The sequence below is a fragment of the Flavobacterium sp. Root901 genome (assembly GCF_001429765.1).
Lineage (GTDB): Bacteria > Bacteroidota > Bacteroidia > Flavobacteriales > Flavobacteriaceae > Flavobacterium.
Genome location: NZ_LMJB01000011.1, coordinates 1 through 57,671, shown reverse-complemented (window position 1 = coordinate 57,671; position 57,671 = coordinate 1). Strand labels below are relative to the sequence as shown.

At 35.1% G+C, this 57,671-nt stretch carries 38 protein-coding genes and 2 rRNA genes (1 of these 40 running past the window's edge); 4 read left to right on the top strand and 36 right to left on the bottom strand.

From position 1 onward, the window contains the following. From ASE21_RS21085 to ASE21_RS21045, 9 genes are all read right to left on the bottom strand, one after another. Window positions 1-395, bottom strand: the 5' portion of a protein-coding gene (locus ASE21_RS21085; protein ID WP_057124694.1) for an alpha-L-fucosidase. The gene continues 1,090 nt to the left of window position 1, outside the view; only the first 395 of its 1,485 coding nucleotides appear in the window; its start codon is at window positions 393-395; the stop codon falls past the left edge of the window. Between the two features lie 109 nt (window positions 396-504). Next, complete coding sequence (locus tag ASE21_RS21080) at window positions 505-2,823, bottom strand: family 20 glycosylhydrolase (RefSeq protein ID WP_057124693.1); 2,319 nt, start codon at window positions 2,821-2,823, stop codon at window positions 505-507. Between the two features lie 5 nt (window positions 2,824-2,828). Next, window positions 2,829-5,972 carry a glycoside hydrolase family 2 TIM barrel-domain containing protein gene (locus tag ASE21_RS21075; RefSeq protein WP_057124692.1) on the bottom strand — a complete coding sequence of 1,048 codons (3,144 nt, stop codon included), beginning with the start codon at window positions 5,970-5,972 and terminating at the stop codon, window positions 2,829-2,831. Window positions 5,973-6,114: 142 nt separating this feature from the next. Beyond that, window positions 6,115-7,137, bottom strand: coding sequence for an isoaspartyl peptidase/L-asparaginase family protein (locus ASE21_RS21070; RefSeq protein ID WP_128414738.1), 1,023 nt, complete (start codon window positions 7,135-7,137; stop codon window positions 6,115-6,117). 164 nt (window positions 7,138-7,301) lie between these two features. Beyond that, window positions 7,302-8,381, bottom strand: coding sequence for a putative glycoside hydrolase (locus ASE21_RS21065; protein WP_057124690.1), 1,080 nt, complete (start codon window positions 8,379-8,381; stop codon window positions 7,302-7,304). Window positions 8,382-8,387: 6 nt separating this feature from the next. After that, window positions 8,388-9,458, bottom strand: a complete 1,071-nt coding sequence (locus ASE21_RS21060; protein ID WP_057124688.1) for a carbohydrate-binding family 9-like protein — start codon at window positions 9,456-9,458, stop codon at window positions 8,388-8,390. Window positions 9,459-9,465: 7 nt separating this feature from the next. Next, the gene (locus ASE21_RS21055; RefSeq protein ID WP_057124686.1) at window positions 9,466-10,431 is read right to left on the bottom strand and encodes a glycoside hydrolase family 130 protein; all 966 of its coding nucleotides are present in this window, start codon (window positions 10,429-10,431) and stop codon (window positions 9,466-9,468) included. 154 nt (window positions 10,432-10,585) lie between these two features. Beyond that, a complete protein-coding gene (locus ASE21_RS21050; RefSeq protein ID WP_057124684.1) occupies window positions 10,586-12,463 on the bottom strand; it encodes a sodium:solute symporter family protein in 1,878 nt (625 codons plus the stop codon). A gap of 35 nt (window positions 12,464-12,498) precedes the next feature. Continuing rightward, the gene (locus ASE21_RS21045) at window positions 12,499-14,742 is read right to left on the bottom strand and encodes a GH92 family glycosyl hydrolase (protein ID WP_057124682.1); all 2,244 of its coding nucleotides are present in this window, start codon (window positions 14,740-14,742) and stop codon (window positions 12,499-12,501) included. Between the two features lie 120 nt (window positions 14,743-14,862). On the opposite strand from ASE21_RS21045, the gene ASE21_RS21040 reads away from it, so the two are divergent. Then, window positions 14,863-15,921 (top strand): sensor histidine kinase, encoded by a 1,059-nt coding sequence (locus ASE21_RS21040; RefSeq protein WP_057124681.1) that lies wholly within the window; start codon window positions 14,863-14,865, stop codon window positions 15,919-15,921. 68 nt (window positions 15,922-15,989) lie between these two features. Then, window positions 15,990-16,703 carry a LytR/AlgR family response regulator transcription factor gene (locus ASE21_RS21035; RefSeq protein ID WP_057124679.1) on the top strand — a complete coding sequence of 238 codons (714 nt, stop codon included), beginning with the start codon at window positions 15,990-15,992 and terminating at the stop codon, window positions 16,701-16,703. 240 nt (window positions 16,704-16,943) lie between these two features. Here ASE21_RS21035 and nagB read toward each other — a convergent pair whose 3' ends face one another. The 11 genes from nagB to ASE21_RS20980 form a co-directional block, all read right to left on the bottom strand. Beyond that, complete coding sequence (nagB, locus tag ASE21_RS21030; protein WP_057124678.1) at window positions 16,944-18,857, bottom strand: glucosamine-6-phosphate deaminase; 1,914 nt, start codon at window positions 18,855-18,857, stop codon at window positions 16,944-16,946. Between the two features lie 140 nt (window positions 18,858-18,997). Continuing rightward, a complete protein-coding gene (locus ASE21_RS21025; protein WP_057124676.1) occupies window positions 18,998-21,097 on the bottom strand; it encodes an alpha-L-fucosidase in 2,100 nt (699 codons plus the stop codon). 129 nt (window positions 21,098-21,226) lie between these two features. Continuing rightward, a complete protein-coding gene (locus ASE21_RS21020; RefSeq protein ID WP_057124675.1) occupies window positions 21,227-22,255 on the bottom strand; it encodes an RNA ligase family protein in 1,029 nt (342 codons plus the stop codon). 198 nt (window positions 22,256-22,453) lie between these two features. Next, on the bottom strand, window positions 22,454-23,428 hold the full coding sequence (locus ASE21_RS21015) for a glycoside hydrolase family 43 protein (RefSeq protein ID WP_057124731.1): 975 nt from the start codon (window positions 23,426-23,428) through the stop codon (window positions 22,454-22,456). A gap of 159 nt (window positions 23,429-23,587) precedes the next feature. Next, window positions 23,588-24,763, bottom strand: coding sequence for an aldose epimerase family protein (locus ASE21_RS21010; protein WP_057124674.1), 1,176 nt, complete (start codon window positions 24,761-24,763; stop codon window positions 23,588-23,590). A gap of 24 nt (window positions 24,764-24,787) precedes the next feature. Then, window positions 24,788-25,810, bottom strand: coding sequence for a family 43 glycosylhydrolase (locus ASE21_RS21005; protein ID WP_057124673.1), 1,023 nt, complete (start codon window positions 25,808-25,810; stop codon window positions 24,788-24,790). A gap of 113 nt (window positions 25,811-25,923) precedes the next feature. Beyond that, on the bottom strand, window positions 25,924-27,738 hold the full coding sequence (locus tag ASE21_RS21000; RefSeq protein WP_057124672.1) for a glycoside hydrolase family 2 protein: 1,815 nt from the start codon (window positions 27,736-27,738) through the stop codon (window positions 25,924-25,926). 250 nt (window positions 27,739-27,988) lie between these two features. Then, the gene (locus tag ASE21_RS20995; RefSeq protein ID WP_057124730.1) at window positions 27,989-29,035 is read right to left on the bottom strand and encodes a glycoside hydrolase family 43 protein; all 1,047 of its coding nucleotides are present in this window, start codon (window positions 29,033-29,035) and stop codon (window positions 27,989-27,991) included. Window positions 29,036-29,290: 255 nt separating this feature from the next. Next, window positions 29,291-30,463 carry a cellulase family glycosylhydrolase gene (locus ASE21_RS20990; protein WP_057124671.1) on the bottom strand — a complete coding sequence of 391 codons (1,173 nt, stop codon included), beginning with the start codon at window positions 30,461-30,463 and terminating at the stop codon, window positions 29,291-29,293. A gap of 77 nt (window positions 30,464-30,540) precedes the next feature. Beyond that, window positions 30,541-32,067, bottom strand: a complete 1,527-nt coding sequence (locus tag ASE21_RS20985; protein WP_057124670.1) for a RagB/SusD family nutrient uptake outer membrane protein — start codon at window positions 32,065-32,067, stop codon at window positions 30,541-30,543. An 18-nt stretch (window positions 32,068-32,085) separates the two neighbouring features. After that, window positions 32,086-35,094, bottom strand: coding sequence for a SusC/RagA family TonB-linked outer membrane protein (locus tag ASE21_RS20980; RefSeq protein WP_057124729.1), 3,009 nt, complete (start codon window positions 35,092-35,094; stop codon window positions 32,086-32,088). A gap of 387 nt (window positions 35,095-35,481) precedes the next feature. On the opposite strand from ASE21_RS20980, the gene ASE21_RS20975 reads away from it, so the two are divergent. Then, a complete protein-coding gene (locus tag ASE21_RS20975) occupies window positions 35,482-39,429 on the top strand; it encodes a hybrid sensor histidine kinase/response regulator transcription factor (protein ID WP_057124669.1) in 3,948 nt (1,315 codons plus the stop codon). Between the two features lie 82 nt (window positions 39,430-39,511). On the opposite strand, the gene fsa is transcribed toward ASE21_RS20975, so the two are convergent. The 14 genes from fsa to ASE21_RS20905 form a co-directional block, all read right to left on the bottom strand. After that, the gene (fsa, locus tag ASE21_RS20970) at window positions 39,512-40,168 is read right to left on the bottom strand and encodes a fructose-6-phosphate aldolase (RefSeq protein WP_057124668.1); all 657 of its coding nucleotides are present in this window, start codon (window positions 40,166-40,168) and stop codon (window positions 39,512-39,514) included. 121 nt (window positions 40,169-40,289) lie between these two features. Further along, window positions 40,290-41,615 carry a xylose isomerase gene (gene xylA / locus ASE21_RS20965; protein ID WP_057124667.1) on the bottom strand — a complete coding sequence of 442 codons (1,326 nt, stop codon included), beginning with the start codon at window positions 41,613-41,615 and terminating at the stop codon, window positions 40,290-40,292. Between the two features lie 9 nt (window positions 41,616-41,624). Further along, the gene (locus ASE21_RS20960) at window positions 41,625-43,106 is read right to left on the bottom strand and encodes a xylulokinase (protein ID WP_057124666.1); all 1,482 of its coding nucleotides are present in this window, start codon (window positions 43,104-43,106) and stop codon (window positions 41,625-41,627) included. 2 nt (window positions 43,107-43,108) lie between these two features. Beyond that, the gene (locus tag ASE21_RS20955) at window positions 43,109-44,119 is read right to left on the bottom strand and encodes a GntR family transcriptional regulator (protein WP_057124665.1); all 1,011 of its coding nucleotides are present in this window, start codon (window positions 44,117-44,119) and stop codon (window positions 43,109-43,111) included. A 269-nt stretch (window positions 44,120-44,388) separates the two neighbouring features. Next, a complete protein-coding gene (locus ASE21_RS20950; protein WP_057124664.1) occupies window positions 44,389-45,423 on the bottom strand; it encodes a glycoside hydrolase family 43 protein in 1,035 nt (344 codons plus the stop codon). Window positions 45,424-45,446: 23 nt separating this feature from the next. Next, window positions 45,447-46,880 carry an MFS transporter gene (locus tag ASE21_RS20945; RefSeq protein WP_057124663.1) on the bottom strand — a complete coding sequence of 478 codons (1,434 nt, stop codon included), beginning with the start codon at window positions 46,878-46,880 and terminating at the stop codon, window positions 45,447-45,449. A 316-nt stretch (window positions 46,881-47,196) separates the two neighbouring features. Continuing rightward, entirely contained in the window at window positions 47,197-48,306 is a 1,110-nt protein-coding gene (locus ASE21_RS20940) for an endo-1,4-beta-xylanase (RefSeq protein WP_057124662.1), read from the bottom strand. 40 nt (window positions 48,307-48,346) lie between these two features. Next, a complete protein-coding gene (uxuA, locus tag ASE21_RS20935) occupies window positions 48,347-49,510 on the bottom strand; it encodes a mannonate dehydratase (protein ID WP_128414740.1) in 1,164 nt (387 codons plus the stop codon). 94 nt (window positions 49,511-49,604) lie between these two features. Beyond that, window positions 49,605-50,342 carry an SDR family NAD(P)-dependent oxidoreductase gene (locus ASE21_RS20930; RefSeq protein WP_057124660.1) on the bottom strand — a complete coding sequence of 246 codons (738 nt, stop codon included), beginning with the start codon at window positions 50,340-50,342 and terminating at the stop codon, window positions 49,605-49,607. Window positions 50,343-50,360: 18 nt separating this feature from the next. Continuing rightward, a complete protein-coding gene (locus tag ASE21_RS20925; protein WP_057124659.1) occupies window positions 50,361-52,511 on the bottom strand; it encodes an alpha-glucuronidase family glycosyl hydrolase in 2,151 nt (716 codons plus the stop codon). 286 nt (window positions 52,512-52,797) lie between these two features. Continuing rightward, window positions 52,798-53,340 carry a YbhB/YbcL family Raf kinase inhibitor-like protein gene (locus ASE21_RS20920; protein WP_057124658.1) on the bottom strand — a complete coding sequence of 181 codons (543 nt, stop codon included), beginning with the start codon at window positions 53,338-53,340 and terminating at the stop codon, window positions 52,798-52,800. Window positions 53,341-53,427: 87 nt separating this feature from the next. Continuing rightward, a complete protein-coding gene (locus tag ASE21_RS20915) occupies window positions 53,428-54,264 on the bottom strand; it encodes a helix-turn-helix domain-containing protein (RefSeq protein WP_057124657.1) in 837 nt (278 codons plus the stop codon). 26 nt (window positions 54,265-54,290) lie between these two features. Next, a complete protein-coding gene (locus tag ASE21_RS20910) occupies window positions 54,291-55,328 on the bottom strand; it encodes a LacI family DNA-binding transcriptional regulator (protein ID WP_057124656.1) in 1,038 nt (345 codons plus the stop codon). Between the two features lie 149 nt (window positions 55,329-55,477). Continuing rightward, window positions 55,478-55,915 (bottom strand): PepSY-like domain-containing protein, encoded by a 438-nt coding sequence (locus ASE21_RS20905; RefSeq protein WP_057124655.1) that lies wholly within the window; start codon window positions 55,913-55,915, stop codon window positions 55,478-55,480. A gap of 158 nt (window positions 55,916-56,073) precedes the next feature. Here ASE21_RS20905 and ASE21_RS20900 point away from each other — a divergent pair, with 158 nt between their 5' ends. After that, window positions 56,074-57,093, top strand: coding sequence for a proline-specific peptidase family protein (locus ASE21_RS20900; protein WP_057124654.1), 1,020 nt, complete (start codon window positions 56,074-56,076; stop codon window positions 57,091-57,093). A gap of 193 nt (window positions 57,094-57,286) precedes the next feature. On the opposite strand, the gene rrf is transcribed toward ASE21_RS20900, so the two are convergent. Both rrf and ASE21_RS20890 read right to left on the bottom strand, forming a co-directional pair. After that, a 5S ribosomal RNA gene (rrf, locus tag ASE21_RS20895) occupies window positions 57,287-57,396 on the bottom strand. Window positions 57,397-57,575: 179 nt separating this feature from the next. Beyond that, window positions 57,576-57,671: ribosomal RNA gene (locus ASE21_RS20890) — 23S ribosomal RNA — on the bottom strand; the annotation flags it as partial.

Here is a 57,671-nt window from a genome sequence, read left to right as displayed (position 1 = left end):
AATCCGTCATGGTGTTTTGTTGTAAAAACCATGTATTTCATTCCGGCAGCTTTTGCCGCTTTTGCCCATTTTATCGGATCAAATTTTGTTGGATTAAAAGTCTTTTTTAAACCTTCATAATCTGCAACATATTGGTTATAATTAGCTGGATTACTTCCTTTTTTACGCTCGCACCATCCATAATCTTCCGGACAAATTGACCATGATTCTACAATTCCCCATTGGCTGTAAGTTCCCCAGTGCATTAATAATCCAAACTTTTTGCCCTGCCACGCTTCCAGGTTTTTCAGCACCAGCGGATCCGTTTCCGGTACGTAACGCTCATCTTCATAAATGGCCTGCGAAAACATTTGTACGGAAAATAATAATGCGATTATGAATATTCCTTTTTTCATCTTTATTCTATTTATAGTTTTTTGTTTTTGTTAATTGTAAAATTCACATTTAAGATATTGAGACAAAGTATCCTTCCCAACTTTGTCAAAGTTCGAAACGTGCTAGTATTTAATTCACTAAAATCTCATCTACAAATAACCAAGAATCTTCTCCTTTCGGACTTTTCTTAAGGTTATAAGCGATGACTTTTACAAATCTTGTTGTTGTTTTTGTGAAATTGATTTTGAAATCTTTCAGTTCCGAAGTCACATTTCCTGCGTACGGACGTGTTATTTTACCAACTTCTTTGTATTTGATTCCGTCATTTGAAACCATAACTTTAATCTTTACAGGAAAATTAACCCCAGATCCCTGACTTTCTAAAGTCCCCACAATTACCTGCTCAACACTTTCCGGTTTTTCAAAATCAATAACTGTTTCCATATCATTTCCCAGCCACGCCTGCCATTGTCCGTCGTGAAAATTTTTGCTTCCTCTAATGGCGTTTACCATTGTATAGGCATCTCCTTTATAGTTTTGATTGTATGGTGTTAAATATTTTACTTTTTGCGCTACGGCTTTATGGAAAATTATGGTGTCTGTAAAGGTTTTTCCAATTGGTTTATCATCCTGAAATAAAGAAGCTTTTAGTAAAGTTGTTTCGTTTAATTCAATTGGATTTAGGTATTTTACAGCATGATGATCCATGCTTTTATCTCCTAAAACATATCGAATATCAGGATTTGGAAATTCGTTTTTTAGCGTAATATTGATTTGTTTTCTGGCAATATCAGCGTTTGATGCTGCTGTAACCAGATAAGCACTTTTAGCATAATTAATTCCCAGATAATCGTATCGGCTTAAAAGCGGTTTTAATCTTGTTGTAAAATCATTCCAGTTACGGCTTTCTTTTGAGCTCCATAAAACTTCGGATAAAGCTGCTAACCTTGGAAAAATCATATACTCAGAATCTTTTGGCCCGGAAAGATGTTCCGCCCATAAATTGGCTTGTCCTCCTAAAACATGATTGGCTTCAACAGGCGACATTTCCGGCACAACAGGATCAAATTCATACACTTTGCTTAATGGTGTATAACCGTCAAAAGCTAAAGGTTCTTCGTTTTGAGGTCCCTGATAAAAATTAAAATAACAATGTGACTCAGGAGTCATAATAACGTCGTGCCCCTGATCTGCTGCTTCAGTACCGCCTTTTGTACCTCTCCAGCTCATAACTGTGGCTTCCGGAGCTAAACCTCCTTCAAGAATTTCGTCCCATCCAATTACTTTTTTGCCTTTAGAATTGATATATTTTTCAATACGTTTTACAAAATAACTTTGCAGTTCTTCGACGTTTTTCAGACCTTCATCCTTTATCCTTTTCTGGCAGTGCGGACATTTTGCCCAATTGGTTTTTGTAGCTTCGTCTCCTCCGATATGAATATATTTTGATGGAAAAATTGCCATTACTTCATCTAAGACATTTTGTAAAAACTCAAATGTAGATTCTTTTCCAGCACAATAAATATCGGTAATTGGCCAGACTCCGCCAGACGGAACGCCAATGCGCTGGTCAAAACAAGCCAGTTCCGGATAGGCTGCTATGGCAGAGCTTACGTGTGCCGGCATTTCGATTTCAGGAATTACTTCGATATTTTTTGATGCTGCGTATTTTACAATTTCTTTTAACTCTTCCTGAGTAAAAAATCCTCCGTAAGTTCCTTTTTCATCAGGGCTTGTAGTTAATCTTGCGTTCCATGATAAGTTTTCCTGATCGACTCTCCAGGCTCCAACCTCGGTTAGTTTAGGATATTTTTTTATTTCGATTCTCCAGCCCTGATCGTCTACCAAATGCAAATGCAGTACGTTCATTTTATGCATTGCCAAACGATCGATTGTAGTCAGAATGTAATTTTTATCAAAAAAATGACGTGATAAATCCAGCATTAATCCTCTCCATTGAAAACGCGGTTCATCGTTAATCGTAACATTTGGAATCTCCCATTTTGCAGACGAAACCACATAATTGCTTTCAATTGCTGTTGGCAGAAGCTGTCTGATCGTTTCTAATCCGTAAATAAAACCGGCATTTCCTTTGGCCGTAATGGTAACTGAATTATTGATTACCTCAACTTTATAAGCTTCTTTATGAAGATTTGGATCAACCTTAAACTGAATAAAATTGTTCTGTGGTGCTTTTACACCCATAATAGGACGCCAGCCCGCAGCAGTTTGAAATTTATTGATTAAGGCATTCGAAATATCTTTTTGAAAATCTGTAGTGGAAACAAAAACAGTATTTTTAGAAAACTCAAAACTTCCCGGCTGAATCAATAACTGATTTGGTTTTGGAATAATCTGAATGTCTTTTGCAGTAAAATTTTTTTGACTATAACCCGAACTTAAAAAAGTAAAGAAGATTAAGACGAATAAGGGTTTTAATGATCTCATAATTATTATTTTAAAGATGGTGTTATTTTAAATTCATACTGATATTTTTTGCCTCTCAAAAGGTATTTTTCCATTGGCCAGGCCTGCCAGCTGTCGATTCCTCCTACTCCCATTTGTTTTGAATCAATCTTTAAACTGGTTAAATCTCTTTCTTTTAATTCGGCAGCATGTCTTTGATCTTTCTGCAAACCGTCGTCTAAATCTTCATTTAAAAAATGCAAAGCGGTTACGGCCAATAATTCGTCAGAGGTTACGGTAAGTATTAATTTATCGCCTGATAATTCCAGAAAACGAACATCAGTTTTATTTCCGGTTTCCTGCGGGCGAATGTATGGATAATACTGTTCTGAAACCGTTTGTGTGTACAGTCCAACTTTTGAACTGTAATTTCTGTCGATGTAGTTTTCGTGCGGGCCTCTTCCGTAATATGTCATAGTGCTAAAATCTTTCGGAACAATTACTTCCATTCCAAATCTTGGCAAAATTGGCTGTTCTTTATCTTTATCTATATTCAAAGTTTCTTTTACAACTAATTCACCATTTCCGTTTAACTCATAATTCAATTCTAAAGTCGAAGAAACCTGAGGCAAACTGTAAGCTGCTTTTACTAAAATTTTATTATCTTTTGTTGGAGAAACCGTCCAGTTTATGAGTGTTGGATTTTCTGTCGCATCTTTCCATGCTTTTAAGTTAATCTGAAAATTAGCTCCAAAATCATTATCATTTGGTGCTCTCCAAAAATTAGGACGCAATTGATATCCTTCTTTTATAATTGGCAGATTATTGAAGGAATAACCGCTGATAAATCCGGTTTTTTTATCGAAAGTAATCTCAGCTTTATCACTTTTGAAAACCGTAGCATTGGCTTTTTTCTCTATAATAATTTTTGAAGCGCTTTCAATTTTAATATCATTTTTCCAGCTTCCTTTATAGGTCAGTTGTTCTGTTGCAATTTCGAAACCTTTTGGCAAAAACGGTTCTTCCTGTTTTAACTGATAACTGATATTAATAAAAGCTTCCTGAAATTTTTTATCTCCTAATTGAACTGGCAGGATATAAGTTTTTGTCTGACCCGGATCGATTGCTAAATAATCGATAGTGCCTGATGCCTCTTTGACTCCATCTAAAATTAATGACCAGTTCAAAGCAACATTGCTTAAATCTTTAAACGAAAATTCGTTATATACTTTTATCGCTGCTGTTTCCTGATTTTCCCACGAAGTCAGAATGTTTTGATATACATTTCGTACTTCAAGAGCATGCGGATTTGGCTTTCTGTCTACCGTAAAAACTCCGTTGTTTACGAAGTTATTATCGCTTTTAACGTCTTTTGGACCAAAATCTCCTCCATAGGCTAAAATCGTAGTTCCGTTATCCAGTTTTTTATAAACCGACTGATCGATCATATCCCAGATAAAACCTCCCTGAAAGTTTGGATATTTACGGATTACATCCCAATAATCTTTGAAATTTCCCATTGAATTTCCCATCGCATGCGCATATTCGCACTGAATATAAGGCCTTGTCGGATTTGGATTAGCCAAAATATATTCTTCCATTTTATTTGGAGAACTGTACATTGGGTCAATAATGTCTGAATCCCATTCAAATTTTAAATCCTTGCCGTCCCACGCTCCTGCAGTTGCTCTTTCGTATTGAATTGGCCTCGATTTATCACGATTTTTAATCCATAAATAGCCTCTGTAAAAGTTATAACCGTTTCCGGCTTCGTTGCCCATACTCCAGATAATAATGGAAGCGTGGTTTTTATCTCTCTCGATCATTCGCTGCATACGCTGAATGTGAGCCATTTCCCAGTCCGGTTTATTTCCAAGCGTTTTTGTGATGTCATACCCCATTCCGTGCGATTCTATATTCGCTTCGTCAACTACATAAATTCCGTATTTATCACATAATTCGTAGAAATATTCGTCGTTTGGATAATGCGACATTCTTACTGCATTGATATTAAATTCTTTCATCAATTTAATATCCTGCTCCATTCTTTCTCTGGAAATGGTTTGTCCCGTAATTGGATCAACTTCATGACGGTTTACTCCTTTTATGTAAATCGCTTTTCCGTTTACCAAAAGCTGTCCGCCTTTAATTTCTACTTTTCTAAATCCGATTTTCTGCGGAATAACCTCGATTACATTTCCTTTTTTATCTTTTAAAATAAAAATTAACTGATATAAATTTGGAATTTCGGCACTCCATTTTTTCGGATTTTTTACTTCTAATGAAAAAGCCTCTTTTAATGAATTTCCATTTATCGTAATATTTTTTGAAGCTGCAACTTTTCCTTCGTCTTTTAATTGTACTTCTAAAGTGTAAGTTTCTTTTTTATCTAAATCAGAAAATTGAGTCGTAATTTTCAAACTTCCGTCAACATAATCTGCGTCTAAATCCGGAACAGCTTCAAAGTCATTCAAATGGGCTTTGTTTCTCGCCACTAAATAAGAATCGCGGGTAATTCCGCTCATTCTCCACATGTCCTGACATTCTAAATACGAACCGTCATTCCATTTCATTACCTGAAGCACAATTGTGTTTTTTCCGGTTTTTACATATTTATTTAATTTGAATTCAGAAGGTAATTTTCCGTCTTCGCCATAACCCACATAAACACCATTTACCCAAACGGTCAAATTGGATTTTGCTGTACCAATATGAAGAAAAATATCTTTTCCTTCCCAGGATTTGTCAATTGTAATTTCTCTTCTGTAAACTCCTGTCGGATTATATTTTGTTGGAACAAACGGCGGATTTGGCGCCATTAAATAATCAAAATCGTAAGTTGTATTTACATAAACCGGATATCCATAACCATTTACATCCCAGCTTGCCGGAATTTTAAAATTATCCCATGCATTATCGTTAAAATTGTTTTTTTCAAAATCTTTTGGAAGCGCAGCCGGATTATCAACATATTTAAATTTCCATGCTCCGTTAATGTCAAGATAATTTTTAGATTGTCTCCAGTCGTTTTTAGCTGCTAAGGTTTCGTTTTCAAAAACATAATAGGCAGCGTGCATAGGCTCTCTATTATCTTCATTGATTTTTTCATTCTGCCAAAACGGAACTTTTTCCTGCGCATTAACAGATAAAACTGAAAGTAATAAGGTTAATATGGATATTGATTTTTTCATTCTTTATTTTTGTTTGAACACATAGCCCCGATTATTATCGGGATAGATTGTGAGAGAAAATCTATATTTCTATGTGTTTAAATTTATTCGCGATTCAACTTTGTTAAATTTAAAACTTTGACAAAGTTCCCGCATCGTATTTTTATTTATCCCACGACATTTTAAATTTAGCATCTTCCATTCGGTGTCCTTTTTCATCGTCAGAAACAGCAAAATTAAAACCTGATCGCAAACTGTAACCAGCATATTCTCCGTTTTTATTTAAGGCAATAAAACCAACCTGCAGATATTCCATGTCTTTATGGTTTTTATGTTTGTTGTAAATACGTTCTGTGATTTCTTTACAGGCATCAAAAGGTGATTTTCCCTGACGCATTAATTCGACCACCATGGCACTTCCTGCGGTCCTGATAACGGCTTCTCCTAAACCGGTTGCTGCTGCAGCTCCCACTTCATTATCCAGGAAAAGACCCGCGCCGATTATTGGGGAATCACCGACGCGTCCGTGCATTTTCCAAGCAGCACCGCTCGTGGTACATCCGCCCGAAAGGTTGCCTTCCTGGTCTAACATCAGCATACTTATAGTATCGTGGTTTTCTATATTAATAACAGGTTTATATTTTGAATCTTCCAGCCATTTTTTCCAGTCTTTTTCAGATTCCGGAGTCAATAAATTTTCTTCTTTAAATCCTTCTGACAAAGCAAACTGCAATGCGCCTTGTCCGGCCAGCATTACGTGCGGTGTATTTTGCAGCACTCTCTTTGCAACAGAGATTGGATGCATAATTCCCTGTAAAAAACAAACCGAACCGCAATTACTGTTGTGGTCCATGATACAAGCGTCAAGTGTTACTTTTCCTTCACGGTCGGGATAACCTCCATAGCCTACACTGCGAACATTAGGATCTGCTTCAGGAATTTTCATTCCGGCTTCAATGGCATCCAAGGCTGGTTTTCCGGCTTTTAATTGTTTCCACGTTTCCTGATTTGCAGGAAGTCCGTGATTCCATGTCGAAATAACAACTGGTTTTTTTACTTTTTTTGGAGAAAAATCTATTGTATTTTCTTTCCCTTCTTTTTCTTTCGCAAATCCGCTAAAGCCTACAGAACTTACAGCTGCTGCACCTAAAGTTGCTTTTTTGATAAAATCTCTTCTATTTGACATGCTGTTTACTTTTATCTTTGTCTTAATTTTTTATTCAACACATAGAAACATAGTTTTGAAACTTTATAAAAGGCGTTTCACTTGCATTAACAAACATAGGTATGTGTGGAAACTTTTATATTTTTTATTACACACATTTTAATCTGTTTCTATGTGTTTAATCTCTATTTTAAACTTGCTTTTGTTTCTCTGATTGTCTTTAAATTGCTTTCAGACAATGCATTTCCGTCAAAGAAAGAAACTCCGACTGCTCCGTTTTCTTTAGCTGCCAAAATAGCTTGTTTCAGTTCTTTATCATTTTTCAAACCCGGAATATAAATTCCTGTATTGATTTTTGTCTTTTTATTTTCTAAATCAGTAACGCCTTGTTTGGTAGCATATCCAACCCAGTCTATTTCTTCATTATAAAAACTATGGTAAATCATTGGATATACTTCGTCAATATTCCATTTGTCCCAACGCTGCCGAACCATGTGATCTGCCATTTCAGGATAAGGAAATACTGCCGCCGTTAATTGTTTATTGTATTTGTGCGCAATTTTATAAGCATCATCGACAACCGCTTTTATCGCATTTAATCTGAAGTTTTTCCACTCCATATCGATAGATGTATTATGACTTTCTTTTGGATTTTTGTGGTGGATTTTTTCGAATGCTTTCACACATTCATCACAATAACAAAAATCAAATTGAGGCAGTTCTACATCCTGAACCAAATTGTATTTGGGCAGTAAACTGATTGGCAGGAAGATGTCCGGGAAACGAATATAATCTAAATGAACACTTTCGATTCCCTCTACTTTTGCCAGTTCTTCTACTAAATGTAAAACGTGTTCCCTTGATTCTTTTCTGGTTGGACATAACCATTGATAATAATCGACATAAGGACGGTTATCAAAACAGGATTTTCCTTCTTTGCTTACCTGATACCATTCCGGATGCTGTAATGCGACAGAATCTCCGGGTCTGTTCATGGCCATAATCCAGGCATGAACTTTTAAGCCTTCTTTTGCGGCAAGAGGCACTATTCTTTTTAAAAGTCTGGGATCAGTTGTTGTATTGATTAATACTTCGTCAATTCCGCCGTTCTTGTATTTTTTGAATTCTTTGGTATAATCTGCATCAGATTTTTTGGCATCTGCGGTTGTCCAGACACCAAATTTAAATGCGGTTGGTTCTTCTTTTCCGGCACAGGAAAAAATGCTCAGCGCCAATAAAAAAAGTATTAGTTTTGGTAGTTTCATGGTGGTTTACTTTGTTATTATTCTGCCATCCTGCTTTATAATAAATGTTTGATTAGAAAAAGGGCTTTTTACTGCAATATTATATCCTGCAGAATGGTTTTCTAAAATAGGTTTTAAAACTTTATTATCAACCGTGATGCTTTCTTTTTTTAAATTTGCCAGCGATCGTGCCCACATTTTATTCTTCTGAAAATATTCTTTTTGAGCTCTGTATAAATTGTAAAGTTCCCATTTTACTTTTTCGTCCTGCGGAATTGTAAAGGTATCTTTTCCTTCTTTGGAAGAAAAATAAACATAGCCCCATTTTTCCGGTTCATGCATATTGATTACTCCTATGGGCGACCAGACCCAGTTATATTCCGGAAGAAATTTTCCGTCGTCATCTTTTTTACGCTCGTATTTGCCGTCTACAATAGAATGCTGCCAGTTTACCCTTGAAAAGTTGACTCTCCAGAATTTATCCGCAGGCACATTCTGATCGAAATAAGAGGTTTTATAGGCTGCCCAGGGAATTGCCATTTCTAAAACCCAGCCCTGATCTGTATCATTCGGATTATTAATTGTTCCCTGAATTTTTACTGCAGATTTTAAACCGGTAAGATTCCAGTCGTTTAAAACTACGAGATCATTTTCTCTGTAAGGTTTTGATAAAAATAGATCCCAAGCAGTGTTCAAGGCGTTTATTTCTAATTCGTAATAGTTAAAAGTGTCGCTGTCGGGATCTATAAAAACTTCGAAGTCATTGTTGTAAAAAATAATGGTATCTCGCTGTTTTAAATTGGCCCAGACATGCGGTTCGTCAATCTTTGCTAAAATATAAAAATTCGTTTCGTCCCACAGCATTTTAACTTTTGTTGCATACTTGGGTTTAACGCCATTTTCTATATCTTCAAAAAGATCTGTCCAATCTGCTTTACTCCACGAGGCATCTGTATCTTCTCCATCTATTGTAATTGGATCAGCAGTTTTGGCTGCGACATATGTTTTAGGAATAATGCCATTTTTTTTTGACTGCGCAAAACCCGCAATCGAAAGAGAAAATAAAACAACTGTTAACCATTGAAATTTTAAACGCATGCCTTTACTATAAACTGTTATCTTTTGTAAACTGAATTACTTCACTTAACTTACCAAACGCAATTGCTACAGCGGTATCTGCTGCACCATAATAAACGGCTAATTTATCTTCCTCTGTATCATGTAAAGCGGCACAAGGGAAAACTACATTTGGTACATCACCTACCATTTCATAAATTTCTGCAGGTCCTAATAAATACGGTTGTGTCCTGTATTTTACTTTATCAGGCGAGTCAAGATCTAAAAGTGCTGAACCCATTGCATAACGGAAACCGTTGCAGGTATTAATAACTCCGTGATAAATCATTAACCAGCCTTCGTTAGTTAAAATCGGGATTGGCCCTGCTCCAACTTTGGTACACTGCCAGGCGCTTTGTTCGAACGGACTTGGTTTCATAACCAGTCTGTGTTCTCCCCAATATTTCATATCCGGGCTGTAGCTGATCCAGATGTCTCCAAAAGGCGTATGTCCGTTATCACTTGGACGGCTTAACATGGCATATTTACCGTTGATTTTTTGAGGGAATAAAACTCCGTTTCTGTTGAATGGAAGAAAGGCATTTTCGCATTGAAAAAACTCTTTAAAATCAAAAGTATATCCAATTCCAATGGTTGGTCCGTTGTAACCATTACACCAGGTAATCCAGTAACGATCTTCGATCCACACCACACGCGGATCATATTTATAAGCAGATTCGATCATGTCTGTATTTCCGGATTTCATCTCAATAGGTTCGTGGTTGATATCCCAGTTGATTCCGTCTTTACTGAAACCGGTAAAAATATTCATTTGAACCGCTTTATTGTCACATCTGAAAACTCCCGCATATCCATCTTCAAAAGGAACTACAGCACTATTAAAAATACTGTTTGAGGATGGTATTGCATATCTGTCGATAATTGGATTTTCAGAATATCTCCACATTACATCTTTACTGTTTTCGGGTCTGTCTTGCCAGGGAATACTGCTCATTTTTTTTATTTTTTATTGTTTTGTTTTTTTATTCTCTCTGTTTTGTCATTTCGACGAAGGAGAAATCTCCGTAAGAAGCTCCTTCTCGTTAGTCGCCAATCTTTGTAGAGTTTCTCGCGGAGATTTCTCCTTCGTCGAAATGACAAATTGCTGTTTAATCTGCTATTTTTCTAACTTTATCTAACCATGTGAATTTTAATATTGTTGTCGTAACTAAAAACACGATTAAGGCTGTAATTGCTTTTGGATAATCCCTTATGATAAAGAATATCGGAAGCAGAATCATACTTGACTGCCATACAATTCCGATAGCACAATTCATCATATCCAGCCAAAAATCATTATTTTTTTCAAAAGCCTGATCTTCGGCTTTTAATTCTCTATACACCGGATTCCAGAATCCCCATGGTCTTACATTAGAATAGAAAGATTTTAAAACTTCCATTTCTGTTGGTTTACTTAAGTATGTTCCTAAAAGACATCCTAAAATTGAGAAACCAAATATTAAAGGAAAGAGATAAATCGCCTGAACCTGAGATAAATTATATAAGAAAGAGCCTTCGGTTAAATTGGCCTTATTCATGCCTAAAATGAATTGCAGGGAAGCGATGATTAATCCGGCAAACATTCCCCAGAAATAACCCCAGCCGTTAAATCGCCACCAAATCCATTTTAGAAAATTGGCAGCTACATAACCTCCGTACAAAGCACTTGTAATCCATAAAGTCAATGAGTTAATTGAATCTGCGAAGAATCCCATGAAAACTCCTAAACCAACAACTAAAAAAGATGAAATCTGGCTTACTTTAATATAATGTGCATTAGACGCAACGGGTTTGAAATATTTTTTATAAATATCATTTACGATATAAGCCGGGCCAGCATTTACAAATGCCGAGAATCCAGACATAAAAGCGGCTAATAAACCTGCTAAAAGAATTCCTTTTACGCCAACCGGAATATATAAATTTACCACTTTTGGCATCAATAATTCTAAATCGGCGCCGGTTAAGGCTGTGTTTGCATTTAATTCCGGGGCTAAGTTTACTAATGCAATTACTACGATTCCTGTAATTAATAAATATCTCGGAATAAATAAAATCAGGTTTGTAAAACCACTCATATAAGCGGCTTCTTTTACTGATTTTGTTGAAAGAACTCTTTGTAAATCATAACTTGGCGTTGGTCCGGCCACACTCGCAAAGAAACCTTTGAACAACGTCATTCCGATGAAAGCACCAAACATTTTGTAACCTTCAGAATCTATTAAATTGTTGAACGTTTGAAATTTATCACTCCATTGGGTTTCAAACTGCCATCCGAAGAAAACATTTTTCCATTCCTCTGTAATAACCGAATTAATTTGAAGATCAGTATAATTGATAAAAGCGTAACCTGCAATTAAAACTCCGGCTACAATCATAATTAAATATTGTACTACTTCTGTAGCTACTACAGAAAACATTCCGCCTTTTACTGTATATATCGTAGTTAAAAAAATAATAATCAAAGCATAAGAACGCTCTGATGTCAATAAAATCATATCGCCGTAATGCAGCGTTAAGTCCCATGGAAGAATAATCGTTACAAATTTCCCGATTCCTTCAAAGAAATAAGCGATAAAACCAATTGTAGAGATAATCGCAAAAATAGCAACAATAATATGAGAAGCTTTTCCTGCTTTGTCACTTCCAAAACGCGTCAGAATCCACTCTGAACCTGTCATTACCTTAGATCTCCTAATCCAGACTGCCAGGAACATCATTACGAAAATCTGGTTCCATATCGGCCATAGCCACATAAACATAAAGCTTTTCACTCCATATAGAAAAAGTACCCCAATCATCCAGGAAGTTCCGGAAACATCAAACATTCCGGATCCGTTACTTAGACCCAAAAAATACCATTTGATTGTTTTTCCGCCTAAAAAATAGTCATCTAATCCTTGTTTTGCTTTTCTTGAAATCCAAATTCCGATACTCACGGAGAGCAGAATGTATGCTACGATTATCGATACGTCAATAATATCCATTAAAATTATTTGTTAGTAGGTTAGTTACGTTTTGTTTATTTTTTTGTTCCCCAGTTTTTATTTGGCTGTGCTCCCATTACAAAATGTAAAACCCCGCCTTTTAAAATCTGCTGATGTGTGATTGCTGTTTGATTGAATTCGACACCGTTTAATACTGCCGACTGGATATAAAAGTTTTTATCTGAAACATTTTCTGCTTCGATTACAAATGTTTTTCCGCCTTCAAGATTAATTGTTGACTTTTCGAAAATCGGACTTCCAATTTCGTATTCACCAGATGCCGGATTCATTGGATATAATCCCATTGAGCTGAAAACATACCACGCCGACATTTGCCCGCAGTCTTCATTTCCGCTCAATCCGTTTGGCGTTGTATTGTATTGTGTATCTAAAATATGACGCACCCAATATTGTGTTCTCCACGGCTGTCCTGAATGATTGAACATGTACGCAATATGATGGCTTGGTTCGTTTCCGTGCGCGTACTGCCCTATTAATCCGGAAATATCTGCCGAAACATTATTTCCCGTAATCTCTGAACTTTCCGTAAACAACTGTTCTAAGCGTTTGTTAAAGATTTCATTTCCACCGTGAATCGAAATTAAATGATCTACATTTTGCGGCACAAACCAACTGTGCTGCCATGCATTTCCTTCGGTGTAATCTGTATGTTCCCTATGATTAGAATGTTTTGGATCAAAAGGTTCATTCAATGATTTTCCATCTTCTGATTTTCCTCTCATGAATCCGCTTTTCGAATCAAATAAATATTGATAGGCCTCAGAGCGTTTTAAGAAAAACTTATAATCTTCGGTTTTTCCTAAAGCTTTTGCCATTTGTGCTACACACCAGTCATCATAAGCATATTCTAAAGTAATTGTAACCGATTCATCTAATAAATTATAAGGAATATAGCCGTATTTTTTATACAAATTTAAACCGCGTTCGTCCTGCATCATCGTAGCTTTCATGGCCTGAAATGCTTTTTCTGCATCAAAACCTTTTATACCTTTTAAATAGGCATCAGCAATTACCGGAATGGAATGGTATCCTGTCATTGTATTGGTTTCGTTGGCGTATAGAGTCCAAACCGGCAATATTTTTTTATTATCGTAGTAGGCCAGCATTGAATTTATAATGTCTGAAGTTTTATCTGGCGCCAATAAAGTCAGCAAAGGATTTTCTGCTCTAAAAGTATCCCATAGTGATAAGGTCGAATAGGCGGTATAATCTTTTGCTGTAACAATTTGATCATCCTCTTTTCTAAATTGACCGTTTTTATCACTATAGGCTACAGGGGCAACTTGTGTGTGATACATCGCAGTGTAAAAAATTGTTTTTAACGAATCTACCGGTGTTTCAACTTTAATTTTGCTTAATGCTTTATTCCAAATCGAAGAAGCTTCTGATTTTGTATTGTCAAAAGTTACTTTTTCTGCATCTAAATTATCTTTGGCATTGGCCGTACTTACAGACGACAAAGCCACTTTTACGAATAATTCGTCTGAGTTTTGAGTGTCAAAAAATAATTGTACCGCCGTATTTGTACCTTCTGTTTTTTTACCGTTAACAATTTGTTTATCAGCCGTTAAAACTGATTCTGTAATAGGTTTTGAAAACTTGGCCACAAAAAATACTTTTTGATTTTTTGCCCATCCTGTGCTGTAACGATAACCGCTGATAGTAAATTGGTCTTCTATCGCAATGGCTGTTTTTAAAGCTTTGTCCCAATTTATTGCAAACCCTAAATCGACAACTACAGATTGTCTATCGTTTTTTGCAAATGTATATTTATGATAAGCTGTTCTTTGAGAAGAAGTAAGCTCTACATTGATTTTAGGATCCTTAAGAAAAACCTGGTAAGAGCCCGGTGCTGCTTTTTCGTTAACATGACTGTAAAATGATTTATAGGGTAATTGATCTCTTGAAGTTGTTTTTAATGTTAGATCTACTTTTTTATTTGTCGGCATAAATAATATATCTGCCAAATCTCCAATTCCGGTTCCGCTTAAATGCAAATGGCTAAAACCAGAAACAATAGAATCTGAATAATGATAACCGGAACACCAATCCCAGCCTGCGGTTCCGTTATCCGGACTAACTTGTAACATCCCAAAAGGAACTGTTGCGCCGGGGTAAGTATGGCCGTGTCCGCCTGTACCGATAAATGGATCAACATGATTTACAAAAATATTTTCCTGATTATTATTTTTGTATGACTTTATTTTACAACTTGTAGCCAGAATTACAAATAAAACAGGCACGATAAATTTCTTCATATAAAACAACCTTAATTAACTTTAAATTTAAACAAACTGACTTTTTATTAAAACTTATTTAGACGGATAACACATAAACTTAGATAAACATCAAAAAAAGTCACAAAACATACTCATATTATGAATTTCAATTCTAACAAATTATACCGCATACCTTTGTATTATCATGTGGTTTTTTGGCTGACTTATTTCTTATTTAATACTTTTAGATGGGGAAGCTATTTTAATGACTATCTCTATTCTCTAAAAACTAATTTACTGGGTTTTCCTATTCATATGACATTATGTTATTTGAATATTCTGGTTTTTATGCCGCATCTCGTTTATCGAAAAAAATACATTTTATATGTACTCGCGGTTTTATCTGCCATTTTTGCTATGGTTTTAATAAAATTTAATCTTACTTACCTCTTAATCACACATGAAGTATGGCCGGAAGGTCCGCAAACAATTGACAAATTAACACTCAATTATACCATTGATATGATGATGGGAGAATTGTATGTAATGACCTTTGTTACGGCAATTAAAATTACGTTAGACTTTTTAAAAGAACAAAAAAGAGTAACAGATCTGGAGAAATCGCAGCTGGAGACAGAACTGCTTTTCCTGAAATCCCAAATCTCCCCGCATTTTTTCTTCAATACTTTAAATAATATCTATTCTTTATCGGTAGAAAAATCAAACAAAACGCCAAAGATTGTTTTAAAACTTTCAGAGTTAATGCGTTATATGCTTTATGACACACAAGGAAAAAAACAAAGTTTAGAAAATGAGATTCTCTGCATTCAGAATTACCTTGATCTGGAAAGAATCAGAAATGACGAACGTCTGGAAGTAAACATGGAAGTTTCCGGCGATATTCACGATAAAGAAATTTCTCCGGTAATTTTACTGACTTTTGTAGAAAATGCTTTTAAGCACGGCGTAAATAAAAACACCGGAAAAGTAAAAATTGACATCCGGTTTAAGGTAAAAGATGATTTCCTGCACTTTACTATTTCCAACCCAACGCCAGAAATTACACAACATCAGGACAATTTTAACAAGTCAAGTGGTATAGGTATAGAAAATGTCAAAAAAAGACTGGAATTAGGATATAATAAAAGTGACTATAAGCTTTCATTTAAAAATAAAAAGAATATTTTTGTCGTAAAGCTGGTGATTAAAGTAACCTGACACAACTTTTCTTCGTATATAAGTTTACCCTGATAAAATATTTCGCTCGATAACATAAGATTATAGAAATGAGAATAAAATGTTTGATTATTGATGATGAGCCATTGGCAATCAATGTTATAAAAAACTATTTAGAGCCGCTTGAAAATTTTGAGGTAATAGATACTTTCAGTAATCCGATTGAAGGCCTGAATTTTTTGAAAAATAATAAAGTTGATGTTATTTTTCTTGATATAAATATGCCGGTTTTAGATGGGATTAATTTTATTAAAAGTCTTGATAATCCCCCATTATTAGTCATTACAAGTGCTTACAGCCAGTTTGCAATCGAAACTTACGAACTCGACGTTTTAGATTATCTGGTAAAACCCATCGAGTTTCCAAGATTAATGAAAGCGCTGAATAAAATCAGCAAGAGATTAGAGAATAAAACCAATACTCCACTAGAAAGTAATCCCGACAGCCCTTTTATTTTTGTTAAGATTGATAAAAAAAGAATGAAGAAGATTTTCTTCAACGAAATTCTGGTTATTGAAAGCCTAAAAGATTATTTAAAAATCAACACTACAACAGGAAAATACATTATACACAGCACATTATCTGATTTTACAGATTTACTTCCCGAAAAAAACTTTCTGAGAATTCACAGATCCTACACCATTGCAATTGATAAAATCGACGCCGTTGAAGGAAACAGCATTGAAATAGAAGGACTTAGATATGTAATTGGAAGATCATACATCGATCATGTAAAACAAAGAATTTTAAATTCTTCTATATAGTTTGTAAATGAGTTAGATGTTAAAAGTCTAATTTCGCAGACCTTTGTCAAAGTTTGAAACTTTGACAAAGGTTTTTTCTTTTTAGCTGACATACAAAAAATGACGACGTGCTCTGCGAAAAACCTCTGCGTTAAAACCTATACACAAAAAAAAAATGCAGCCAACCACGGCTGCATTTCAAAACTTGGTAACTAACCAAATAAACCACATGAAATAGTCTATTTTATTTTAAATATTTTCTTAGAAGAAATACCTCTTAAAAGCTTCAATTGCAGAGTAATCTGCTAAACCTAAAGCGTGATATTTTTCTGCTGTTAATCTGTTTCTGTCTTCTGCCCTAATCCAGAATTCCCTGCTGTCATCGCCCTGAAACATTACACCATCTTTTTGAGACTGGTGATAGAAAATTGCATGACGCTTTTTCAGCACCTGATCCGGACTCATCGGAACCGCCATTTCAATCTGGTACGTCTCCCACTCATGCCATGCCCCTCGGTAAAGCCAAACCCAGCAGTCATCCATAAAACTTTTGTGTTTCAATCGTTTCAAAGCTTCAAATAAGCTATCCAGACAAACCTTGTGCGTTCCGTGCGGATCTGCTAAATCTCCGGCTGCATAAATTTGATGAGGTTTTATTTTTTCGATGATATCACACATAATCTGGACATCAGCTTCACCAAGATTATTTTTCTTTACCGTTCCGGTTTCATAAAAAGGAAGATCAAGGAAATTCACATTAGAATCCGGAAGACCTAAATATCTTGTTGCTGCCAAAGATTCACTTCTTCTAATTAAACCTTTTAGTTTTCTAACTTCCAGAGAATCGATATCATTACTTTTTTTGTTTTTCAAAAAGTCAATAATATTTTCCGCTTCAATAGAATCAGCATTTAGAGCTTTTGTAATTTCGGCAAATTTTAAAGCTTCCTGATTCGAAACGGCAATATTTCCAGAAGTCTGATAGGCAATATGAACATCGTGCCCCTGCTCTACCAATCGGTCAAAAGTTCCTCCCATCGAAATCACATCATCATCCGGATGCGGACTAAAAATGATGATTCTTTTTCTTTCCGGAGTGGCACGTTCCGGTCTGTACGTATCATCTGCATTTGGTTTTCCGCCCGGCCAGCCCGTTATAGTCTGCTGGATTTTATTGAACATTTTAATATTCAAATTGTATGCAGTTCCTTCTTCCGTCAAAACGCTGGACATTCCGTTATCATTATAATCCTTGTCTGTCAGTTTCAGGAAAGGTTTTTTGGTCAATTCGCTTAACCAGGCCACGGCTTTCAGTTTTAATTCGTCTGTCCAGATTACCGATTTTACCAACCATGGCGTTTTTACTCTCGTTAATTCAGACGAAGCCTCGGTATCTAAAACAAAAGTTGTGTTGTTGTGCTGTTGTAAATATGTCGCCGGAACTCTGGATGAAATTTCACCTTCGATTGTTTTCTTTATAATTTCTGCTTTGCTGATTCCCCATCCAAGGAGTACAATTCTTTTGGCATTTTTTACTGTACCAATTCCCATTGTAATAGCTTTTCTGGGCACATTGTCAATTCCTAAAAAAGAGGAAGCCGCATCAACACGGGTTAAGTGGTCCAGGGTAATGCTTCTGGTTCCTGAATTTACGTGAGATCCCGGCTCATTAAAACCGATATGCCCCGTTCTTCCAATTCCTAAAAGCTGAAAATCCAATCCGCCATAGGCTTTAATTTTCATTTCATAATCAATACAATATTGCTGAAGATCTTCATTGCTGATGTTTCCGTCAGGAATATTAATATTTTGCGGCAAAATGTTAACATGATTAAAAAGATGCTCATGCATAAAATACCAGTAACTTTGAATGTCGTTTTTATCCATCGGATAATACTCATCTAAGTTAAAAGTTACTACGTTTTCAAAACTTAAACCTTCTTCTTTATGAAGACGAACTAATTCTTCATAAACTTTTATGGGAGAAGATCCGGTTGCCAAACCTAAAACACAAGGTTCGTTTAATTCTTCTTTTCTCTGAATGATATTGGCTATTTCCTGAGCTACTAAAATCGAAGCCTCTTTAGACGAATCAAAAATTACATTGTGAATCTTTTCAAAACGCGTTTCTTCGAACTTTCCAGCTTCTTTGAAATTTATACTTTCTTTAATCATTTGCCTGTTGTTCTAATTATTTAGTATAAAATTAAATATTAGATAATGTAAATAATCAAAAATTCGACTAATAACCTGTAACCTTCGCTATAAGACAAAATTCGTAACTTTAAGCAAAAAGATTACAATTCAAAAGGCAATTATAATCCTTCGATTATATTTATTTCGGCAATCGAAGCAGTGAATCCCTTTGCTACTGCTGCCTTCGCTATAAAACGAATGTATCTGGCCTCGGTCTTTTTGAAAGTCTTAACCTGCTCAATCGGATTGTGTTTAATATTCGAAAATTCACCTTCAGACTTTAATATCCAGTTTATATTGTCAGTACTGGTGTAAAATTCATAATTTGAAATTAAATTAAGATTGTTGCCCACCTGCTGCGGTATATACGTAAATCCGTTGAGCGATGTGATACTTCCCATATCTATTGTTATTTCCTGAGGAAGTTTATGGGTTTCATTTCCAAAACTCCACTCCGTGTTTGGATCTCCGTCGATAATTCGGTCAGCAGTTTTTAAATCACCGCCTGAAGCCTGAATGATTTTCCAGTTTTCTTTTGATGCGCCGTATTTTGCAGTTTTTACAGCACTGCTGATATTTTCTGCAGCATCGATAGCAATCGCTTTTATAGTAACGGCTTTGTTATATTTGAATGCTCCTTTATATAAAGTACTTTTTTTCGTTGGATTTTTTCCGTCAAGCGAATAATAAACAGGATTCCCGTTTTCTGATTTTATGGTTACTTCTCCGTTTTTATCACGCTGAATTTCAGGCATACGAACAAAAGTGGGTGCATTATAAGCCTGAATATTTGAGATTGCAATATTTGCTTTCGAATTGGTAATATTGATTCTCAATGCCGATGCCTTAACCCGGCCAATTCTTAAAATTCTTTTATAACCAATGGTAGTTTCATTCGCCGCCATTTGCCAGTTTCCATCTACTTTAACCTCAACATTGAATGCTTTTACACGCTGTCCAAGTGCAATATATTCCTGAAGTACAATTCGATTAATATCCGTTGGCTTGTCAAATTCAAAAGTTATTGAAGCTGTTTTTACATTATCGTCTGTAGCCCAATAGGAGTTTTTATTTGCATCAGCAACATTTTTCGCAGTAAACTCTAAACTATTTCCTCGCTCATTATCAGCATAAATTTTTGTTTTTGATAGTAACTCTGTTTTAAAATCGGCTTTTATTACTTCGACTAATTCTTTTAATCTTTTTTCATCATTTTCATGAACCAAACCTCTTTTATCAACCGGAAGATTTAATAACAAAGTTGCATTTCGCCCAATGGATTCATAATAAATATCGACCATTTCATCCAGCGAACGTACTTTATCATCTTCCACCGAATGATAAAACCATCCCGGTCTTATTGAAACATCGGCTTCTCCCGGAACCCATTTTTCACCATCCTCATGTCCCGACATAAATTCGGTATAATGAACCTTTCCTGCCAGCTCATCTTTCTGACGTAAAAGAGACCAGTTTGTTTTTCCCGCACGGCCTTCTTCATTTCCAATCCATCTTGCTTCAGAAGGACCAACTCCCCAAACAAGGGTTTTAGGTGCAATTTTGTATATCAGCTTATAGGTTTCATCCCAATTGTAATATTCAAGCGTATTGATTTTTCGGGTTTCATTGGCACCGCCGTAATAACCGTCGCCGCCATTGGCACCGTCAAACCACATTTCAAAAACATCACCATAGTTTGTTAATAATTCTTTAAGCTGATTTCTAAAATAAGTTACATATTCCGGTTTGCCGTAATCTGCACGGTTTCTGTCCCAGGGCGAAAGATATAATCCTAATTTTAAATTGTATTCTTTGCAGGCTGCGGCCAATTCTTTTACCAAATCGCCTTTTCCGTTTTTCCATGGAGAATTTTTCACAGAACGTTCCGTATACGCCGATGGCCATAAACAAAATCCGTCGTGATGTTTTGCTACTAAAATAATCCCTTTCATTCCGGCCGCTTTTACAATACGCGCCCATTGACGGACATCTAAATTTGTTGGATTAAACAATTCCGGAGATTCATCACCGTAACCCCACTCTTTATTAGTAAAAGTGTTTAATGAAAAATGTACGAAAGCATAAAATTCCATTTCCTGCCAGTCTATTTGTTTTTGCGTAGGAAGCGGCCCAAAAGGCTCCGGAGCTTTTACTTTATTTTGACTTTTAGCAGAAAATACAATGCAGATAATGCATAAAACAAGAAAAACATTTTTCATCGTGCAGCTTATTAAGTAGTAAGAACACAATATTAATTTAAATTCCTTTTCTAATTGTTATTATTTCGACCAACAACTGTTTTGAAAGAGTTTTCGAAAAATTTAACCTGCTCTAAAAAAGCAGATTTACTAAATCCGATTATGATTTTCAACCAATACTGTTATTTCCGGTTTTATGCGATCTATAATCCATTTTCTTTGTTCATCTGAAATTTCATCAAGAATTTTATCATTTTGTATAGTAAAATCCAATAAAACATCTTCGATGAATTCATTGTAGATACTTTCCATTCGTTGACTATTTTTAAAATCAATTGCACCGATTTTGGACAATACACTATTCAATCTGTTTTGGGTAATATAAGACCGAAGATCATCAATCAGGAAAGTCAATTCTTCAGAATGTGATGAAACCTCAGGAATGTAAAACCAATTCTGAGCCTGATGGAATTTTTGCTCCTTAAATTCCGGATTTTTCAGCTTTATTACCGGCCTTTCATTATCATTAATTAATCCCGTATGCTTTAACGGTTTCACGACAATTCCTTCAATTAAATTTTCCTGAATTGTAGGCAGATTTAACAAAGCCGGAATGGTTGAGCTAATCCTCTTATTGAATTCCAAAGCCTCATTTAGTTTTCCTTTAAAGAGAATCTGAGCATAAAAAACAGAAAATCTTTCGAAGTAAGAAACTGCAAGTTCATAATCCAGATATTCTTTTTTACCATTCTTTTCAAAAGCAATATCAAATGCACAAAAATTAATTGACGGTGAATAATAAACACCTGTCTGTATTGCCTGCAAATTGGGTTCAGGAACTATAACCTGATGAGGATAATGTCCGCCAAATAATTCGCCGTAAATGATATATTTATCTGCCTTAAAGTCAATGCTTAGTTGTTCAAAAAGGGAGATTATCTGAGTTTCTGTTTTATTTATTACAGCTTGAAATCCAAAGAAATCATCGTTCCATTTTAAAATCTCTTTTCTTTTTGCAAAGTTTAAATTCCTGTTTTGATAAATAAAACTAAAATTAGCTCCATGTATTTTTTCTGTCACTACCCATTTCAGCCTGTTCATATTTTTTACAAGCTTTTCATTCTGCCCTAACTGATTAAAGTTTTCAGGCATCTTTTCATATTCAGAAAAATGACTCATCTCACTTTTTTATTAATAAATATTCCCTTTAAATATCTGCAAATTTAGATGTTCTTTTTGATTTTTTGAAAGTTTATCCTTATAAAAAAATATGAGTTAACTTGTTTCAAAAAACGAAAAAAGTTTAACTCATATCCATAAGGTTTTGAAACTTTCCATGAATAAAAAAAGCCTTCAAATACTGAAGGCTTTTAATTACTAATTTTTTAAAAATTGAAAACTGGCAGGATCAGCCGTTATTTTTCCATCTTTAAATTCTATGGCAATAATTCCTGCTTTTCTTGGAGAAACGGCACTTTCATTATAATGTGTGTGCAAAACATAATACATTTTATTGTTTTTGTCCCAAAAAACATCGCCATGCCCAATTCCGTTTTGTTTGGTGTTTTTCCTGCTGATAATTGGGCTGTCTGCAGCTTTTTCCCAAGGACCAAGCGGATTCTTGCTCGTCGCATAACCTACAGCATAATCCGGATTTCTGAAATCATTTGCCGAATAAATCATATAATACAAACCGTTGTGCTTTAAAACTGTTGGACCTTCTGTAACCGGCCAGCTTACGTTTTGGGTGTTTTCCCAAGGCAAAACTCCTAAAATACATTCCGTTAAAGTTTCTGGTTTTATGCTTTGAAGATCGTCGTTTATTTCTGCGGCAAAAATCCTGTTTCCGTTTGTTAACCGAACATGATACAGGTATTTTTTCCCGTCTTCATCAATAAAAATAAACGGGTCAATCTGATTTCCGGTTTTTATAATTGGCTCTTTTGATTCGCTTTTAAATGGCCCAAGCGGACTATCACTGCTTGCTGCGGCGATATTTTCATTTGCCGTATAAATCATATAAAATTTGTTTTTATACGAAAGAATCTGCGGAGCCCAAAAACCTTTATCTCCAAAAGCATCACCTTTTTTTAAAGCCAGACCATTTTGTGCTCCAGCCGGACCTTTCCAGTCTTTTAAATTAGTTGACGTATAAACCTGAAAACCTTCACCATTTGGAATATCTCCAGTTGTGGTTCCGTATAAATAATACATTCCGTTATTGTAAAAAATCGTTGGATCTGCCAGCAAAATCGAACCGGATTTTGTTTCTTTTGGCAAATTTGTGTCTTTTTCCTGCGAACAGGCTCCAAAAACACAAAGTGATGTTATCAGGGTTAATATTTTTTTCATTTTTTTGATTTTAATGTTTTTTAACTGCAAAGTGCGCAAAGGTTTTTCCTCAATTTTGTCATCCTGAGCGAAGTAGAAGAAAGCACAGTTTATCGACATTTTATTGCATTACGATGAACGAGCAATGACAAAGCTTTGAACTAAATTATAACTCATGACTTATTTCACAGAAAACTGATAATAAGAAACCGTATGATATTTTTCTCCGGGTTTTAAAACAATCGGGGCGAACTTTGGCTGATTTGGCGCATCCGGAAAATGCTGGGTTTCTAAAGCAAATGCTGTTCTGAAATCATCTTTTGCACCGCTTTTAAAAGTATTTTTTGACTGCATGAAATTACCGCTGTAAAACTGTAATCCCGGTTCTTCCGTAAAAATATCCAGTGTAATTCCCGATTTATCTCCAGAAATTGTTGCGGCATGATTGAGTCCGTTTTTCTTTTTTCCGTTTAAAACATAATTATGATCGTATCCTTTCCCGAATTTTAACTGCTCCTCTTTTGTCTCAATTCTTTCGCCGATTGTATGTTTTGAAGTAAAATCAAATACCGTATTTTTTACTGATTTTAATTCTCCGGACGGAATCAAACCTTCATCGACGGGCGTAAATTCATTGGCATAAATCTGCAGTTCGTGATTTAAAATAGTACCGCTTCCTTCTCCGTTTAAATTAAAAAAGGCATGATTCGTCAGATTAACAATAGTTGTTTTGTCTGTCGTTGCTTCATATTCCATTTTTACAGCATTATCATCTGTAATTGTATAAATGACTTTTACATTTAATTTTCCCGGAAAACCTTGTTCTCCATCGGGTGAAACATAAGTAAAAACTAAAGTGTTTTCACTTGTTTTTTCAGCATTCCAAACCACATCCTGAAAACCTTTTACACCGCCATGCAAAGCATTTTTTCCATTGTTCAGTGGTATTTGATACTGTTTTCCTTCTAATGTAAATTTCCCTTTCGCAATTCGGTTTCCAACTCTTCCTATCGTCGCTCCAAAATAAGGTTCTGTAGCGTTTTTGAAACCTTTTGCGCTGTTCATTCCAACTACAACATCAGTTGGTTTTCCGTTTTTATCCTTAACCCAGAGTCCAATTAATCTTCCGCCGTAATTTGTAAAAGCAGCTTTGATTCCTTTGTTTTCAATCCAGTATAAATTGACTTTTTTACCGTCGATTACAGTGTCAAAATTTTTAGTTTCCAAAACGGTTTTTACTGAATCTGTTTCTATCGCAGTTGTTTGTTTTGTTGTTTCGTTTTCCTTTTTATTGTCTTTGCAGTTAAACTGAAAAAGTGCGAGCATTAAAACTGCTGCTATTTGAATATTTTTCATTTTTGAGAATTTTAAATAGTTATATTATTTTGAAGGAATTTCAAGTTTGGTTTCTGTACTTACCGGTTCGCCTAAAACAGGAAATCCTTCTGCATTCCAATTTATTTTCTGCATTCTTGGCGATCTTTTGTTCCCGCAGCCTTCACCAGGATTTGAATTGGCGTGGTATAAAATCCAGTCTTCTTTCCCGTTTGGAGATTTGAAAAAAGAATTATGTCCCGGTGCATAAACTTTATTTTTATCTGATTGTTTAAAAATGGGATCCGGAGATTTTTTCCAAGCCGATGCATCCAGCAAATTATTACCGCCACTAAAGGATAATAATCCCAATGAGTAAAAATCTGTCCAGCATCCGCTTGCCGAAAAAACAATAAAAATTTTACCGTTTCTTTCTAAAAACTGAGGGCCTTCATTTACATTTACTTGTGCCGGATTTACATCATCATGCAGTGCTCCGTGCGTTTCCCAATCATTTACCGGTGATGATATCAGGACACGATCACCGTCAATTTCAAGCGGATTTTTCATTTTTGCAATGTAAATATTCTGCTGTCCGTTGGTATCTCCTTCCCAGCCGGCCCAAATCATATAAAGCTGTTTTTTATATTCAAAAACATTTCCGTCAATTGCCCATTTGTCTGTCTGGGCTGCAATTTTTCCTTTAAACTCAAAATTACCTTTAAACGGATCTGATGATTTGTTTTCTAAAACATACATTCTGTGATTGTTGTTGTCTCCATTGTCTGCAGCAAAATAGCAATACCATTTTCCTTTGATGATATGAAATTCAGGCGCCCATATTTCTGCCGAATAATCTGTGTTTTTTGGCGGTGTCCAAATCACTTTACTTTCCGCATTTCTGATGTCTGATAAATCTTTTGTTTTCCATAAAACTAAACGGTTTCCAAGCGTATTTGTGTAATAATAATATCCTTTATAATAGGTTGAATATGGATCTGCACCTGATGGAAGAATTGGGTTTGTAAAAGTTTTCTGTTGTGCAAAACTTAGGGTGGTGAGCAATAAAAGGAATAGGTATTTTTTCATTTTCTACGATTCTAAAAAACTATGTTTCTATGTGTTTAAATTTTCTCTCACAGATTTGGCAGATTAAGCAGATAAAAAAATGCTCTATCTCCAAAATCTGTGAGAGAAAAAAATCATTTCTGATTCAGTGCATTAATAACTTCTATGTTCATTTGATTTACCGCTTTAAAATCCATTTTATCTACTTTTCTATCATAGGTCATGAATCCGTTTACTTCACCTTCAACATCTGTTGTTTGTGTATAAACTGCAGCTGAAAATCCTGTTTTTACATAATTCTTCAGGATTTTCGCGTATTTAATATATTCGGCGGTTACCTCTGTCTGATTTTTAAATTTAACATAACCCCAGTTGTCATTTGCTCTCCATAAATGGCCTTCTAATGGTAAACCAATTCCGCCATATTCTCCTAAAACAGTTACTCTTCTGGCATCGTATAAATACATTTCAGGTCCCGGATAATTATGGAGATCTAATATATCGCCTATTTGAAAATGATTTCCTCCGCTTGATGAATTTACTAAACGTCCTGGATCGTGGTTTTTGGTCCATTCGGTAATTTCGACGGTTTTAAATTGTCCCCAGGCTTCGTTAAACGGAACCCAAACCACAATACTTGGATAGGAATACAAATGATCCATAATTTCGCACCATTCCTTTCTGTAAATTTCTTCTGATTTTGGCGAACGCTGTAATTCGGTATCGTCGAAGTATTTTGTGTTTTGCCAAATTGGCTGTTCGTCTCCGCTCGGCATATCCTGCCAAACCAAAATTCCTAGCTGATCACAGTGTGTATACCAGCGTTCCGGTTCTACCTTAACATGTTTTCGAATCATATTAAAGCCTAATTCTTTAGTTTTAATAATATCATATTTTAGGGCTTCGTCAGTTGGTGCTGTGTACAATCCGTCTGGCCACCAGCCTTGATCTAAAGGTCCGAATTGAAAATAATCTTTGTTATTTAACTGCATTCTCATAATTCCGTTTTCATCTCTTTTTGATGAAATTTTTCGCATTGCAAAATAACTTTTCACCTCATCCACTATTTTATTTTTGCTGATTAAACGGATTTTAGTCTGATATAAAAATGGATTTTCCGGCGACCATAATTTAGGGTTACTTATAATGATATCATTACTTTCTGCGACTACAGCTTTTTGCCTAGCGATTTCATTTTCTCCGTCAAAAACAGTAACTTCAATTAAATCACCTTTTTCTGCTCCGTTTACATCGGCTTTAATGCTTATCGTATTTTGATCAATATTGGGTGTTATTTTTAACACCGTAATATTTTTAGGATTTACAGGTTCCATCCAGACTGTCTGCCAAATTCCGGTTACAGGTGTGTACCAAATTCCTTCCGGATTTTTAACTTGTTTTCCTCTTGGCTGAGGTCCGTCGTTTGATGGATCCCAAACTTTTACGACCAGTTTTTGATTTTTCCCTTTTTGAAGAAATGGCGTAATATCAAAAGTAAACGGAGTATATCCTCCCGTGTGAGAACCAACTTTTATATCGTTAATAAAAACTTCTGTTTTCCAGTCTACAGCACCAAAATGCAAAAGAATATTTTTTCCGTTCCAACCCGATTCAACAGAGAAATTGGTTTCGTACCAAAGTTCATTTTTTGAACCTACTTCTTTCATTACGCCGGACAAACTCGATTCAGCCGCAAACGGAACCAAAATCTGCCCGTCGTATTTTGAAGGTGCTGTTTTTCCAAATTCCTGAATGGCGTAATTCCATAAACCATTCAGATTTTTCCATTGGCTTCGCTCCATAATAGGACGGGGATATTCAGGTAAAGTTTTATTCGGGTCAACCTCCAAAGCCCATTTTGTTTTGATTTTGTCTCCCTGCGCTTTCCATTGTGCATTTGCAGCAAATATTGAAAACAAGGCTAAAAAAAGGATACTTTTTCTTTTCATGCTCTATATGTATTGGACATTTTTTCATTAAATAATGCCGTGATTCTTCAAAATCAAAATTGAATTACCAGACTTATATCCACATAAGCCTGGCAATTACTTAAACTAACTTAATTAACCACATTTTATAGTAAAATGTGAGGTGGTAAAGGTTAGATGTTAGATGGATATATTATTTCCGATTAAAAATCCACTAGTCTATTAACTCAAAAAAAGACCTTCTAACATCTAACCTTAAGCATTCTTCATTTTACTTTTTACTTCTAATATCTTTTACAATCCCGAATTTTTTCACCAGATTGTCGTATTCATTTTTAGAGATTGTAATCATACAGCCGTGGCGTACTTTTTCAGGTAAACTGTATTTGTCCCAATCAGAGAAAAAAGTGTAACCTGATGCCTGAAACCACGGGCCGTTTAAATTGTCTGCGATCGATAACCCGTAAGAAACACCGGGATATTGTTCGTAATACATGTACCATATTTTATCATCGGGAGAAGGAATTAACATTGGCGCTTCTCTAAAATTTGGACTGATAGATTGCTGGGGCAAAGAATAAGGCCCTAAAAGGGATTTTGATTTGGCTATCCTGATGGTTTTTCCAGTTGTCCAATACAAAGTTGGATACGTTTCGTCTTTAATCACAGCGTAGTAGGAATCACCGACTTTTCGAATAAAAACATCAATCGTGCCCATATCCCAATCGAATAAACGTTTTGGCATTCCTTCAAAAGTTTTTAAATCTTTAGATAAAACATATAAAGTTCGCTGGCTTGCCCAATAACGTTCGCCATCTTCTTTTGTCCCTTCAAGATGCGGTGTGTGCCATGTCATGATAAACTTTTCAGAATCTTTATCGTAATATAACTTTGGGGCACCTATTCGCTGTAAAGCATTTGAATAATCAGGTGTACTTTTTAAATCAGGCGTATAATCTGAATGTTTTTTCCATGTAATCAAATCCTCAGAAACCCAAATATTGATTGCTTTGGCATCATCGCCCGTATTTCCCGCGATGTAATATTTCCCATCCGGCCCTTTACAGATATCCGGATGTCCTTTATACTCTTCAAAAACTCTTTTTCCGTTGTTGAGGTTTTCCCAATGCAAACCGTCAAGACTTACAGAATAATACAATCTGCCATAATCGGTATGTGTCATATGCGCAAAAAGATAGGCTTCATTTTTTGGCTTTTCATTTCCTTTTACCTGTCCCGGCGGATCTGGCTGCTGTGCTTTCGCAGAAAATCCAATTACGATTGCTATCAGTAAAAAGAGCTGTTTTATTTTTTTCATTTTTATTTCTGTTACGATTAAAATGTTTTTTGCCACAGATTAAAAGAATTAAATGGATTATTTTTTTAATCTGTTTTTGAACATAGCCCAAGGTTTCAACCTTGGGGACGCAATGATTATTGCAGCGTATGTTTCACAAGGTTCCTAAGGTTGAAACCTTGGGCTATGTTTTTTATAGAGAATATTATTTTGCCACAGATTAAAGGATTAGAAAGATTAATCATCTTAATCTGTGAAATCTGTGGCAAAAAAATCTTATTTCTTATTCGCTTCCAAAGTCAGTTTTTTAATCAAATCTGTTTCGGCTTTGATGTATGGAGTTCCGTCTGTGTGCAATACTTCATGAAACCATAGTTTTGGTTCAGCAGTATATGTTTTTGTCCAGCTGTCCCAGGCGTATTTTGTTTGTGTTTTTCCATCAACAAATCCCCAGTTAATCATTCCGACATTGTATTTTCTGGCAATTGGAAGAAAACCTTCAAATGTGCTTCCGTTTGGTCTTGCCATATATTCAGTACAAATCATTGGTTTTCCGTAACGCTGCAATTGTTTAATTACTTTTTCGAAATCCTGAGGCGTATTGTAATTGTGAAAAGAAACAATATCAGATTGTTCTAACTGCATTTTGTGCATTGGCTGCATCTTTGCTTCATCACTCCAGTCTCCAACCCAAACTCCTGAAGTTAACGGCTGTGACGGATTGCTTTCTCTAGCCCACACAAAAATATTTTTTAAGAGCGGAAGAACTAAATCGACTTTATTTTTGATTTCGACTTTTTCATAAGATGGCCCTGTCATGTTATCCGGTTCGTTCCAGACATCCCATCCTAAAATACGTTTGTCATCTTTGAATTTTGAAACGGTTTCTTTTACATATTTCTCTAAACGAGGATACTGCGTTTTATCCTGCAGTGCTTTTTGTCCCGGACTCTGCACCCAGCCTGAATTGTGCGTGTGTGGTTTTGGAGCGTGTTGTTTACCTAAAGCCGGAAACGGATCCCAGCAGGAATCAAATAAAACAAAAAGCGTTTTGATATGATGTTTATCTGCAATTTCCAAAAATTGGTCCATGCGCTTGTAAAGCCCTTCCGCATCTTGCTGGTGCAATAAATCGTGCAGGTAAACGCGCATTACATTCATTCCTAAATTTTCTGCCCAGCCTAATTCCTGATCAATTCTTTTGGGATCAAAAGTATCTTCCTGCCACATCTCTAACTGATTTATAGCTGTGCTGGGAGAATAATTTGAGCCTACTAACCAAGGCTGTTCTGCATACCATTTAGCAGCCTGATCTTTTGTCCAGATTTCTCTTTTTTCAACTGCTGCAGTTTCTTTTTTATTTTCTTCAGAAGTACTCTTTTTGTTGTTACAGCTTAGCAATACTAATCCTGCCAACATAAATGTCAGACACAATTTTACTTTTTTCATTATAATTTTGTTGTTATGAACGGGATCGTTCTTTTATAAGGGAACCGGATTTTTTTTTCCGGTTCCCTTTTAAATAATTAATATTCAGGATGCTGGTCCAGGTTTGGATTATTATCTACATCTACCTGCGGAATTGGTAATCTTTGATTTTTACCTACCGTAAAGTTTTTAAAATCAGGATCACGAAGCGCGATTTTATCAACAGAAGCCTGAGAATTTAAATCTCCCCAGCGTTTTAAATCTTCCCAGCGAACACTTTCTCCGGCTAATTCTAAAACTCTTTCTGTTTTTAATCTTTCTAAAAATTTATCGTGATCGTTTCCAATTTCAGGATGTGCAGCGGCCAAAGTGTTCATATTGACACGTGCGCGAACTAAATCAACATATTGATACGCCTGTGCAGTATTTCCTGTTTCGTTTAAAACTTCGGCGTAGCGTAATAAAATATCAGCATAACGAACAAGTCTGTAATTTACCTGACTGTAATAATCTTCATTATTTCTGTAATAATCACGGCTTCCTTTTCTAAACCATGCTTCATTATTGCCCCATTCCCAGTTTCTTCCGTAAGTTTTGTCTCCAAAATCTGCTTCTAAAGCCGGATAATATAAAGTATATCGCAATCTGGTATCTAAATTTCCATCTTTGTTTTTTTCCTGCTTAAAGGCATCTACTAACCAATAACGTGCCTGTCCGTCAGACCATCCAATTCCTCTTGGTGCAAAAAACTGACCGCGATTACTGGAAACTGCTGCATTTGGATCTTCACCAGTTCCGCCTTTTCTTTGATCTCCAAACTGAATTTCAAAAACAGATTCACTGTTGTTTTCATTTACATCCGTAAAATTGTCTCTGTAATTGGTAACTAAACTGTATCTAGCACCGGGACCTGTAATTAAATATTCTAAAGCTGCTTTTGCTTCAGGCCATTTGTGCTGCTGCATGTATGCTTTTGCAAGAAAAGCTTTTGCCGCACCTTTATCCGGTCTTCCTGTCTGGTCGCCTGCCCATTCTGCCGGCAAATCAGTATAGGCTTCATTTAAATCTTTTTCAATCTGAGCCCAGACTTCTGTTATATTTCTTTGCTGCGGTAAATCTGCCGGGGTTGACGGCTCTAAAACCAAAGGAATATTTTCCCAAAGAATAGCTGCATAATAGTAATGTAAGGCTCTGAAAAACTTCGCTTGTGCTAAAATTCTCTTTTTATCCTCTTCATTTTGAAATGTAATATTCGGGACATAAGCCAAAACCTGATTACATCTAAAAACAGCTTTGTAAGTATCTCTCCAGGTTACAACATTTCCTTCCCAAAAATTATAATTGATATAATTGAATCTTGTCCAGTCTGCTAATTCTGTCCACGGACTATTACTAAATCCTTCGTCAGAAGTCAGGTCCAAACGAAAATAAATCCATCTCGCCCACAAGCCGTCTTTATAAAACATGGCATAAATGGAGTTAACGCCAGCCTGTGCATCAGTTTCAGTTTTCCAGTATTGATCTACAGTTATATCATTTGGGCTGTTCAGATCTAATTCATTTTCGCAAGATGATGCAAAAAACAGACCCAGAAAAACTACGGTTATTATTATTATTTTTTTCATTATGCTATTTTTTTAAAATTAAAAGCTAAACTCAACACCAAAAGAATAAGTCTGAAGATTTGGGAAAGCACCATTATCTACTCCTCTTTCAAAAATATTACTGTTAGTAAACTCCGGATCTAAGCCTTTGTATTTTGTAATTGTAATAATATTTTGGGCCGATAAGGTTAATCTTGCTCTTGTAATTCCTGAATTTTTCAAGACAGTATCAGGCAGGTTATAACCAAAACCAATGTATTTAAGCCTGATAAAATCACCGTTTTCCAGGAAACGGTCACTGTCTCCTCTTGAGTTTAAGGTTGAACCTTTTGTAATTCTTGGAAAATCAGTATTTGGATTTTCCGGAGTCCATGGCTGAATTCCTCTTCTGTAATTACTATTATCATCAAAACGATCCACAACACTTCTATATCCGTCATAAACAGTTGCACCATGAGAAGCAATCCAGTTCATGGAAAAATCAAAACCTTTATACTCTGCTCCGGCATTTAAACCCATTTCAAATTCGGGCCATGGACTTCCAACAATGTCTTTATCTTTATTGTTGATTTCTCCGTCACCATTTACATCTTTAAAACGAATATCTCCCGGTACAGCATTTGGCATAATTACTTTTCCTTCTGCATTTTTGTAACTTTGAATTTCTTCCTGAGACTGAAACAATCCGTCTGTTTGTAAAACGTACCACATTCCTACAGGACTTCCCTGACGTGTAATTGTATTTCCCGAAATATTTTCATTTTGTCCATTACCTAATGAAACCAGTTTATTATTTACTTTGGTAAAATTGACAGAAGCATTAAATGAGAAATCATTGATTTTTTTACTGTAAGCCAGTTCCAATTCAATACCTTTATTTTCTACAGTCGCAGCATTAGAAATTGGATTACCGCCGTCGTTACCTGTAGTTAATAAAATTGGAAAACCAAATAATACATCTTCTGTACGGGCAATAAAATAATCTGCCGTAAAACGAAGATCATTGTTAAGGACACCAAGATCTAAACCAAAATTGGTTTGTTTTAGTTTTTCCCAACGCAATTCTGCATTTGATAATCTTACCTGAGCTGCAGATGGATATAAGATCTGACCATCTCCTAAAACAATCTGTCCAAAATTATTGACAAAGCTTTTATATTCGTAATTGCCAATGTTTCCTGATCCTAATTCTCCATAACTTGCTCTTAATTTTAAATCTTTTATAAACTCTGATTTAAAGAAAGATTCATTGCTTACTCTCCATCCGGCAGAAACTGACGGGAAATTACCCCATTTATTGTCATCACTAAATCTTGAAGAACCATCACGTCTGATTACTGCATTAAACAAGTAACGATTGTCATAGTTGTATTCTAATCTTCCTAAATAAGATGCTAAAGCCGCTTCGTTTATAAAACCTCCAACTACAGGCGAATCTCCCTGGTTTAAAACATCATAATATTGTCCTGTTCCTGAGTTTATAGGCAGATTTCTTTTTGTACCGTAAATTTGATCATAAGTATCTTTTTGAAAAGTCTGACCAACTAAAATCGTTAAATCATGTTTGCCAAATTCTTTTTTGAAAGTCAGCGTGTTTTCGAATAATTTTGTTTGAGACCTTCCTTTATTCTGATCTGTATACGATTGATCCGGCGGTTGGTTTAATGTCCAGTTCCCCACTTTTCTTAAAAATTTGTATGAATCAAAACTGGTTTCATATCCAAAGTTGAAACGATATTTAAGCCATGGGGCAAATTTTAACTCGGCCCATACATTTCCTCTAATTCTAAAATTTTCATTTATAGTATTTGCAAAATCAGCAATTGCCAGAGGATTGGTACCAAAAGTATCGGCAACACCTTGTTTACCGTAGCCGTAGCCCCCCGGATTTGCTTCATCATAAACCGGAATTGTCGGCGTTAATCTGTAAACATCAATAATTGGGTTACCGGACATTTCATCTGTTTTTGAATTGCTGATGGCTAAATTTTCTCCAATGCTGAAAATTCCTTTCGAACCGCTGGAATTTACCCTGAATGATATTCTGTCAAAATCAGTTCCGATAACAGTTCCTTCATTTCCAAAATAATTACCAGACATAAAAAAACTGGAATTGTCGCCTCCTCCGGCAAAACTTACATTATAATCCTGCATCATTCCTGTTCTGAAAACTTCATCCTGCCAGTCTGTATTAACTGCCATATTTAAGTTTTGTCTTGGAATTCCGGCATTATCATAAGCCTGATTATTCAATTTTGCGAATTCTTCTGTTCCCATTAAATCATATCGTGGAATCGTAGTAAAACTTGTTTTTGCAGATGCCTCAACCACAAGCGGTCCTTTTTTACCTTTTTTGGTCGTAATGATAATTACACCGTTTGCAGCTCTGGAACCATAAATTGCTGCTGCCGAAGCATCTTTTAAAACCTGAATCGATTCAATATCGTTTGGGTTAAAATCTCTGTTTGCAGTCGTAATAACCCCATCAATTACGTATAATGGATTAGTGTTCTGCAGATTTTTCAATCCACGGATTTCAATATTTGCTTCCTGTCCGGGACGTCCTCCGCCTCGAACTTTAACTCCAGTTACCAAACCCTGCAGTCCATCGGCAACTGTTGTTACCTGTCTTTTTTGGATTTCTGTAGCTTTTACCAGCGACACAGCTCCTGTAAGGTCTTTTTTCTGCTGTGATCCGTAACCTACTACGACTATTTCATCCAGTTTCATCGCATCTCCTTGTAATGTAACATTGATGGAAGTTTTGTTGTTGATTTCAATTTCTGTTGTTTTATAGCCTTGTGAGCTAAAAATTAGCGTTTGGTTTCCGGCTGCAATGATTTTGTATGTTCCGTCAAAATCTGTAACGGCACCGTTTTTTGTGTTTTTGATCACAACGTTGGCAAACGGAATCGATTCTCCTGTTACAGAGATTACTTTTCCCGTTATGGTTATTTGCTGTTGTGCGTACGTTTGCTGTAATAATAAACTAAAGAAAAACAAGAGGTAATATCTCTTCTTTAAAATTTGAGTGATCTTTGTTTTCATTGATTTGTCATTTAGATAGTTTTCTTTTTTGGTTGGTTTTAAAATTGTTTTAAAAATTCTAATCATCTCTGATTCGAGCAAAAAAATAATTAATATTGCCCAGTGCTAATAATTCATTCATTTTGTTTCAAAATTATTGATGGCATATTTTTTCAAATGTAATTTTATTGATGACATATTTTTTAAGCCTAAAAATTATCAATATCATTTATTTGAAAATTCAAAGTAGATAATTTTAATTCAAAATAAAATGATTCATTTGTGTCAATTTCTATCTCAAATGATTCAAATTGTATAAAAAAGACCGGAAAAATCGAGACTTGCAACATTTTGTAGAATATTGACACGATTTGAACAAGCCGTTATTTTTTCATAAAAAATACAACTATGCGTAAATTCTTTCTTTTAGTATTATTTTTGATTTTTTCGCTAAATTTTATTCAGGCACAAGAATATTATTTTAAACATTTTCAGGTTGAAGAAGGGCTTTCAAACAACACCGTTTTAACTTCTCTACAAGATGAAGACGGCTTTATGTGGTTTGGAACAAAAGATGGTCTGAACCGGTTTGACGGCTATCGTTTTAAAACCTATCGCAACAATGCCGATCCGGTTCATAGTTTAGGAAGCAACTATATTCAGTCACTCCATGAGTACAAAGGCACAATTTGGGTTGGAAGTGACAAAGGTTTGTATCAATACGATAAAAAAACAGACAAATTCACCGTTTTAAACGAAGCTATTAACGATCGTATCAATGATATTAATCATGATAAAAACGGGAATATCTGGTTTATCTCCGGAAATATACTTTACAAATATTCGACTGTAAAAAAAGAAACCAAAACTTTTAACCCAAACAAATACTTTATTGCTACTTCTATTTCCCGCGATGCAAAGGGTCAGATCTGGGCTTCTTCCCTAAATAAAATTTATCACTATTCTGAAGAAAATCTTTCTTTTGAAAATATTCCGTTTACAGTTCCGGCCGGTTCTGCCAATTTCAGGATTACAGTAATATATGCTTTGGACAAAAACAATATTGTTATAGGAACACAAGATGATGGCGTTTTGCTTTATAACATTCAAAATAAAACAACTGCGAGTTTAGAATTTTCTACAAAAAAACCGGTTTATGTCCGTCAGTTTAAAAAGAAAGGAAATGACGAGCTCTGGATTGCCAGCGAATCCGGAGTTTATGTTTATAATTTAAAAACAAAATCAAGTGTTAATCTCAAAAAAAATTATAACGATCCGTATGCGATTTCAGACAACGCATCATATTCAATAACAATTGATAAGGAAAACGGAATCTGGGTTGGAACTTATTTTGGCGGTATCAATTACCATCAGAAGCAATACACGCAATTCAAAAAATATTTTCCGCAGAAAGGGCAGAATTCCATCAGCGGAAGCGCGGTTAGGGAAATTCATAAAGACGACAAAGGCGATTTGTGGATTGGTACCGAAGATGCCGGTTTAAACCGATTTAATCCTAAAACTCAAATTTTTACTTCGTATTTACCAAACGGAAGCAAGAATAGTGTTTCGTATTATAATATTCACGCTTTAATGCCGAGAAAAGATAAAATCTGGGTAGGAACTTTTGAACATGGTTTAGATGTTTTGGACCGAAATACGGGTAACGTTGTACGGCACTACAGCGCTAATAATCCTGCATCTGGTTTGCGGAGTAATTTTATTTTTTCTTTTTATGAAACCAAAAAAGACGAATTGATTGTGATTACGACAATGGGACTTTATCGCTATAATGAAATTAATGACAATTTTGAAACCTTAAAAATATTTCCGGAAACAACACATTATACTACTTATAAGGAAGACAGCGACGGGAATCTCTGGGCTGGAAGTTATCGTGATGGTTTGTTTTATTACAATCCGAAAACTAAAAAGAAAGAGGTTTTTATTTATGATTACAAAAACCCAAACGGCATCAGCAATAATTCCATCAATTATATTTTTGAAGACAGTTCGAAAAATTTATGGTTTGCTACAGAAAACGGACTGGATTTATTTGATAAAAAGACAAGGAGCTTTAAAAAATTTACAACCAAAAACGGATTCCCAAGTAATGTTGTGTATTCAATTTTAGAAGATGATTCAAAAAATTTATGGCTGACAACTTCTAAGGGTCTGGTAAAATTTAGTCCGGATCATAAAAGCATCAAAATTTATACAACGGCAAACGGATTACTGAGCGATCAGTTTAACTATGCATCGGCTTTTAAAGATGCAAACGGAGATATGTATTTTGGAAATCTAAACGGAATGATCAGCTTCAATCCGAAGAATTTTACAAAGAACAAATACACGCCTTCAATTTTTATTACCAATCTGCAGATTAATAATAAAGATATTGATGCTAATGAAAATGATTCTCCTATCAAGCAGTCCATTTCGCATATTGATGAACTGGAACTTAATAACAGCCAGTCGTCTTTTAATCTGGAATTTGCCTCATTAAATTATACCGCACCGGAACTCACTGAATATTGGTATAAACTCGAAAATGTTAATAATGACTGGGTTTACCTGGAACGCAATAATAAAGTTTTCTTTACGGAACTGGCACCCGGAGATTATGTTTTTAAAGTAAAATCGCTGAATAGCTTTGGTGTCTGGAGTAAAGAAGTAGCGTTAAAAATCAGGATTCTGCCTCCTTTTTGGGCAAGCTCTTATGCTTATTTTTTCTATTTTCTGCTCATTTGCGGTTCGTTTTACTACATCATCCGCTATTCTCAGAATTTGACTCAGATTAAAAATAACCGAAAAATAAAACATCTAAACGACGAAAAAGAAAAAGAGATTTATCAGGCCAAAATTGACTTTTTTACCAATGTCGCTCACGAAATCAGAACGCCCTTAACATTGATAAAAGGTCCATTGGAAAAACTTTTGGTAATGGAACACAAATCGCCGGAAGTGCCTCAGAATCTTTCTATAATGAAGAAAAATACATCGCGTTTATTAAAACTGGTAAATGAATTACTTGATTTTAGAAAATCTGAAATTGGAGGATTGAAACTCACTTTCGTGGAAGCAAATATTTCATCTATGGTTCGGAATTTACATTTACGTTTCAGTCAGTTAATCGAAGAAAAAGGGATTGAATTTGAACTCGAACTGGGCGATAAAGACATTTTTGCTTTTGTGGATAAAGAGGCTTTCAAAAAAATCCTGAGCAATTTAATGAGTAATGCCATTAAATATTCGACAGACAAGGCCTCAATCACGCTTTTTAGAGATGACAAGAAACTGACTTTACTGGTAAAAAACGACGGAAACCTGATTCCGTTTCATTTAAAAGATAAAATTTTTGAACCATTTTTCAGGGTCGATAATATGGATCCGACTTCAGGAACCGGAATCGGGCTCTCGCTGGCGCATTCGTTAACGCAATTGCATAATGGAAACCTGCAGTTAATTCCGGATTCAAAAGTGAATATTTTTGAACTTGTGGTTCCGCTTCGACAGGAAGAAGAATTTATGTTTTATAACGAACCTGAAAAAGAAACAGAAGCAGAATCTGAAACCATAGAAATTGAAAATAAAAATGAAAAAACGCAGCTTTTAATAGTCGAAGACAATGAAGATTTATTGAATTTTATCACGGCTGAATTAGCTCCGTTTTATACGATTCTAAAAGCAGATAATGGCGAAAATGCTTTAAAAATAATTCATAATGAGAATATACAGCTTGTAATCAGCGACGTTTCGATGCCGGTTATGGACGGAATTACTTTATGTAAGGAAATTAAAACTAATCTGGAAACAAGCCATATTCCCGTAATTTTACTTACTGCCAAAAACTCGCTGAAATCGCAGATTGACGGTCTTGAAGTGGGCGCAGATGCTTATATCGCAAAACCTTTTTCAATGGATTATTTAAAGGTTCAGGTAAATAATCTGATTGAAAACAGAAAGCAGATCATGAATTATTATGCGAGTTCTCCGTTGTCGCATATTAAAAGTATTGCGCACAATAAAACCGACGAAAAATTCCTGAAAAAACTCGACGAAGAAATCCTGAAAAACATAACAGATTCTGATTTAAGCGTGGAATCCCTGGCGGAAATCATGAACATGAGCCGTTCGACTTTATATCGAAAAATTAAAGATATTTCCAATTTAAGTCCAAATGAACTAATTAATATTGTGCGTTTAAAACGTGCTGCCGAATTACTCTTAAACGAGAATTATAAAATGTACGAAATCGCAGAAATGGTAGGTTATAAATCGCAGACAAGTTTTGGCCGAAATTTTCAAAAGCATTTTACCATGACACCTTCGGAATATATTGCGATGAATAAGTAAGCACTCGTTTTAGTTTTGCGATTCGAATAAAAAAAGCCCTTTCAGAATGAAAAGGGCTTTAACAATTGCGTGTATTTATGGTTTAGAGATTCATTTTTTTAGCATCTTCAACAAATTGTTTCAGGCCAATATCAGTCAGCGGATGTTTTAATAATCCTTTAATTGCTGAAAGTGGCCCTGTCATTACATCAGATCCTATTTTGGCACAATTAACGATATGCATGGTATGTCGTACAGAAGCTGACAATATCTGGGTTTGGTAATCGTAATTATCGTAGATTTCTCTTATTTCGGCTATTAAATGCATTCCGTCTGTAGAAACGTCATCTAATCTTCCTAAAAATGGAGAAACATAAGAAGCTCCTGCTTTTGCCGCCAATAAGGCCTGGCCGGCAGAAAATACAAGAGTTACATTTGTCTTTATTCCTTTTGAAGAAAAATATTTACAGGCTTTTATACCATCACCAATCATGGGCAGTTTTACCACAATCTGCGGATGCAGCGCTGCGAGTTCTTCGCCTTCTCTTACCATCCCGTCAAAATCGGTTGAAATTACTTCAGCCGAAACATCTCCGTCAACAATATTACAAATATCCAGATAATGTTTGAGTATATTTTCTTTTCCGGTAATGCCTTCTTTTGCCATTAAAGACGGATTTGTGGTTACTCCATCCAGAACACCAAGAGATTGTGCTTCTTTAATATCTTCTAAATTAGCGGTATCAATAAAAAATTTCATGCTTTTTGGTTTAAGGTTAGCTGCAGAGACACGTTGTAAAGATGTTTTTTATCACACAAATTAGTTGATAAACCCAACAGTTTTTAGAAACTGTCAGGTTTAACTTTATAGGTTTTACCAATTAAATATATTGGTTAATAATATTCTCAAACAATTCTTGTTTACCGCTTTGAAGTGCTAATTCTCCATTTTGATTGGCGATTTCGTATAAATCTTTAAGGTTTAATTTTCCGTTTTCGAAATCTTTTCCTTTTCCAGAATCAAATGAACTGTATCTTTCTTTTCTTAATTTTTCGTAAGGAGAAGAAGTAATGATTTTATCTGCAGTCAGTAAAGCTCTAGCAAAAGTATCAGCTCCGCCAATGTGTGCCAAGAAAACATCTTCCAGATCCGTAGAATTTCTTCTGATTTTAGCATCAAAATTAACTCCGCCTCCTTGTAAGCCTCCTGCTTTTAAGAAAACCAGCATTGCTTCTGTAGTTTCCTGAATGTTGTTCGGAAATTGGTCTGTATCCCATCCGTTTTGGTAATCACCTCTGTTAGCATCGATACTTCCTAACATTCCTGCTTTTGCCGCAACTTCTAATTCGTGCTGGAAAGTATGTTGTGCCAATGTAGCGTGGTTTACCTCAATGTTGATCTTGAAATCTTTGTCTAAACCATATTCTTTTAAGAATCCAATAGCGGTTGCCGAGTCAAAATCGTATTGGTGTTTAGATGGTTCCATTGGTTTTGGCTCAATAAAGAAAGTCCCTTTAAAACCCTGTGCCCTTGCATAATCTCTGGACATTGCCAAAAATTGCGCCATGTGGTCTAATTCTCTTCCCATATCTGTATTTAAAAGAGACATATAACCTTCTCTTCCACCCCAGAATACGTAGTTTTCTCCACCTAAAGCAATTGTAGCATCCAAAGCCAATTTTACTTGTCCTCCGGCTCTTGCTACCACATTAAAATCTGGGTTTGTCGCCGCACCGTTCATGAATCTTGGGTTTGAGAAACAGTTTGATGTTCCCCAAAGTAATTTAATTCCGGATTCTGCTTTTTTCTGTTTTAAATAATCCGTAATAAAAGCCAGACGCTTTTCTGATTCTGCAAAAGTTGCACCTTCAGCAATCAAATCATAATCGTGGAAACAGAAATAATCGAATCCCATTTTGCTGATAAATTCAAAAGCAGCATCGGCTTTATCTTTTGCCGCCTGATACGGATCTGAAGACTGATCCCATGCAAATTGCTGTGTTCCGGGACCAAACGGATCACTTCCCTGTCCACAGAATGTATGCCAGTAAGCAATGGCAAATTTAAAATGTTCGCGCATTGTTTTTCCGGCTACAATCTGATCCGGATTATAATATTTAAACGCTAACGGATTGTCAGATTCTTTTCCTTCAAATTTAATTTGGCCAATACCTTTGTAGTATTCTTTATCTCCTAAAACTATCATTTGATTCTTTTATTTAGTTGTTAATATTAATTCTAATTCTTGTTTCCATTTCTTATAAGCCTTTTCATAAGGTTCTTTGTTAGTCAGCGGTAAAAAAGTCATTACATGATCGTTGGAACTAATATTTGCTCCAAATTTGCTGTAATCACCATCTTTTAAACCAACTGCTCTCGCCGCGCCAACCGCTCCTGTTGTATTGTAAATTTCAATTTCGTGACCAATTAAAGTTGCAACTGTGTTGGAGAAAATTTCTGAGCGGAACAAATTATCATTTCCTGCTCTAATCACGTTAATTGTTGCATTATCAGCTTTTAAGCATTCCATTCCGTATACAAAAGAAAAAGCAATTCCCTCTAAAGAAGCCCTGAACAAATGCGCGCTGTTATGAATATTAAGGTTGAGGTTTAAAAAATGTGTTCCAATGTTTTTATTGTTGAACATACGCTCGGCACCATTTCCAAACGGAATTACAATAACTCCTTCTGATCCTATCTCGACATTAGAAGCTTTTTCATTCATCGCTTCATAACTTTCATTACCCATATTATTTCGAAGCCATCTGTATTGGATTCCGGCTCCATTGATATTCAAAAGTTTGCCAACTCTTGGCTTTTCCAGTTCGTAGTTTACGTGAACGAAATTGTTTACTCTGGTACTTTTTCCCGAAGACATTTCGCTTACGGCATAAAACACTCCCGATGTTCCGCCTGTTGCCGCTACTTCTCCCGGATTCAATACATTTAAAGCCAAAGCATTATTTGGCTGATCTCCTGCTCTGTAAACAATTGGAATTCCAACAGGAAGCCCTGATTCTTTTGATGCTTTTTCAGTTACAACTCCCTGATTTGTAAAATTCTCAACAATATTTGGGGTAAGGGACTTGTCGATTCCGTAATAATCCAAAAGCCAGTCTGCTGTTTTATTTTCTTTATAATCCCACAGCATTCCTTCAGACAAACCATTTTTGGTAGTGGTTACTTCGCCGGTTAATTTTAAAGCGATGTAATCTCCCGGAAGCATGTATTTATGGATTTTATTATAAATTTCAGGTTCGTTTTCTTTTACCCATTTCAATTTCGAAGCGGTAAAATTTCCCGGAGAATTCAGCAAATGTTCCATACATTTTTGTTCTCCAATTTCGGCGAAAGCCTTATTTCCAATTTCAACGGCACGGCTGTCACACCAAATAATTGAATTTCGAAGTGCATTTCCGTCTTTGTCTGAAATCACCAATCCATGCATTTGGTACGAAATCCCAATTCCCTGAATTTTAGAAGCCTCAATATTAGCTTCGCGAATTGCCCTTTTGGTTGCCGTACAAATGTATTCCCACCACATATCAGGATCTTGCTCTGCCCAGTCTGAGTGAAGCGAAACAATTTCCATTTCGTTTTGAGGTTCATTCAAAACAATTATTTTCTTTCCTGTTTCTGCTTCAACGATCGCCGTTTTTACAGAAGAACTTCCAATATCATATCCAATATAATACATACTTACAATGATTCTCTTAATATTAATTTTGTCGGCACATAACACTGAGTATTTTCATCATGCGTAATAAATGCCGCTGCTTTGGTTCCTAATTCTTTAAAATCAGTTGAAACAACTGAAATCCCTTTGTAAATAAATTTCTTCATCGGCGTTTCGTTGTATGACAAAAAGCCAACATCTTTTCCGGGCTCTAAATCTTTTTCTTTACACTGCTCTAAAAAGTATCCTAAAATCCTGTCGCTCACGCTGATGTAAGCAATTCCTTTTTCGATATTGAACTTTTTAGGATCAGTGATAATTTCATATTGAAAATGAAAATCAGCACAGAATTTCTTAAAAAATTCCACTGTTTCCCAAGGATGATTGGTAAAATCCGGATATACAAATTGTATCTTTTTATACTTTTTAAACAAATCAACAGCCTCCGTCAAAGACTCATAAAAAGCGTTTCCAAAATCCTGAAAAACATAATTATTAATTTTATCCGCCTGGATATTCCAATCGATTAAAAGCAATTTATCATTTGAAATTGCGGATAAAGCCGAAGCAATTTCTTCGTGATCAAAATTCATTACTACATATTTGTAATACTTCCCGATTCCATTATTGATGATCGTTTTAAAAACATCAATATTATAATGATGAAACTGTACATCTGTAATCACATTATCCGGCAGGTTATTGACAAAAGAGTGATACAAAACTTCTTTATAAGCTTTAAAAGTATCTAAAACCAAAAGTACTTTTCTTGTCTCACCCGAAACATAATACCCTTTATTCGGTACAGAATCGATGGTTTTTTGGTCTTTTAAAATCGTATAAGCCTTAAAAACCGTGTCTCTCGATAACTGATTCGTTTTACAAATGCTATTTACAGAAGGAAGCAAATCTCCCTTTTTCAGAATATTCTCTGCAATGGCATTTGTTATCCCGTCTACCAATTGCTGGTATTTGGGCACATCACTTTCATGATTTATTTCAAATACAAATTTTTCTTGTTCATCATTTAGCATACCGTTCTGTTCCGTTCTGTTATGGTACGCTAAAGTATGTAAAAAACTTTTATAAAAAATTATTATTTTGTTTAAAATTGTTATTTTATGATATGTTTCGCAAAGAAATTAAGCAATCTTGTCATTTCGACGGATGAAGAAAATCTTCGCAGGAAATTCCGCAATTTTTGCCGGGCCATTTACGAAGAGTTCTCCTTGCGTCGAAATGACAAAACTGAAAGAAAAACTCTTTCCAACACAACCGATTGTAATTTTTGTCAAATTTTTTTTTAATCAATTAATCTTCTAATTCCGTATGGATCAATAGTTATAATCGAACCATCTTCCATATAATCAATTTTAGTTACTTTCATACTTCTTAAATGGGTTACGCCTTTTGACAAACTTGAATCATGATAAAATAAATACCATTCGTTTTCGACTTCACAAATAGAATGATGAGAAGTCCAGCCCACAACCGGATTTAATATTCTGCCCTGATACGTGAACGGCCCATAAGGATTATCGCCAATGGCATAACAAATAAAATGTGTATCGCCTGTTGAGTACGAGAAATAATACTTTCCGTTATATTTATGAACCCAGGAGGCTTCAAAAAAACGACGGTTATTATCGCCTGCCAAAAGCACTTTTCCGTTTTCATCCAGGATTTTAATTTCCTGCGGATCTTCTGCAAACTCCAGCATATCATCGCGAAGCAGAGCAACAATAGGACCTAAAGCAGGTTCCTCACCAGAAGGTTCTTCGTTATACTGATCGTATATATTATTTCTGTATTTCTGAAGCTGTCCGCCCCAGATACCGCCAAAATAAATATAATGTTTCCCGTCTTCATCCTCAAAAACAGCAGGATCAATACTATAACTGCCTTTTATCGCATCTGGTTCTGACTTAAAAGGACCTGAAGGAGAATCACTAATCGCAACTCCAATCTGAAAAATCCCGTTGGCGCGCTTAGCAGGAAAATACAAGTAATATTTTCCGTTTTTATGCGCCGCATCAGGCGCCCACATTTGTTTTTCGGCCCAGGCAACATCTTTTACATGCAGTGCAACACCGTTATCAACAGCTTTAGATGAAATATTGTCCATAGAAAACACATGATAATCTTCCATTCCAAAATGATCTCCATTATCATTAAATGGAATCCCGGCATCAATATCATGCGATGGATAAATATAAATTTTACCATTAAATACATGCGCAGACGGATCGGCTGTATAAATGTGAGAAACTAAAGGCTTAGAAATCGCCAGTTCATTAATTTCCTCGAAATTAATTTGTTCAATGCTATCTTCGGGCATAGGTGTATTTTATTTTTAAATAATTAAGTTCTTCTTTCTTTTAGTTCTGTTTCGATCTGCACTTCCATCTGCTTATTAATTTTATAGAAAAAAAGCAATCCGGCTCCAATTAAAAATGGAATTGCAGGAAAAATGCTGACTAATAATTTGATTCCGTTAATGGCAGTTTCAGTTTGTACCGCAGAATTTGGCATATAATGAAAATAGCCTAAAAACAAGGTTGTCAATGCACCGCCAATACTTAATCCTGCTTTTAAACCTACCATCATGGCAGAGAAGATTATTGCGGTGGCACGGCGATTGTTCAGCCATTCAGAATAATCGGCAACATCTGCAATCATTGCCCAAAGGATCGGGATGGTAATTCCGTAAAAAAATCCATGTAAAATTTGGGAGAAAAATATTAAACCAATTGATGCTGGCGGAAAGAAATAAAACGCAATGATAAACAAGGTGGAGATAAATAAAAACAACCTAAATACATTTCGTTTTCCATATTTATCTGCCATGTTTTTAGATAAAGTAATTCCAACAATCATGAAAATAATACCGCCGGCATTAAACAATCCGAATCCGGCTGAAACAGGATCATTACCAAAATGATTTAAACCTATATTTGACAAAGTATTTAAAATAGGCTGAATAAAAAGCGCTAATTGGTTTTTATCTACATAGTTTTCAAAATAATAAACATAAGAACCGCCTTTCATCGCCAATGTAATAAAAACCAAAGTCGTAAGCGAAAGCATAATGATCCAGGGTCTGTTTTTTACTAAATCACTCAGATCTTCTTTTATGCTTGATTTTTGTTCCGGCTTTGGAATAATTCTTTCTTTTGTTGTCAAAAATGTGATTAAAAGCATGATTGTTCCAATGATTGCCAGAACGGTCATTACTTTTTCAATACCAATTGCCTTATCTCCGTTTCCGGCACTTTTTATAATTCCCAGCATGAAAACCTGCACAAAAAACTGTGCAAACATAACCGCCACAAAACGATAAGACGACATACTGTTTCTTTCGGACATATCGCCTGTTATAACACCGCTTAAAGCGGAGTACGGCAGATTATTTCCGGCATAAAAAAGCAGTAATAAAGTATAGGTTGCAACGGCATAAATTACTTTTCCTTTATATGAAAAATCCGGAGTAGAAAATGCCAGCAGCGCCACTACTCCAAGCGGAATTGCAGTTAATAAAATCCACGGTCTGAATTTTCCCCATTTGGTACTGGTCCTGTCTGCTAAGATGCCAATAACAGGATTGAAAACAAAAGCCGCAATTAAACCAACAATTAACATTATAATCGAAGAGTCTGTTGGCGACAATCCGTAAATATCAGTGTAGAAATAAGCCAGATAGGTCATCAAAGTCTGAAAAACTAAGTTGGCAGCCAAGTCTCCTAAGCTGTATCCAACTTTTTCTTTGATAGATAATTTTTGTGAAATGTTATTCATTAGTGGTTTGTGGTTATTTGATGGTTTGTCAGCAAAGTTATTTCTGGTTAAATGCTCATTCTTTATTTGGTTTGTCCTTTTGCTGCCAAAAGAAATCAAGCTTTATATAAACAAAAAATTGATGATTTTCGAAACAAAATTCTAACGGATTTTCTTATCGTTCAAAATGGAAAAATTCAATTAAAAATTAAACAATCGGTTGTGTAAAATTATATAAAAAAATATGTTGTGCAAATTTACTTTGCTTATTTTAAATAATATTCTAAAAAACAACCGATTGCTAATAGTATTTTAAATAAAAATTGTTGTAACGCCATTATTCTTCTTTTTTCTTTAATTTCAAAATGCTTTCATAAGCCGGTTTATGTTTCAGATCTTTGTCAAAAGGAAGCGGATAATTGGTTCTTCCCTTTATCGGCCAGTCGTTTAACCAAGATTGTCCATCATAAACTCCCCAAAAAGTAATCCTGCTTATTTTGTCTTTATGCTTTAAAAATAGTTTAAAAATAGACGCGTAACGCTCTGCTAACTTTGTTTGAATGGAATCCGGAAGTTTTTCAGGATATGGATTCATTTTGGCATTTCCTTCAAATTTCTGATTTACATCGGCACCTTTTAAATCCCACGGATTTGGCAAAACAGTGATGTCTAATTCTGTAAAAGCAACTTTAATCCCTAATGCAGAATATTCCAGAATGCTTTTTTCAATTTCTTCTATTGATGGACTTTCCAATCGCCAGTGTCCCTGAATCCCTACTCCGTCAATCTTTCCTCCCGCTGCTTTTATTTTTTTGATCAAAGCAATTGCTCCGGCTCTTTTTGCAGGTTCTTCAATATTATAATCATTGTAATATAAATCTACTTTAGGATCGGCTTTTGCGGCCAGTTTAAAAGCGTCAATCAGGTATTTTTCACCAAGCGTTTTCAAAAAAACAGATTGTCTTAAAGTTCCGTCATCATTTAAAGCTTCATTTACAACATCCCAGGAATTAATTCTTCCTTTGTATTTTGAAACAATCGTAGTGATATGATCTTTCATAAATGCTTTCATTTCTGTACTGTCAGCGATTTTTTCCATCCAAGGCGCCAATTGACTGTGCCATATCAAAGTATGTCCATGAATAAACATTTTATTTTTTTCTCCATAAGCCACATATTTATCCGATAAAGCAAAATCATATTGATCTTTCTGCGGATGCACATACATCGATTTCATGATATTTTCTGCAGTAATGGCGTTAAACTCTTTTTTTATCAAAGAATCTTCTTTAGCATTTTTTGCTTCAATTTGGCCGGCATTTAATGCAGTTCCAATTAAAAAATCATTTTTATAAGCATCTTTTAATGAAAGTTTTTCTTTCTGAGACGTACAACTTACGAGGAAAAAAGTCGTGACGATAAATAAATAAGGATTAATAAATTTCATGTTTTTTGGTTTAATAGTTACTTTTTTTGATCCTTAAAAATTACAAATTCAATTTATAAGCAATCCCCATTTCTAACCCTCTCAGTTCTGCAAGACCTTTTAATCTTCCTGTGAGAGAATATCCGGGATAAGTTTCTTTGGACTGATCAACTGAATGCAGAAACCCGTGATCCGGGCGCATTGGCAGACTTGATTTAGTTTTATCCATCAACAATACTATTTTTTCTATGATAGCTGCCATATTAGCATCGCCGGTTAAATGTTCTGATTCCCTAAAAATTGTTTCGCTTTCGCGGATAGTATTCCGAAGATGCAAAAAGTGAATCCGGTCTCCAAAGTCGTCTATAATCTTCTCCAGATTATTATCGGGATTTGCGCCCAAAGAGCCTGTACAATAACACAAACCGTTTGCCTGTAATGGCACTGCTTCCAAAATGCTTTTGATATCTTTTTCGGTAGAGACAATCCTTGGAAGTCCCAAAACAGAAAACGGCGGATCATCCGGATGAAGAGCCAGTTTTACTCCTGCTTCTTCTGCAGCGGGAGCCACTTCTGATAAAAAATAAATTAGATTTTCTTTTAGTTTTTCATTGTCAATATTTGCATAATTATCTAACAATGATAAAATCTGTTCTGCTGTAAAATTGATTGTGCTTCCCGGCAGTCCCAATAAAACATTTTTAAATAATAATGCTTTTTCAGATTCAGAAAGTTTGTTTCCAAAATGCATTGCGTTTTGTTTTTGAATTTCCGAATAATCATTTTCAGCATTTGGTCTTTTTAAAAGAAAAACATCAAAATAGGTAAAAGCATCCTGATTGTACAACAAAGCTTTGCTTCCGTCTTTATTAATAAAATCATGATTCGTGCGTACCCAGTCCAGAATAGGCATGAAATTATACGTTATAATTTTAATGCCGCATGCCGCCAGATTTTGCAAACTGATTTTATAATTTTCGATGAATTGCAAATAATTTCCTGACGCTCTTTTTATTTCTTCATGAACGGGAAGACTTTCAACAACAGTCCATTCCAGTCCATAATTTCGAATAATTTCCTGTCTTTCTTTTATATCAGCAATGTTCCAGATATCACCAACAGGAATTTGGTGCAAAGCGGTTACAATTCCCGCTGCTCCTGCCTGTTTAATGTCGATCAGACTTACATTGTCGTCTGGTCCAAACCATCGCATTGTTTGCTGCATTCTTATCATACTAACCAATTTTTTAATCTCGCGAAGTTATATTTAAAGAAAAACACTTTGCGCATACTCTATTTTCGAGCAATTTTTTTTACAATTAAAACCCAATACTGTTACCTCCATCAACCGGTAAAACAGTTCCCGTTGTATATTTTGATTCGCTTAAAGCGAAATAATAAACAGCATCTGCAATGTCTGAAGGTTCTCCCAAAAAGCCCATTGGAGTTCTGCCCAGCACTTTATTTTTTCTTTCAGGATCGTTATCCAAAGCTGTTGATGACATTTTGGTTTTAATAAATCCGGGCGCAATACAATTTACACGAATTCCTGCCGGAGCCAGTTCTGTTGCCATAGCGCGTGTCATGGATTCGATTGCGCCTTTACTTGCAGAATACGCAATTACTTTTGGAATTCCGTATTGTGATGCCATAGAACTAATATTAATGATACTTCCGCTTCCGTTCGCTTTCATATTTTTAACAACTTCACGGCTAACTGCAAAAACGCTTAATAAATTGGTATGAATGATCGAAAGAAAATCTTCATCACTTACATCCTGAATTTCTTTTTTCATATTAATTCCCGCATTGTTTACTAAAATATCAATTGAGCAGTTTTGCGATATGTTTTCAATCATCGCAGGAATTTCTGACAAGTTATTCAAGTCAAAAATTACCGGAATGGCATTTTCACCAATTTCTCTACAGGCTTCCTCTGTTTTCTCTTTTGATCTTCCAATTATATAAGTTGTAATTCCGCTGTTACATAATTTTTTTGCTGTTGCAAATCCTAAGCCCGAATTTCCTCCGGTCACAATTGCCGTTTTTTTGCTCATAATTTTATATAGAATAATTTAATTTCCCGGTGCAAAGGGAAATTTTAATGATTTAAAATAATCTAAAGTCTGCGTTGGTTTTTCTACTCCTGCCGGAAGTTCTTTCTCCGAAAACTGCTGAAAATAAAGCAGGCACGCATCCCGCCACCATTTTGCTTCTTTTTGCTGAATTTCCAGTAACATTTCAACCTCTCTAAAACGTTCGCTGTCAATATATTTTTCTGTTTTTTTCCAGATGTCACGCATTGCTGTAACCTGATTTACACCTTCCTGATATCGTAGTGCAATTCCATTCCAAAGTGTCTGGCCGTTTTTCAATTTATAATCCCAGGAAACGTGATGAAACCATAATAGATCTTTCTCCGGACAAGTTTGCAGATTATCAAAAAGTTTCCCGACTTCCGGAGCATATTGCGAAACAGCATTTGTTCCCGACTTTGATCTGTCAAAACCAATTCCATTTTTATCTGCTTTATGATAATAAGTTGGATTCCATTCAGGGCGTGATAAATTAGAAACCCACGGTCCCGGCCCGTAATGGTGCCCTGTATCCATAATATGATGCAAACCAAGCGGTGTCATATAATTTACAACAGCTTCGCGCGATTCGATCATCATATTTTTAACGGGTTTTATAAAATTTTCTTCGTTTGAAAAAGTACATCTTAACCATTCATCTGCAATGGTTTGGGAATCCAAATACGGATTCCAGGCCAGTCTTCCGAAACCATACCAATTAGCCTGTGCAAAAGGATGTCCTGTCCAGTTTAAATCATTTCCTATATTTGAAACTCCGGTAATTCCGGTTAATTTATTTGGGTATAAAGTGCCGTCAATTACTTTAGCAACTGTTGAACCTTTTCCTTTTTGATAAGTATCAGATTCTAAAACTTCCTGAAATAATTGTGGCAGAAAAACCAAATGCGTGCTGAAACCCAAATATTCCTGCGTGATCTGAAATTCCATCATTAAAGGTGTTTTCTGCATCGCGCCAAACAAGGGATGAAACGGTTCTCTAGGCTGAAAATCAATTGGACCATTTTTTACCTGAACAATTACATTTTCTTTGAATTTTCCATCATATGGCTGAAATTCAGCGTAAGCTTGTTTTGCACGGTCATTCGCATCATGTTCTGAATATACAAAAGCCCGCCACATAATTATACCTCCAAAATGTGCAACAGCATCAGCAAGCATATTAGCGCCGTCAACATGATCTCTTCCATAATTTTGAGGGCCAGGCTGACCTTCAGAATTGGCTTTTACCAAAAATCCGCCAAAATCAGGAATTCGTTTGTAAATTTCCGCTGCTTTATTTTTCCACCAATTAATAACTTCCGGATCTTTTGGGTCGGCCGTTTTTAAATTTCCAATTTCAATTGGCGCAGAAAAACGGGCTGTTAAATAGACTTTTATTCCGTATGGTCTAAAAACACCGGCTAGAGCTTCGACTTTTTCTAAATATTGCGGTGTCAAAATCAAGGCGTTTGCGTTTACATTTGTCAAAACAGTTCCATTAATTCCAATCGATGCATTTGCTCTGGCATAATCTATATAACGCTGATCGATAAATTCCGGTAATTTCTGCCAGTTCCATAAAGAAAAACCTGCGTAACCACGTTCAACAGTTCTGTCCAGATTGTCCCAATGATTTAAGAGTCTGAAGTTTATTTTTGGAGAATCTGCAATGTTTAAGTTTTGAATTGATGTAGTGGTCTGCATCAATCTTAAAAAATTAAAAACACCATACAAAACAGCAATATCATTTTTTCCTGTAATTATAAGTTGTTTTTTATTTTTAAAATGGATGGATTTAATAATAAAACCTTCGTTGTTTATTTTTTCAAAATCATCTTTTAAAATATTTTTAAAATCCGGATTTAAAGAAGATTGAGAACCAATAATAAGGTTATTTTCTCCATTTATTTCTGATTTAAAAATGGGTTTGTTTCCCAGCATATTAACAATTGCATTTTCTAATTCTTTTAAAGCAATTTGTGAAGTTTGAGAATTTCCCAAACAAACAATGCCCTTAATATTATTTTTATATTCTGAAGCAATTGTAGTATTTGTTATTCTGTCATACTGAAGCCATACTTTATAATCTTTTTGAGCTGCTGCTGAAAAGGAAATCGAAAGAAACAGGAAAATAAATCTTAATGGCATCATTTACTAAATAGTTTATTCTTAAAAACTTCATTTTGAATATCAATATTTTTACAGCTTAACAATACTATTAATAAAATTTTAAGCAAAAAAATATAGTATCAAAAATAAAACAACAATTGCAATCGGTTGCGTAAAAATATGAGATTGTTATTTAAGAAAAAAATTTTAGCTCTCTTTTTTTCTAAAAATAAATTCTGTAACAAATAAAAGCAGGATAATTATAAAAACTATCCTGCCCATAGTGAAGCCAATTTAAGATTTTAAAATTAGATTTGGTTTTACCTAATTATCGTTTGTAATAGGCCACAATACTCGCTTTGGCCAAGGTCTGGCTCCAAAGGTTAAAGCCTACTACGGCCGGATTTGTACTTTCATCCGTTCCCAGTTTATCTGTTTTTAGTGCATATACTGTAATGATGTATTGATGAAATCCATGGCCTGCCGGCGGACAAGGACCTCCAAATCCCTTTAGTCCATAATCTGTAATACTTTGAATGGCTCCTTTTGGAATTAAATTGCTTTTGGTTCCTGCACCGGTTACCAATTCGTTTACATTTGCCGGAATGTCAACCACTACCCAATGCCAGAATCCGCTTCCTGTTGGCGCATCCGGATCGTACATTGTGATCGCAAAACTTTTTGTTCCTTCAGGAGCATTTTTCCATGATAATTCCGGAGACTGATTTTCACCTGAACAACCAAATCCGTTGAATTCCTGAACCTTAGTGGTTTCTCCTCCTAAATCTTTACTGGTTAGAGTAAATGTTTTTTGGGCAAAAATTGTTGTTGTAAAAAGAGACAACGCCAAGATTAAATTTAGCTTTTTCATTTTATCTGATTTAAAATTTTAAGCAAATTTAAGGTTGGTACGGACAAGGAAACTTTAGGAAAAAGATCAAAAACTGTTGCTAAAAGTTCAAATCGATTTGTGATGTTTTGGCGTAACACCATACTTGGATTTGTAGGCCTGGCTAAAACTTGATAAGTTTTCGTAACCGGCTTCAAAATAAACTTCAGAAGGGCTTTTTTCCTGACTTAATAAAGCATGTGCATATTCAAGCCGCTTGTTCTGAAACCATTTGATAGGAGATTCACCATAATGTTTTTCAAATTCTCTTTTGAAGGTTGAAACACTCATATTACACAAAAATGCCAGTTCTTTTATAGATAATTTATTAAGATGGCTGTTTTCGATTGTACGGATAAATTTTTGAGCATTTTGATCGCTGTTTGTTGTAAGAGCATATAAAAACTCTTTTCCATATTTATCTGTTAGATAAAGCATTATCTCTTCAAACTTGACTTCGAGCAATTTTCCCTGAACGCTTTGCGATAATTCTGAAATAACAGCTAAACTATCTACAAAACGTTTTAAAAATCTGTCAAAATCAAATGCATAAACAGATTTTGGCTCAATTGCTTCCGGCTTTTCTGTTTCCAATTTCCGAATGAAATTATAAACCATTTCGCTGGAGAAAAATAAAAGCACGCTTTTGTAATTTGATGTTTCTGAAATCTTTTTTTCAGTCATCAAACAATTCCCGGATCGCATTATTATAAATTTGGAAGGATCTATTGATAATGCTGTATTATCAAAAATAACTTCTTTTCTTCCTTCCAGAAGAAAGCTTATAATATTCTGATTTAAAATGATTTGTTGTTTAGAAACATCTTTAGTGCTGCTGTAATTTACAAGATGCACCTGCTGCGATTTTTCTAAATTCATTTCATCAGGAAGCGTAATGGTTTGCATATTGGAGCTGGATTTTTTTCAATTTATTATTTACCGGAGGATTCTCTGGCAAGCACTTCTGTATTTAAAAAAGTAATTTCTTTGGCATCATCATTTTCATCATTTTTAGATGTTTTCAAATTTTTGATAATAATTTCTGCTGCTGCTTTTCCCATTTTTTCGGCAGGATGTGTAATAGTAGACAAATTAGGGTCTATTATTTGTGAAATTGGATCATTATTAAAACCTATTACTTTAAATTCTTCCGGTACTTTTATACCTCTTTTTTTAGCAGTCTGCACTGCACTTACTGCTAATATATCTCCAGGAGCAAATAATCCGTCAGGTATAGGTTTTAAATCAAATAAAGCATTGCTGGCTTTCACTCCATCTTCGTAAGTAACAGAATTCAAATTAATTATTAATTCTTCTTCTATGTCAATATTATGATCTTTTAAAGCTTCAATATATCCTCTTTTTCTTTCGCTGTACAAATTTCCTAATTCTGAGCCGGCAGTTAAATGCGCAATGCGGATACACCCTTGCTCAATAAGATGTTTTGTCGCTTTATAACCCGCAGAATAATTATCAATGACTACTCTGAAAGTATTGTAGTTTTTAGGAACTCTGTCAACAAAAACTAATGGAATATTATTATTGGAAAACTGATGAAAATGTGCAGTGTCTCTCGTTTCCATTGCTAATGAACAAATAACACCACTTACACGATTGCTGTACAATGATTTAGCCATGTTTACTTCTTCTTCATACGAGTCATGCGACTGCATAATAATTACGGTATAATCCGATTTTTGAGCAGTAATCTCAATTCCGCTGATTAAAGATGATAAAAATGGCTGTGTAACGGTCGGAATTAAAACACCAATCGTTCTGGTTTTATTGCCTCGTAAACCCGCTGCCAAAGTATTAGGAACAAAACCCATTTCTTCGGCGGTTTTTTTTACTTTCTTTATCGTTTTATCACTTATAGTATGATGATCTTTTAAAGCCCGCGAAATAGTTGAAGTTGCCAGATTCAATCTCTCGGCAATATCGTAAATCGTTACATGTTTATTCTCTTCCATGAAATAAAAAATAGAACTGTAAATATAAACTATTTTCGTTCAAGATGTTCTTACTTAAAATTGGTACTAAATAAAAACATTCCCAATTAATCCAGCCATCATGAAATAGTGGACAGATTAATCGGGAATATTAAAATTACAAATATCTATTATTTGTCTTTTTCGTCTTTTAGGATTTTACCATCTTTTGTAAATTCTAAATCAATTTTATTTGTTAAATCGACATCCAGATCTTTGTGCCCATAATCAATGTGCGTTATTTTTTCGTTTGGATGATTTTTGGCTACATAAGCTTTTATGTTATCCGGAATAAAAGCAGTTGGAATCGGTTTGTCTCCTCCATCTACTTCACGGTATGAGCCGTCTTTCCAGAATTCTACTTCCGTTCCGTCCTTCAGTTTAACTTCAAAACCTTTTTCACCATGCTCTGCATCTTTTTTGGCACTTTCTACAGCAGTGTGGCTAAAATGTTTTTTCAAAAATTCCTGAGCCGGTTTAGGCAGTCCTGCAACTTCAATTTTCTTTTGCGCGCTGGCCGAGATTGTTAAGCTTAACAATGCTATAGCTAAAAATATTTTATTTTTCATAATTCATTTATTAAGTATAGTGTCACTAATTTACTACATAAAAAAATACATTCAAATTAATTTAAGAAAGTTTTAGTTTTAATAGCGTACTGTAAACAATATCAGATTTCATTAAGGAATAATTTGTATTTTAGTCTAAACTCTTAAAATCTAAACATATGCGATACACCGCAATCATTTCAATGGTTATACTTTTAACATCATGCAAAAATGAATCCAGCTCTGATTCTCTTCGAAATTATTTTACTTACGATCAAAACAATGTAGAATCAGCAGGAGTTAAAATGATTTCAATTAATACCCCAGCAGGGAAATTTAAAGTATGGACAAAACGTTTTGGTAACAATCCAAAAATAAAAGTCTTATTACTCCATGGAGGTCCTGCAATGACACATGAGTATATGGAATGCTTTGAAACTTTCTTCCAACGTGAAGGATTTGAATTTTATGAGTACGATCAATTAGGTTCCTATTATAGCGATCAGCCAAAAGACAGTTCTTTATGGACAACTGAGAGATTCGTTGATGAAGTAGAGCAAGTGCGAAAAGCAATTAATGCAGATAAAAATAATTTTTATGTATTAGGTAATTCATGGGGTGGAATTCTTGCTATGGAATATGCTTTAAAATACCAAAAAAACATGAAAGGATTATTAGTATCAAATATGATGGCCAGTGCTCCGGAATATGGACAATATGCAGATAACGTACTTGCAAAACAAATGAAACCGGAAGTTCTTTCAGAAATAAAAGCTTTAGAAGCTAAAAAAGATTTCAGTAATCCAAGATATATGGAATTGCTTCTTCCTAATTTTTACAAAGAACATTTATGCCGATTAAAAGAATGGCCAGATGGACTAAATCGTGCAAGTAAGCATGTAAATGGAGAAATTTATACTCTAATGCAAGGTCCAAGTGAGTTTGGAATAAGTGGAAGATTAGCAAAATGGGATATCAAAAATCGTTTACATGAAATTAGTGTTCCAACATTAATGATTGGCGCAAAATATGATACAATGGATCCAAAAGCAATGGAAGAACAAAGTAAATTGGTTAAAAAAGGACGTTATTTATATTGCCCAAACGGAAGTCATTTAGCAATGTGGGACGACCAGAAAATTTTTATGAATGGTGTGATTCAATTTATACATGATGTAAATGATCAAAAAATCGAATAAAAAAACATATAAAATTCTGATATTTAACAAATTAAAAATAACGAAATTATTTTATAGCTTATAGTTTTTGTATTTCCTCTTTAGTATTGTAAAGAAATAGAATGCTGCTTAATTTCTTTACATACAGGGAAACAAATTTCAACACTGTATAAAAACAAAAAACCCTGTCTAGTAAAGACAGGGTTTTTAAAAAGAAAGGCGACGACATACTCTCCCACATAACTGCAGTACCATCTGCGCAGGCGGGCTTAACTTCTCTGTTCGGGATGGGAAGAGGTGAGCCCCGCCGCAATAACCACCTTAAGATTTTTAGTCCAAAGCCCAGGGTCATAAAGCTGTAAAGTCTTTCGACTTTTCACTTTAATCTTTCGACTTAAAGACTGCTCTGCGTCGAGCTAATATTTTAACATACTGAGATAAAGAAACACAATAAGTATTATTTTAGAAAGTTTCCTCCCCCGACTTGCATCGGGGAAAAGGGTGTACATAAGCTTACGGATTATTAGTACTACTCGACTATGACATTACTGCCTTTACATCTATAGCCTATCAACGTGGTCATCTTCCACGATCCTTAA

Coding starts and splice junctions, on each gene's coding strand:
- ASE21_RS20945 (WP_057124663.1), bottom strand. CDS start 46,880: ATGAATAACATTTCACAAAAATTATCTATCAAAGAAAAAGTTGGATAC.
- ASE21_RS20975 (WP_057124669.1), top strand. CDS start 35,482: ATGCGTAAATTCTTTCTTTTAGTATTATTTTTGATTTTTTCGCTAAAT.
- ASE21_RS21050 (WP_057124684.1), bottom strand. CDS start 12,463: ATGGATATTATTGACGTATCGATAATCGTAGCATACATTCTGCTCTCC.
- ASE21_RS20930 (WP_057124660.1), bottom strand. CDS start 50,342: ATGAGCAAAAAAACGGCAATTGTGACCGGAGGAAATTCGGGCTTAGGA.
- ASE21_RS21010 (WP_057124674.1), bottom strand. CDS start 24,763: ATGAAAAATATTCAAATAGCAGCAGTTTTAATGCTCGCACTTTTTCAG.
- ASE21_RS21080 (WP_057124693.1), bottom strand. CDS start 2,823: ATGAGATCATTAAAACCCTTATTCGTCTTAATCTTCTTTACTTTTTTA.
- xylA (WP_057124667.1), bottom strand. CDS start 41,615: ATGATAGTTTTAGGAGATAAAGAATACTACAAAGGTATTGGCCAAATT.
- ASE21_RS21065 (WP_057124690.1), bottom strand. CDS start 8,381: ATGAAACTACCAAAACTAATACTTTTTTTATTGGCGCTGAGCATTTTT.
- ASE21_RS20985 (WP_057124670.1), bottom strand. CDS start 32,067: ATGAAAAAAATAATAATAATAACCGTAGTTTTTCTGGGTCTGTTTTTT.
- ASE21_RS20980 (WP_057124729.1), bottom strand. CDS start 35,094: ATGAAAACAAAGATCACTCAAATTTTAAAGAAGAGATATTACCTCTTG.
- ASE21_RS21060 (WP_057124688.1), bottom strand. CDS start 9,458: ATGCGTTTAAAATTTCAATGGTTAACAGTTGTTTTATTTTCTCTTTCG.
- ASE21_RS20955 (WP_057124665.1), bottom strand. CDS start 44,119: ATGCTAAATGATGAACAAGAAAAATTTGTATTTGAAATAAATCATGAA.
- nagB (WP_057124678.1), bottom strand. CDS start 18,857: ATGATTAAAGAAAGTATAAATTTCAAAGAAGCTGGAAAGTTCGAAGAA.
- ASE21_RS20995 (WP_057124730.1), bottom strand. CDS start 29,035: ATGAAAAAAATAAAACAGCTCTTTTTACTGATAGCAATCGTAATTGGA.
- ASE21_RS21015 (WP_057124731.1), bottom strand. CDS start 23,428: ATGAAAAAAATATTAACCCTGATAACATCACTTTGTGTTTTTGGAGCC.
- ASE21_RS20900 (WP_057124654.1), top strand. CDS start 56,074: ATGCGATACACCGCAATCATTTCAATGGTTATACTTTTAACATCATGC.
- ASE21_RS20905 (WP_057124655.1), bottom strand. CDS start 55,915: ATGAAAAATAAAATATTTTTAGCTATAGCATTGTTAAGCTTAACAATC.
- ASE21_RS21070 (WP_128414738.1), bottom strand. CDS start 7,137: ATGTCAAATAGAAGAGATTTTATCAAAAAAGCAACTTTAGGTGCAGCA.
- ASE21_RS21055 (WP_057124686.1), bottom strand. CDS start 10,431: ATGAGCAGTATTCCCTGGCAAGACAGACCCGAAAACAGTAAAGATGTA.
- ASE21_RS20910 (WP_057124656.1), bottom strand. CDS start 55,328: ATGGAAGAGAATAAACATGTAACGATTTACGATATTGCCGAGAGATTG.
- ASE21_RS21040 (WP_057124681.1), top strand. CDS start 14,863: ATGAATTTCAATTCTAACAAATTATACCGCATACCTTTGTATTATCAT.
- ASE21_RS20990 (WP_057124671.1), bottom strand. CDS start 30,463: ATGAAAAAAGTAAAATTGTGTCTGACATTTATGTTGGCAGGATTAGTA.
- ASE21_RS20915 (WP_057124657.1), bottom strand. CDS start 54,264: ATGCAAACCATTACGCTTCCTGATGAAATGAATTTAGAAAAATCGCAG.
- ASE21_RS20950 (WP_057124664.1), bottom strand. CDS start 45,423: ATGCCCGAAGATAGCATTGAACAAATTAATTTCGAGGAAATTAATGAA.
- ASE21_RS20925 (WP_057124659.1), bottom strand. CDS start 52,511: ATGATGCCATTAAGATTTATTTTCCTGTTTCTTTCGATTTCCTTTTCA.
- ASE21_RS21025 (WP_057124676.1), bottom strand. CDS start 21,097: ATGAAAAATGTTTTTCTTGTTTTATGCATTATCTGCATTGTATTTTCT.
- ASE21_RS21045 (WP_057124682.1), bottom strand. CDS start 14,742: ATGAAGAAATTTATCGTGCCTGTTTTATTTGTAATTCTGGCTACAAGT.
- ASE21_RS20960 (WP_057124666.1), bottom strand. CDS start 43,106: ATGTATTATATTGGATATGATATTGGAAGTTCTTCTGTAAAAACGGCG.
- ASE21_RS20940 (WP_057124662.1), bottom strand. CDS start 48,306: ATGAAATTTATTAATCCTTATTTATTTATCGTCACGACTTTTTTCCTC.
- ASE21_RS20920 (WP_057124658.1), bottom strand. CDS start 53,340: ATGAAAAAGCTAAATTTAATCTTGGCGTTGTCTCTTTTTACAACAACA.
- ASE21_RS21035 (WP_057124679.1), top strand. CDS start 15,990: ATGAGAATAAAATGTTTGATTATTGATGATGAGCCATTGGCAATCAAT.
- ASE21_RS21005 (WP_057124673.1), bottom strand. CDS start 25,810: ATGAAAAAATACCTATTCCTTTTATTGCTCACCACCCTAAGTTTTGCA.
- ASE21_RS21020 (WP_057124675.1), bottom strand. CDS start 22,255: ATGAGTCATTTTTCTGAATATGAAAAGATGCCTGAAAACTTTAATCAG.
- fsa (WP_057124668.1), bottom strand. CDS start 40,168: ATGAAATTTTTTATTGATACCGCTAATTTAGAAGATATTAAAGAAGCA.
- uxuA (WP_128414740.1), bottom strand. CDS start 49,510: ATGCAGCAAACAATGCGATGGTTTGGACCAGACGACAATGTAAGTCTG.
- ASE21_RS21000 (WP_057124672.1), bottom strand. CDS start 27,738: ATGAAAAGAAAAAGTATCCTTTTTTTAGCCTTGTTTTCAATATTTGCT.
- ASE21_RS21075 (WP_057124692.1), bottom strand. CDS start 5,972: ATGAAAAAATCAATATCCATATTAACCTTATTACTTTCAGTTTTATCT.